We start from the raw sequence: 57,671 nt of genomic DNA on the forward strand, positions 1-57,671 counted from the left end.
CCGGGCGCTTCCCTTCGGTGTTTCTTTTGTTCTTGCGTTTCCGACTCTATCAGACTCTTTCGTGTCCGACTTCCTCGGTGCCTTTCCGGTTCCCGCTCCAGCCTTTCGGCTTTCGCGTTTCCCTTTCCGGCGACTCCGACTTTATCAGAGATTCTGAGTCGGAATTCCCGCCCCGCTCGGGTCGGTCCCTGGCACGTGAGTGCTCGGGGCTTCCCTCGCTGGCGGAGCCGTAAACCTAACGGAGCGGGGCGCCCCGATGCAAATCGAGGCGCCCCGCTCCGGAGCTCACGCAGTCGTGAGGGTCAGACCTCGACGACGACGGGCAGGATCATCGGGCGTCGGCGGTAGTTGTCCGAGACCCATTTGCCCAGCGTGCGGCGGATGAGCTGCTGCAGCTGGTGGGGTTCGACGACGCCGTCCTGGGCCGACTTCTCCAGGACTTCCTGGACCTTCGGGATGACCGCGTTGAAGGCCGAGTCCTCGATGCCGGAACCGCGGGCCTGGACGTGCGGGCCGCCGGTGATCTTGCCGGTGGACGAGTCGACCACCACGAAGACCGAGATGATGCCCTCGTCCCCGAGGATCTTGCGGTCCTTCAGCGCGGGCTCGCCCACGTCGCCGACCGAGAGGCCGTCGACGTACACGTATCCCGCCTGGACCTTGCCGACGATCTTGGCCTTGCCCTCGACGAGGTCGACGACGACGCCGTCCTCGGCGATGACGATGCGGTCGTGCGGGACGCCGGTGAGGGCGCCCAGCTCGGCGTTGGCGCGCAGGTGGCGCCATTCGCCGTGGACCGGCATCAGGTTCTTCGGCTTGCAGATGTTGTAGAAGTACAGCAGCTCACCGGCCGAGGCGTGGCCCGAGACGTGCACCTTGGCGTTGCCCTTGTGGACGACGTTGGCGCCCCAGCGGGTCAGGCCGTTGATGACGCGGTAGACCGCGTTCTCGTTGCCCGGGATGAGCGACGACGCCAGGATCACCGTGTCGCCCGAGACGATGCGGATCTGGTGGTCCCGGTTGGCCATGCGGGAGAGCGCGGCCATCGGCTCGCCCTGGGAACCCGTGCAGACCAGGACGACCTCGTGGTCCGGCAGGTCGTCGAGGGTCTTGACGTCGACGACCAGGCCCGGCGGGACCTTCAGATAGCCGAGGTCACGGGCGATGCCCATGTTGCGGACCATCGAACGGCCCACGAAGGCGACCCGGCGGCCGTACTCGTGTGCCGCGTCGAGGATCTGCTGGATGCGGTGCACATGGCTGGCGAAGCTGGCCACGATGATCCGCTTGCGGGCGCCCGCGAAGACCGTGCGGAGCACGTTCGAGATGTCGCGCTCCGGCGGGACGAAGCCCGGGACCTCGGCGTTCGTCGAGTCGGAGAGAAGGAGGTCGATGCCCTCCTCGCTCAGACGCGCGAACGCGTGCAGGTCGGTCAGGCGCCGGTCCAGCGGGAGCTGGTCCATCTTGAAGTCGCCGGTGTGCACCACCATGCCAGCGGGCGTGCGGATGGCGACCGCGAGCGCGTCCGGGATGGAGTGGTTGACGGCGACGAACTCGCAGTCGAAGGGGCCGACGCGCTCGCGGTGCCCCTCGGCGACCTCGAGCGTGTAGGGCCGGATGCGGTGCTCCTGGAGCTTGGCCTCGATCAGGGCGAGGGTCAGCTTGGAGCCGATCAGCGGGATGTCCGGCTTCTCGCGCAGGAGGTAGGGGACGCCGCCGATGTGGTCCTCGTGGCCGTGCGTGAGGACGATGCCCTCGATGTCGTCGAGGCGGTCCCTGATGGACGTGAAGTCCGGCAGGATCAGGTCGATTCCGGGCTGCTCCTCCTCGGGGAAGAGCACTCCGCAGTCGACGATCAGAAGACGCCCGTCGTACTCGAAGACGGTCATGTTGCGGCCGATCTCGCCGAGGCCGCCGAGCGGGGTGACCCGCAGGCCGCCCTTCGGAAGCTTCGGCGGAGCGCCGAGTTCAGGATGCGGATGACTCAAAAGACTCTCCTCACCACACGCGCCACGTACCTCCGGGGCACGTGGCGCGCGTGACGTTCGTGCAGTAGCAGTTGTGTGAGTGCAGGCATGTGGCCTGCGGTGTTGGCTATTCAGTTGTGAAGTCTGTGTTTAGAGCTGTACCCCGCCGGCGGCAAGATCGATCTTGAGCTGGGCCGTCTCCTCGGGTGAGAGTTCGACCAGCGGCAGACGCAGGGGTCCGCCGGGGCGGCCCTGCAGGGCGAGCGCCGCCTTGGTGGTGATCACACCCTGCGTACGGAACATGCCCGTGAAGACCGGGAGCAGCTTCTGGTGGATCTCGGTCGCCTTCTGTACGTCGCCGTTGGTGTACGCGTCGATCATCGCGCGCAGCTCGGGGGTGACGACATGGCTGACGACCGAGACGAAGCCGCACGCGCCGACCGAGAGCAGCGGCAGGTTGAGCATGTCGTCGCCGGAGTACCAGGCGAGGCCGGAGCGGGCGATGGCCCAGCTCGCGCGGCCCAGGTCACCCTTGGCGTCCTTGTTGGCGACGATACGCGGGTGCTCGGCGAGGCGCACGATCGTTTCGGTGTTGATCGGTACGCCGCTGCGGCCGGGGATGTCGTACAGCATCACCGGCAGCTCGGTGGCGTCGGCGATCGCGCTGAAGTGCCGGAAGAGGCCCTCTTGCGGGGGCTTGTTGTAGTACGGCGTGACGGTGAGCAGGCCGTGTGCGCCGGCTTGCTCGGCTGCGCGGGCGAGCTCGATGCTGTGGCGGGTGTCGTTCGTGCCGACTCCGGCCACCACGTGGGCGCGGTCTCCGACGGCGTCCACTACGGCTCGAACGAGCTCTGCTTTCTCCGCGTCGCTGGTGGTCGGGGACTCGCCGGTGGTGCCGTTGACGATCAGGCCGTCGTTGCCTGCGTCCACCAGGTGGGCGGCGAGCCGCTGCGCGCCGTCGAGGTCGAGTACGCCGTCCGCCGTGAAGGGCGTGACCATGGCGGTGAGGACCCGCCCGAAGGGGGTCTGCGGAGTGGAGGTCGGAGCCATGGGTAACACGCTACTCGCTGCTCAGCGCGGGGTCGCCCCTCGGGTGACGCACAGGGCCTGACGAGGAAGGAGCCCGGCACTGCCTGCTCGGGGGTTCAAGCAGTGCCGGGTCCGTTTGATCAGGCTAGATGAACTTCTAGAAATGCCGCAATACGGACACTTCGCTCGGCTCATCCGCACATCAGTGCCTCAAGGAGCCGCGCGTCCGCGCCTCATGGGGACCGACGGGCGGGGGCGTGCGCGGTCGCACGCCCCCTGGGGTCACGGCGCGACGCGGCCGTTGGTGTTGAACGCCGCGTGCGTGAGCGGCATGAGCCTGGCCCACTCCTGCTCCATCTTCTCGCCGACCATCTCGATCTCCCGCTGCGGGAAGGACGGGACCTTGGCGAGCTCGTGCTGCGTGCGCAGGCCGAGGAAGTGCATCAGGGAACGGGCGTTGCACGTCGCGTACATCGACGAGAAGAGGCCCACCGGCAGGACCGCGCGGGCGACTTCGCGGGCCACGCCCGCGGCCAGCATCTCCTGATACGCCTCGTACGCCTGGCGGTAGGAGTCCTCCATGACGCGGCCCGTCAGCTCCTGCTGGGCCTGGGTGCCCTCGACGAAGACGTACTTCCCCGGGCGGCCTTCCTGGACGAGCTTGCGGGACTCGTCGGGGACGTAGAAGACGGGCTGGAGCTCCCTGTACCTGCCCGATTCCTCGTTGTACGACCAGCCGACGCGGTGGCGCATGAACTCGCGGAAGACGAAGATCGGGGCGGTGATGAAGAACGTCATCGAGTTGTGCTCGAAGGGGCTGCCGTGGCGGTCCCGCATCAAGTAGTTGATCAGGCCCTTGGAGCGCTCCGGGTCCTTCTTCAGCTCGTCCAGGGACTGCTCGCCCGCGGTCGAGACCCGCGCCGCCCACAGGACGTCCTGGTCGGTCGCGGCATGCTTGACCAGCTCGACCGTCACATCGCTGCGGAAGCTGGGCTTGAGGTCTTCGGCTGGGGTCTCGCTCACTGGCGGGGTCCTTCCATGTGCATCTTCGGGCGGCGCCCACTCTATGGCCCGGCACTGACAATCGGCCGTCCGGTGACCCGTCCTGACAATCTTCGACGAATTTGCCGAAACAGGGCACCTTTTGGGCGATTCGAGCGTCTGTCTAGTCAACAGAGTTCCGTTCGAGACTCGTGAGGAGAAGCGCGCCCCATGTTCCGCCGGCGAGAGCCCGTACCCTTCGCCTTCATCGCCGAAGCCGACAAGTTCCGCAGCAATGTCACTCCCCCACCCCGTGAGCGCGCCACGGCCGGTCAGATAGCAGGCCGCACGCTCATGGGCCTCACCGTGGTGGCCGGCCTGGTGGGCTCCCTGCTCTTCGGGATGCCCGCGATGTCAGCAGACCAGTCGCCCGCCAAGACCCAGCAGTCCGAGGCGTCCGAGGGGCGCTGACGGCCGCTGATGGCCGCCGACAGTCACCGATGGCCCCTGGCGGCGGCGATAGCCCCCTTGGCCCCCCAAGGGTGGTAGCAGGGAGCACGGCTCGATAACCTCACCGGGCACAGCCCATGGATTGAGTGAGGATCAGCCGTGCCCCTGCCTTTCCTGACCGCGGACCGCGCTTTCGACGACGTGGTGGACGACGCCGCGCTGCCCTTCGAGGACCGCGACCGCTGGCGCCGGCCCTACCGCCCCGGCCCCTGGCGCGTCGCCGCCGCGGCCGTGCTGCTGCTCCTCGCCTCGTACGTCCTCGTGGCCGCCGTGATCATCGCCGCCGCCGACGCCCTGCCGGGTGCCGCGGCCTGCGCGGGCCTGGCCGTCCTCATCATCGCCGCCGCCCTGCGGCTGCTGCGCATGGGCACCTGGGTGAGCGCGCAGGGGCTGCGCCGGGTTGCCTTCCTGACCACGCACACGGTGCCGTGGGCGCAGGTCGCGTCCGTGCGTACGGCCCAGCAGCCGGTGCGGTGGCTCGGGCTGCCCCGCACCGTGCAGGGGCAGGCCCTGATCCTCGTACGCAAGGACCGTGCCACGGGCGAGCAGCGGCTGCTCCTCACCGACCGGAACGCGGACTTCCTGGCGCGGCGCACCGCCTTCGACCGGGCGGCCGACACCATCGAGGTGTGGGCCGAGGAGTACCGGCGTACGGCATAGCCCCAAAGGGCCTGGCGGCGACGCCGGCCGGGCTCGCTGCCGGCGCGCTACGCGCTCAGCGCCCTGCCCTCGTGCAGCGCGATCGCCCTCTGCATGGCCTTGCGTGCCCGGGGCGTGTCCCGGGCGTCGTGGTAGGCCACGGCGAGGCGGAACCAGCAGCGCCAGTCGTCGGGGGTGTCCTCCGTCTCGGCCTTGCGCCGGGAGAAGACCTCGTCGGCCGAGTCGCGGTCGATGCGGCCGCTCGGCGTGCGCTTCAACTCGTCCACGGGCAGGCCGCCTTCGGCCTCCAGCTCGGCGGCCAGGCGGTTCGCGCGCCGCACGAACCGCGTGTTCTGCCACAGGAACCAGACGCCGATGACCGGCAGGATGAGCACCGCGACGCCGAAGGTGACGGTCAGCAGGGTGCCGTGCTGTATCAGGAGCACGCCGCGGCTGCCGACCAGGACGAAGTAGACGACCAGGACGGCAGCCGTGACGGCGTAGGTGATCTTCGCTCGCATGGAGTTCTTCTAGTTCTTTTCCCGGGTCACTGGGTTCTCTGCCGGGTCAGCCGAGGTCCAGGAAGTGTTCCAGGCCGAAGGTCAGGCCCGGCGTGGACACCACCCGGCGGGCGCCGAGCAGGATGCCCGGCATGAAGCTGCTGTGGTGCAGCGAGTCGTGCCGGACGGTGAGGGTCTCGCCCTCGCCGCCGAGCAGCACCTCCTGGTGGGCCAGGAGGCCGCGCAGGCGCACGGCGTGCACGGGGACGCCGTCGACATTGGCGCCGCGAGCCCCGTCGAGCGCCGTCTCCGTGGCGTCCGGCTGCGGGGCGCTGCCCGCCTGCGCGCGGGCGGCGGCGATGAGCTGGGCGGTGCGCGTCGCGGTGCCGCTGGGGGCGTCGGCCTTGTTCGGGTGGTGCAGCTCGACGACCTCGACCGACTCGAAGTACGGCGCCGCGATCTGCGCGAACTTCATCGTCAGGACCGCGCCGATGGAGAAGTTCGGCGCGATGAGCACGCCGGTCTCCGGCGACGCGGCCAGCCAGGTACGCAGCCGCGCGAGGCGCTCGTCGGTCCAACCCGTCGTACCGACGACGGCGTGGATGCCGTGACGTACGCAGAAGTCGAGGTTGTCCATCACCGACGACGGGGTGGTCAGCTCGACCACGACCTGGGCGCCGGACTCGACCAGCGTCTCCAGGCCGTCGCCCCGCCCGAGAGCGGCGACCAGCTCCATGTCGGCGGCGGCCTCGACGGCCCGCACCGCCTCGGAGCCGATCCGGCCCTTGGCACCGATGACCGCCACGCGCAGCTTGCTCATGTCCTTCATTCCTTACGGGAGTTGGGCCCTCGTCCCTTACGGGAGCCGGGCCCTCGGTCGGTCGGCGCTGCTAGGCGACCGCGTCGTGCAGACGCGCCGCCTGCTTGTCCTGGATCGGGCCGATCGCGGAGAGCGAGGGGCGCCGGCCCAGGACGTCCCTGGCCACTTCGCGGACCTCGTCGGGCGTGACCGCCGAGATCTTGGCGAGCATGTCGTCGACCGACATCTGCCCGCCCCAGCACAGCTCGCTCTTGCCGATACGGTTCATCAGCGCGCCGGTGTCCTCGAGGCCGAGGACGGTGGAGCCCGCGAGCTGGCCGATGGCGCGGGCGATCTCGTCGTCCGTCAGGCCGTGCTGCGCGACGTGGTCCAGCTCGTCGCGGCAGATCTTCAGGACGTCGTGCACCTGGCTCGGGCGGCAGCCCGCGTACACGCCGAAGAGGCCGGTGTCGGCGAATCCGGAGGTGTACGAGTACACGCTGTACGCCAGGCCGCGCTTCTCGCGGACCTCCTGGAACAGGCGCGACGACATGCCGCCGCCCAGCGCGGTGTTCAGGACGCCGAGGGCCCAGCGGCGCTCGTCGGTGCGGGCGAGGCCGGGCATACCGAGGATGACGTGGGCCTGCTCGGTCTTGCGGTCGATCAGCTCGACGCGGCCGGACGTGGTCAGGCGGCGGGAGCCGTCGCGCGGCGCGAGGGGGGTCGCGTCCGTGCGGTCCAGTGCGCCGGCCTTCTCGAAGGCGGCGCGGACCTGGCGGACGACCTTCTGGTGGTCGACGTTGCCGGCGGCCGCGACGACCAGATGGGTGGGGTCGTAGTGCTTCTTGTAGAAGCGGCGTATGCGCTCGGCGGTCAGGTCGTTGATCGTGTCGACGGTGCCGAGGACCGGGCGGCCCAGCGGGGTGTCGCCGAGCATCGTGTGCGCGAACAGGTCGTGCACGCAGTCGCCCGGGTCGTCCTCCGTCATCGCGATCTCTTCGAGGATGACGCCGCGCTCGGCGTCCACGTCCTCCTGGAGGATCAGCGAGCCGGTCAGCATGTCGCAGACGACGTCGATGGCCAGCGGCAGGTCGGTGTCGAGCACGCGCGCGTAGTAGCACGTGTACTCCTTGGCCGTGAACGCGTTCATCTCGCCGCCGACCGCGTCGATCGCGGAGGAGATGTCCAGGGCGCTGCGCTTCTTGGTGCCCTTGAAGAGCAGGTGCTCCAGGTAGTGCGTGGCGCCGTTCAGGGACGGGGTCTCGTCCCGTGAGCCCACGTGGGCCCAGATGCCGAAGGTCGCCGAGCGGACGGACGGGAGCGTCTCGGTGACGATGCGCAGGCCCCCGGGGAGGGTGGTCTTGCGGACCGTGCCGATGCCGTTCTGGCCCTTGATGAGGGTTTGGGTACGGGCGACGGCCCGCGCCTCCGAGGAGGTGCGGGCCGTCGTCGTGGTGCTACGCGACGTCACTTGTGGGTGTCGTCCTTACTTGTCGGAATCCGCGGCGGAGCCGCTGTCGGACTCGGCCTCGTCGCCCTCTTCGCCCTCGACCACGGGGATGAGGGAGAGCTTGCCGCGGGAGTCGATCTCGGCGATCTCGACCTGGACCTTCTGGCCCACACCGAGGACGTCCTCGACGTTCTCCACGCGCTTGCCGCCGGCGAGCTTGCGGATCTGCGAGATGTGCAGCAGGCCGTCCTTGCCCGGGAGCAGGGACACGAACGCGCCGAAGGTGGTCGTCTTCACGACCGTGCCCAGGTAGCGCTCGCCGACCTCCGGCATGGTCGGGTTGGCGATGCCGTTGATCGTGGCGCGGGCGGCCTCGGCGGCCGGGCCGTCGGCGGCACCGATGTAGATGGTGCCGTCGTCCTCGATCGTGATGTCGGCGCCGGTGTCCTCCTGGATCTGGTTGATCATCTTGCCCTTCGGGCCGATGACCTCACCGATCTTGTCCACCGGGATCTTGACGGTGATGATGCGCGGCGCGTTCGGGGACATCTCGTCCGGAACGTCGATCGCCTCGTTCATCACGTCGAGGATGTGCAGACGCGCGTCACGGGCCTGCTTCAGCGCGGCGGCCAGGACCGAGGCGGGGATGCCGTCGAGCTTGGTGTCGAGCTGCAGGGCGGTCACGAACTGCTTCGTACCGGCGACCTTGAAGTCCATGTCACCGAACGCGTCCTCCGCACCGAGGATGTCGGTGAGGGCGACGTAGTGCGTGTCACCGTCGATCTCCTGGGAGATCAGACCCATGGCGATACCGGCGACGGCGGCCTTCAGCGGCACACCGGCGTTCAGCAGCGACATGGTGGAGGCGCAGACCGAGCCCATGGACGTCGAGCCGTTGGAGCCGAGGGCCTCGGACACCTGACGGATCGCGTAGGGGAACTCCTCGCGCGTCGGCAGGACCGGCACGATGGCGCGCTCGGCGAGCGCGCCGTGGCCGATCTCGCGGCGCTTCGGGGAGCCGACGCGGCCGGTCTCACCGACCGAGTAGGGCGGGAAGTTGTAGTTGTGCATGTAGCGCTTGCGGGTCACCGGGGAGAGGGTGTCCAGCTGCTGCTCCATGCGGAGCATGTTGAGGGTGGTGACGCCCAGGATCTGGGTCTCGCCACGCTCGAACAGCGCCGAGCCGTGCACGCGCGGGATGGCCTCGACCTCGGCGGCGAGCGTACGGATGTCCGTGACGCCGCGGCCGTCGATGCGGACCTTGTCCTTGATGATGCGCTCGCGGACCAGCTTCTTGGTCAGCGCGCGGTAGGCACCGGAGATCTCCTTCTCGCGGCCCTCGAACTGCGGGAGCAGCTTCTCGCCGGCGATCTCCTTGACGCGGTCCAGCTCGGCCTCGCGCTCCTGCTTGCCGGCGATGGTGAGCGCCTGGGCGAGCTCGGTCTTGACCGCGGCGGTCAGGGCCTCGAGCACGTCGTCCTGGTAGTCCAGGAAGACCGGGAAGTCGCCGGTGGGCTTGGCGGCCTTGGCGGCGAGGTCCGACTGGGCCTTGCAGAGGGCCTTGATGAAGGGCTTCGCGGCTTCCAGACCGGCGGCGACGACCTCTTCGGTCGGGGCCTCGGCGCCGTCCTTCACCAGCTGGATGGTCTTCTCGGTGGCCTCGGCCTCGACCATCATGATCGCGACGTCGCCGTCCTCGAGGACGCGACCGGCGACGACCATGTCGAAGACGGCGTCCTCGAGCTCGGTGTGCGTCGGGAAGGCGACCCACTGGCCCTTGATGAGGGCCACGCGGGTGCCGCCGATCGGGCCCGAGAAGGGCAGGCCGGCCAGCTGCGTGGAGCAGGAGGCGGCGTTGATCGCGACCACGTCGTACAGGTGGTCGGGGTTGAGCGCCATGATCGTCTCGACGATCTGGATCTCGTTGCGCAGGCCCTTCTTGAAGGAAGGACGCAGCGGGCGGTCGATCAGGCGGCAGGTCAGGACCGCGTCCTCGGAGGGGCGGCCCTCACGACGGAAGAAGGAGCCGGGGATCTTGCCTGCGGCGTACTGCCGCTCCTCGACGTCCACCGTGAGGGGGAAGAAGTCGAGCTGGTCCTTGGGCTTCTTGGAAGCGGTGGTGGCCGACAGCACCATGGTGTCGTCGTCCAGGTAGGCCACGGCGGAGCCGGCGGCCTGACGGGCCAGGCGGCCCGTCTCGAAGCGGATGGTGCGGGTGCCGAAGGTGCCGTTGTCAATGACGGCCTCGGCGTAGTGGGTCTCGTTCTCCACTAGCGGTTCTCCTACGTATCGTCTTCGCTCCCGGGCCCGTGTGGCCGGGGAGTTTCCCCGGGCCCGTGTGGCCTGGGGTTTTCCACCGTGAGCCCGTGCGGCTGTGCGGTGGTGGGAGAAGCGCGCCGTGGGTGCGGGCCGGTCTTCGATCGAAGCACCCGGGGTTCGTCTTTTTCGTATCCCGGGGGCCACTACCGAGGACCGGCGGCGGCTGGGTGCGCTTCTCCTATGGATTTGTCCTGCTGGACGCTCCTGGCGGATGCGTCCCGTCCGGGCTCGCGCCCGGCGTCCGTACTGTGCCGGACGTCACCAGACTACAAACGGGCGGTGACATCGCGCACGTACAGCAAAGGGAGCGGCCCCCTTCGAGTGCTTCGAGTGGGAACCGCTCCCTTCACGGCGTCTTACTTGGCGCCCGCCGCGCCGCGGCGGATGCCGAGCCGGTCAACCAGGGCACGGAAGCGCTGGATGTCCTTCTTGGCCAGGTACTGCAGCAGACGGCGACGCTGGCCGACGAGGATCAGCAGACCACGACGGGAGTGGTGGTCGTGCTTGTGCGTCTTCAGGTGCTCGGTCAGGTCCGAGATGCGGCGGGAAAGCAGCGCCACCTGGACCTCGGGGGAGCCGGTGTCGCCCTCCTTCTGGCCGAACTCGGTCATGATCTGCTTCTTCGTAGCGGCGTCGAGCGACACGCGTACTCCTTGTGATGTCTTTGGTGCCTTCGAGTGCCCCTGGTCTGCTTCTCAGGGGGGCTTCGGTGACTCGGGAGGCGTCGGTCCACCTTGGACAGGTGGGGTCCACCCTGGACAGGCCGGATCCACCTTTGGGAGGTGGGGTCCACCTGGTCGGGTGGGTCCGCCTTGGGAGGCGGGGTGCCGCGGGGCGCGAGCCTTGGCCGGGGGCCTTGGGGTGCGCAGACAGGCGGGCGTTACACAGAGTACCAGGCTGGGCGGACCGCCTCGGCGGGAGGTGAGGAGGCCTCGGTGCCATGATCGTGGCGGCGAGGCCTCCGAGGTCACGAGGGCTCGACGCCGAGGGCGCCGTAGGCGATGCCCTTCCACTCTCCGCTCAGCTTGGGGCTGAGCTCTCGAGGAGCAAGGTAGACGCGGCCGCTCTCGACGATGATGTCGGTTCGCTCCGGGTCTCTCAGCCTAGTGATGTCGGGCACGCTGAAAATGAGGAGAGGGGTTTCCTTGCCCGTACGGGGATCCAGGCTGACGACAGCGGCCGAGTCAGCCCAGAGGCGTCCGGGCCGGAAGGCCAGTAGCTTGTCGCCACTCATGCGCACCGGGTAGATCTCGCCGGTGTCCCGTGGGTCGAACTTCCGGACGGTCCGACCTGTAGCAAGGTCGAACGACACGATCCAGTTGCCGTCCATGGTGTCCTTCGAAGCCAGGAACAACTGATCCCGGCCGACCACGATGGAGTCGCACGTCTCCACCTTGGCCACACTGTCGTAGGGGTTGAAGCAGCGGTCGAAGTAGCGCTTCTCCGGCAGATCGATCGTGCTCCGGTACTCACCCTTGTCGTCGAGAGTGATCAGATTGGTCGGAACGGTGTCACCGGCGGACACGGCGAGCACCGCCGGCTGGGACGACACGAGGTACACACCCTTGACGCCGCGTGCGACCTTGTACGTCCAGTTCGGCTCGCCCGACCGCGGGTCCACGGACTGAACGCGGTAGGTGGGATCGCTGGGATCTCCGCACGTCACCAGGGCGAGCAGGGCTCGTCCGCCCGCGAAGCCGGTGTCCTGGCAGGTCTTGGCCCCCGTGTTCCTCCAGAGCCGCTCTCCTCGGTCCATGTCGTACGCGACGGAACCTCGCCCCCATGCCACAGTCACGGTTCCTCGGGTCATGGTCACGTTTGTGTTCGGTGCGAAAGCGTCCTTGGCGGCGGGCAGCTTCACCTGCCACAGCTTCTTTCCTGTGTTCAGGTCGACGAAGGCCAGTTGACCGCACACATTCGGGTCGTTCTTCGTGCTGGAGCCCTCCCGCTTCGACTTGCCCTTTCCCTTGGCCCCTCGCTCTCGCCCCTGGAAGAGCACGGCGGTACGGCCGTCGGCGGTGACGTGGCGCGTGGTATCGCAGATGGGTCCGCCCAGGTCGGTCGACCACTCCTTGGTGGAGTTGCCGAGCTTGAATCCCTTCAGGGTGGACCCCACGGCCTTCACGAACACCTCGTCCGTGGCCCAGGCGCCGGGCGCGCGCACCGATGTCCGCCCGTAGTCCTTCTTCAGGTCCTCTTCCACGTACTCGACATCCCGGCGGCCTTGCACAGACCGAGGGGTTCCTTCGACGGTTTCCCGTATGTCGTCCGGTGCCTGAGGAGCGGCTGTCGGGCGCTTCGGCTGTTCCTTCTCGTCGTCGGCTCCGGCCCACAGCATCCAGCCGCCCGCACACAGGACGAAGGCCAGCAGGGACGAGAGGCCGGCCAGCACATTCGTACGACGCTGCTTGCGGGCGCTGTCCGCGACCCGCGCGGACTCGGTGAACTCTGAAGGAGGCGGGCCGAAACTCACGCTGTCGGTGCCTTTCCGGGAAGGAGTGGTGGAGGGGTGCCTCGAAGGGAGCCGGGGAAGAGGCGCGGGCGGACTGGTCGGTCGGCGCCCGCGTCAGCTCGTCAACGCGCGCGCCGAGGCGTACACGTCGAACACCGCCAGGGTCAGCGGCAGCAGCGTGAGGAGGATGAAGACCTCGGCGATCTCCAGGAAGCGGCCCCAGAAGGGGGTCACATCGCTGCGGGACATGATCAGGCCGATGGCCGTGGCGAGGGTGGCGGCGGCCGCGATCGCGGCGACGAGCCAGATGGTGCGCAGGTCGAGCGCCGCGGTGTCGCCGCTCAGGGCGTCACGCATCAGGTTGTGCGGGGGGTTGAGGCACAGGCCGACGCCGAGCAGGACCAGGCAGGCCAGGCCGGCGGCCAGGGTGGCGGCGACCTGGGCCGTGTAGCGGAAGAGCTGGGCGCGCGTCAGCATCGCGACGCCGGTGGCCAGGGCGAGGAGCTGTCCCCATCCGTCGTCGGAGAAGCCGAGGACGGCCGCCGCGCCGACGGAGACCAGGGCGCAGCCGCCGACGAGGCCGATGAGCAGTTCGTGGCCGCGGCGGGCCTGGGCGGCGATGCGGTCGGCGTCGACCGGGTCCTGGGGGGCGCGGTCCGGGTCGGGGTCGAGGTCGGCGCCGTACGTGGGCCGGGCGGCGTGCGGCGAGTCGAAGCCGATGGGCAGGCGGGCGAACCGCATGGCGAGCCCCGGCAGGAAGGCGAGGGCGCCCACGGCCAGCGGGGAGCACAGCGCGGCGGTCTCGACCGCCTCCATGCGCCAGACGGTCGCCGCGAACACCGTGAACAGGCCGATGGCGGACGCGCAGACGAAGGCGACGAACGGGCCGTCCCCCCGTGGCGACACCAGGGTCAGGATCACCGAGGCGACCAGCACCGCCGCGCACGCGAGCAGGAACTGGAGCCTGCCGATGCCCTCGCCCTCCGTCAGCGGCAGCAGCCCGGAGCCCGCCACCGCCACGTTCGGCAGCGCACCGAGGCCGAGCGCGACGGCCGCGGCCCGGTCGTCGTAGATCCGCGCCCGTACGCACGCGAAGGTGAGCAGCAGCAGGCCCACCACGGCGGCGAGGACGCCCGGGAAGCTGTGCATGTCGTGGCGGGGCTCGGCGGTCCAGGTCACGAAGGCCAGCAGGACCGGCAGGACGGCGCCACCGATCAGGCCCGCGGCACGGGTCAGGTCGCCGTTCCACAGCGTGCGGTCGCTCGTCACCGCCGAGGCGACGGCGTCGGACACGTCGTCGTAGACGGCGGGCGGCAGCGATGCCGAGAAGGGGCGCAGGGTGAGGAGTTCGCCGTCGAGGATGCGCTGGGCCGCGAAGGAGCGGGCGCTGTCGAGGACGGCGCCGTCCCTGCGTACGAGGTGATAGCCCACGGGAGCGCCTTCGGCCGGGCTCTGCCGGGACAGCCGCAGGATCTCCGGGTAGATGTCGGCGACCGGGATGTCGTCGGGCAGCGCCACGTCGATCCGGCTGTCGGGCGCGACGATGGTGACGCGGCAGAAGCCGAGTCCGCCGCCGGTCCCGGTGGTGGCCACGTGGCCGGGCCGACCGGTGGTGGCCGTCGCGGAGGCCGTGGTGCTCACCTGCTGATCCCCCTCAGTACTGGTACATGATCACGCCCCCGGTACTGGCGCGTGGTCACGCTGCGTCAATTCAGTGCTGGTACCGCGCCGATGCCGGTGTCACCCCCGACGACTGTGCCGCATCACGCGAGGCATCACGGCGCAAATCGGTTCACCTGGCTGGTTCTTGAGCCTGGGCCCCTTCTCCGTGGCTCCTTGTAGCACGAAATGCCCTGATTCTTCGGCCTGTTGCCCGGACCGCGCCTCGGCTTGATTCGCGTGTGCTCACGCGCACGACGAGCACCCTATCGCCCCCTCGCGGTGACTGATGTCAGTAGGATCAGCCGCTGGTCCTCGTCCGGCAAAATCGGCGACAGCGGGCGGAACATCCGGGCCTGGCAAGGGGGTTGATGCGCAGTGAGCCACATCATCGTGAGGCGCCCGCCTCGGGTTCTTCCGTCCGAGGTGCCCAGCGCCGAGATCGTGCTTCAGCCTCCGCCCGAGCTGCCGCGCGGGCAGCAGGAGGGCACGATGATGCAGCTCCTGCCCATGCTGGGCATGGGTGGCTCCGTGGTGTTCTTCTTCATGCCGAATTCGCATCCGTTTATGAAGATCATGGGCATGGTGATGGTCACCGCCACACTGGCGATGACCATCGCGATGGTGATCCGTCACCGCCGCGGCACCCAGGGGCAGTTGGCGGACATGCGGCGCGACTACCTCCGGTATCTGAAGCAGACCCGCCGCGCCGCCCTGCGTACGGCGAAGGCGCAGCGCGACGCCCAGTACTACCTCCATCCCTCCCCCGAACAGCTGTGGGCCCTGGTGGCCGAGGGCAGCCGGGTCTGGGAGCGCCGCACGGGGGACGCGGACTTCGGGCAGGTGCGCCTCGGGCTCGGCTCGCAGGCCCTGGCCGCCCCGCTCGTGCCCCCGGAGACCGCGCCGGTGGACGAGCTCGAGCCGCTGACCGCGGGCGCGATGCAGCGCTTCCTCGCCACCCACGGCACCGTCGAGTCCCTGCCGATGGCGGTGTCCCTGCGCGCCTTCTACCACGTGACGGTCAGCGGTGAGCCGGACGCGGTGCGGGGCACCGCCCGCGCGCTGACCGCCTCGCTCGCCTCCCTGCACTCCCCCGACGATGTGCTGGTCGCGGTCGCGGCGGGCCACGAGTCCGCCCCGCACTGGGAGTGGACCAAGTGGCTCCCGCACTGCCAGGCGCAGGGCGCCGCGGACGGGGCGGGCAGCCGCCGCCTGATCACCGGCGACCCGGTGGAGCTGGAGGCGATGCTGTCCGACCGGCTCCAGGGCCGCCCCCGGTTCCACCCGAACGGGACACCGCTGTCGGAGGAGCCGCACGTCGTCGTCGTGCTCGACGGCCTCTCCCTGCCCCCGACGTCCGTCCTGGCGTCCCCCGAAGGGTTGCAGGGCGTCACGATCGTGGAGGTCGTGCCGGGCGAGCTGGGCAGCGGCCGCGGCGGTCTCTCCGTCGTCGTACAGCCGAAGTCGCTGCGCCTCGAGTCGGGCCACGGTCTGGTGTACGACGGCACGCCCGACCTGCTCTCGCGCGAGGCCGCCGAGGCTCTCGCCCGGCAGTTGGCTCCGCTGCGGATGGCGTCGGGCGGCGACGACGGCCAGCCGCTGCTCGCCAACCTGGACTTCACGGAGCTGCTCGGGCTCGGCGACGCCGACTCGGTGGACACGAACCGGACCTGGCGCCCGCGCGCCCAGGCGGAGCGACTGCGTGTCCCGATCGGCGTCGGCGAGGACGGCAGGCCCGTGATGCTGGACCTCAAGGAGGCGGCGCAGGAAGGCATGGGGCCGCACGGCCTGTGCGTGGGAGCCACCGGCTCCGGCAAGTCGGAGCTGCTGCGCACCCTGGTCCTCGGCCTGGCTGTCACGCACTCCTCCGAGAGCCTGAACTTCGTGCTCGCCGACTTCAAGGGCGGCGCGACCTTCGCGGGCATGGCGCAGATGCCGCACGTCGCCGCCGTGATCACCAACCTCGCGGACGATCTGACGCTGGTCGACCGCATGGGCGACTCCATCCGCGGCGAGCTCAACCGCCGCCAGGAGCTCCTGCGCGACGCGGGCAACTACGCGAACATCCACGACTACGAGAAGGCACGCGCCGCCGGGGCCGCGCTCCAGCCCATCCCGTCCCTGGTCCTCGTCATCGACGAGTTCAGCGAACTGCTCACCGCGAAGCCCGATTTCATCGACATGTTCGTGCAGATCGGCCGCATCGGCCGGTCGCTCGGCGTGCATCTGCTGCTGGCCTCGCAGCGCCTGGAGGAGGGCCGGCTCCGCGGTCTGGAGACGTACCTCTCGTACCGCGTGGGCCTGCGCACGTTCTCCGCCGCCGAGTCCCGCGCGGCCCTCGGGGTGCCGGACGCCTACCAGCTGCCGAACGTGCCCGGTTCCGGCTATCTGAAGTTCGGTACGGACGAAATGGTGCGCTTCAAGGCGGCGTACGTCTCCGGGGTGCACCGATCGGGGTCGGCGCAAGCCGCGGCCCTGGGCGGACCACGGCCCGTGGATCGGCGACCGGTGCTGTTCACGGCCGCCGAGGTGCCCGTGCGGTATGCGACGACGACACCGCCGCGCCCGCGGCCCGGCCCGGAGGCGGACGACGCGCTCGCCGACACCGTCCTCGACGTCATCGTGCGCCGCCTGGAGGCGCAGGGCCCGGCCGCCCATCAGGTGTGGCTGCCGCCCCTGGACAGCCCGCCGTCGCTGGACTCGCTGCTTCCGGGGCTCACCGCCGTGCCCGGTCGCGGTCTCACGCAGCCCGGGTACGAGGGGGCGGGCCGCCTCGTCGTACCGCTCGGCCTGGTCGACAAGCCGTACGAGCAGCGCCGTGACCCGCTGTGGTGCGACTTCTCGGGCGCGGCCGGCCATATGCAGATCCTGGGCGGGCCGCAGTCGGGCAAGTCGACGCTGCTGCGCTCGCTGATCGCGTCGTTCGCGCTCACCCACACTCCGCAGGAAGTGCAGTTCTACGGTCTGGACTTCGGCGGTGGCGGGATGGCGGCCGTCGCCGGGCTGCCGCACGTGGGCGGGGTCGCGTCGCGCCTGGACCCGGAGCGGGTGCGGCGCACGCTCGCCGAGGTCTACTCGGTCCTGACGCGCCGCGAGGAGTACTTCAGGTCGTCCGGCATCGCCTCGATCGCCGACTTCCGGGCGCGCCGGGCCCGCGGCGGCATCTCCGTCGCCGACCAGCCGTGGGGTGACGTCTTCCTGGTCATCGACGGGTGGGGCAACTTCCGCGCGGACTACGAGGGCCTGGAGCCCGCCGTCCTGGACATCGCGGCCCGCGGCCTCGGCTACGGCATCCATCTGATCCTCACCGGGTCCAGGTCGATGGAGGTCCGGGCGAACCTCAAGGACCACCTGATGAACCGCCTCGAACTGCGCCTCGGCGACACGATGGACTCCGAGTTCGACCGCAAGGTCGCCGCCAATGTCCCGGCCGGCGTGCCCGGCCGGGGCCAGAACCCGCAGAAGCAGCACTTCATGGCGGCCGTCCCGCGCGTCGACGGCCTCTCCTCCGACACCGACCTCGCCGAGGCCACGGCCGCGCTCGCCACCGAGGTCGCCCGGCACTGGACCGAACCGGCCGCGCCCGCCGTACGGCTGCTGCCGCGCGAGCTGCCCGCCGCGCAACTCCCGCCCGGGAACCTCTTCCCTGACCGGGGAGTCTCCTTCGCCCTCGACGAGGACAACCTCGAACCGGTCTTCGTGGACTTCGAGCAGGACCCGTTCTTCCTCGTCCTCGGCGAGAGCGAGTCGGGCAAGTCCAACCTGCTGCGCCTGCTCGTCCGGCGGCTCTCGGAGCGCTACAGCGGCGACGTCTGCAAGCTCTTCGTCGTCGACAACCGCCGCTCCCTCCTGGATGTCACCCCGGCCTCCCACCTGGCCGAGTACATCCCCATGTCCAACGCCATGGACCACCACGTCAACGCCCTGGCCGACCTCATGAAGCGCCGCACGCCCGCCGCCGACGTCACCGCCCAGCAGCTCCGCGAGCGCAGTTGGTGGCAGGGCCCGACGGTGTACGTGATCGTCGACGACTACGACCTGGTGTCCACGTCCAGCGGCAACCCGCTCGCCCCTCTCACCGAACTCCTCCCCTTCGCCCGGGATGTGGGCGTGCGCTTCGTCATCGCCCGCTCGACGGCGGGCGCGGGGCGGGCCGCGTACGAGCCGTTCATGCAGCGGATGCAGGAACTGGGCGCACAGGGGGTGCTGCTCGCCGGGGACCCGTCCGAGGGCGACATCCTGGGCGGGGTGCGGCCGCGGCCGATGCCCGCGGGGCGGGGGATCTTCGTGTCGCGGAAGCGGGGGAAGCCGTTGGTGCAGACGGGGTTGGTGGAGGGGACGTACTGAGCGGATCGGGGATCGGGCCGTTCGGGCCGAACGACCCGGGCCGGGTGAGCCGTTGCTTCCTGTACGCCCCCGGCCCACACGCAGTGACAAGTAGTCTGAGCCCACAGTTCGTCCGTACGTCGGGAAGGAACCGCCTCACCATGGCCGATGCACAGAACCAGACGCAGGAGCAGGGCCAGGAACAGGGCCGGGAGTCGGAGCAGGAGATCAAGGCACGCAAGGAGCGCGAGAAGAACGAGCTCTACGCCCTCGACATCTCCGGCGTCGAATGGCACAGCGCGCCGGGCACCGAGACGCACGAGGAGCGCGTCGAGATCGCCTACCTGCCCGAGGGCGCCGTGGCCATGCGGTCGTCCCTCGAACCGGAGACCGTGCTGCGCTACACGGAGGCGGAGTGGACGGCGTTCGTCCTCGGGGCGCGGGACGGGGAGTTCGACTTGGAGCCTTCGCCGCGGAACGGTGGGGTCGAGGCGGAGTAGTCGGTGTACGCGGAGTAGGCGGCGTGGCGCGCCGGAGCAGCACGCGTGGGCGGTGAAGGGCAGGTGAGGTGCCGCTCATGAACGCGGACGAAGGCGGGGGCGAGGGCGGTGCAGCGGACGGCATATCCGGCCCTCCGCGGGAGCCCGCACGGCGGTCGCGGATCGCGGAGCTGGCGGACACGACCATTCCGGCGGCCGAGCCCGTGTCGCAGGGCCGACCACCGGACCCCGAAGCAAACAACGCCGAACACGCCGCGCGAAGGCGCCGCGAGTTCGCCGCCCTCCTCGGCGAATTCCGGCGCGCCCCCGTCCTGTTACCCCTCGACGAGCACGACGCGTCTCCGCTGACCGCGGAATTCAACGGCGTCCGATGGATCTACGCCTTCTCCGACGAGGCGGCCCTTGCCCGGTTCGCGGTACTGCGCGACGAGGCGGCACGCCCTTGGGACTACCAGCGCCTGCTCGGCGCCCGCCTCCTCGACGGGGTCATTCCGGCGCTCGGAGTGCCGTGCGGAGTGGCACTCGACGTAGGCAGCGAAGGACACGAGGCACTGTTCCCGCCCGTCACGGGGATCGTCCCCGACGCGGTGGCCGTGGACATCGACACGAACGGGGAGACACGGGGATGAGCGGCGAGGCGAAGGACCTCCAGGCAGGCGGCCTGGACCTGATCGCTCAAGGGATCACCCTGACGCTGGACGAGCTCAAAGAACTCGGCATGATCGGAACGGCCGGTGCCGGTCGTGGCTTCGAGGAGCTGGCCCTGGGAGACCTGGAGCTGGGGCACGGCGAGCTGGTGGCCGGCCTCAAGTCCTTCTGCGAGCGCTGGGAATGGGGCGTGCGGTCCCTGGTCAACGAGGGGAACAACTTCGCCCAGGGCGTGGGGCTCTCAGCGGGGACGTTCTACGAGACCGACCAGTACGTGGGCAACTCGCTCAAGATCGCCGTGAACTCGGTCAACGGCAATCCCTACGCCACCGAGGAAGAGGTCACGCAGAAGAGCTGGGGCGAGCTGATCAAACAGCATCCCCTCGACGACCCGGACTACAGCGCCGACTCGTTCGACAAGGCCACGGACAACATCGGCCAGGGCTACAAGGACGCCGCCCGTGACGCCATGACCTCGCCGCTGGCCGGGCCCCTGAGCCCCCAGAACCTCACCGGTCAGAGCGACGAGGAGTACGAAGGGATGCTCGACGACACCTTCGGCCCCTCCGCCGAGGAGCGGGCAGAAACGTCCCGGCAGTTCACACCCCATCAGCCCGAGCAGGGCGGGAACACCGGCTGATGGGCATCCTCGACGACATCGGAGACGGCTGGAACGCGACGAAGGACGCCGCGAAGGACGGCCTCAACTCCGGCCTGGAGAAGGCGGAGGACGGCTGGGACACGACGAAGAAGTACGCCGGTGAAGGCATCGAGTGGGGCACCGGCAAGGCCGCCGAAGGACTCGACCGCATCGGCGCGGACGGCACCGCCGACAGGGTCGAGGACTTGGGCAGGTCCGCGGCCTCCAAGCTGGGCGCGGACGTCGACGAGGCGCAGCTCGACAAGACCGACCAGGCGAACGAGCTGATCCACGGCAACCCGGGGAAGATCCGCGCGAGCGCCCGGCACCTCGCGGACTTCCACAAGGCCTTCGACAAGGTCGGCACGGGGATGCGCAGCCTCGACTCCGCCCACTGGAAGGGCGAGGCCGCGAGCACCTTCCGCGAGAAATTCGCCGTGCACCCCGGCAAGTGGCTGCACGCCGCGGACGCCTGCGAACAAGCCGCCCGCGCCCTCGACGCCTACGCGGACACGGTCAAGTGGGCGCAGGGCCAGGCCCAGGACGCCATCGACCTGTACAAGAAGGGCAAGAGCGCCTCCGACACGGCGGTCGAGGCGTACAACAAGCGCGTCATGACCTACAACGCGGCCGTCGCGTCGGACAAGGATCCGGGCCCCAGACCAGAACCCTTCAAGGATCCCGGCAAGGCCGACATGGAGCGCGCCCACGAGGTGCTCGCCGAGGCGCGTCGGCAGCGCGACGAGGCGGGCCGCGCGGCCGCCGTCGTACTCAAGGCCGCCGTGCGGCACGCCCCGGCCGAGCCGCCGGCCCTTGACCGGTTGAAGTCGAACGCGACCGACACCTTCAAGGCGACGAACACGGAGCTCGCCCACGTCGGGGGTGGGGTGATCAAGGGCGGCGCCGGCCTGGTCAATTTCGTACGCGGCATCAACCCAACCGATCCGTACAACATCACGCATCCCGCCGAGCACATACAGAACGTCCATACGACGCTGGCCGGTCTGGCCTCCACGGTCACGCACCCGGACCGCGCGATCAAGGACGCGTACGAGAGCTTCAAGAAGGACCCGTCCGAGTTCGGGGGGAGGCTGCTGCCGGAGGCCATCGGGGCCAAGGGTGCCGGGTTCGCCCGGGGCGGGGTCAGGGCCGGTGCCGGGCGGGCGATGCGGGACGCCACCGAGCGGGGCGGGGCGCGCGACCGCGTGAGCGACGGCCCCAACAAGCAGACCCACCCCGACGCCTCCAGGACGACCAGAGGCACGGACCCCGTCGACCTCGCGACCGGCAAGATGTTCCTGCCGCAGACCGATGTCACGCTGCCGGGCGCGCTGCCGCTCGCCTTCACGCGCCGGGTGGAGTCCGGCTACACGCTGGGGCGCTGGTTCGGTCCCTCCTGGTCGTCCACGGTCGACCAACGGCTCGAGATCGACTCCGAGGGCGTCGTCTTCGTGACGGAGGACGGCCTGCTGCTCGCCTACCCGCATCCGGCGCCGGGTCTGCCGACCCTGCCGACCCACGGCCCGCCCCGGCCACTCGACCGCGTGGACGGCGGCTACACGATCACGGACCCGGACACGTCCCGGGTCCGGCACTTCGCGGACCGCGGCGAGGACCTCGCGGTCCTGGAGCAGATCGACGACCGCAACGGCAACTGGATCACCTTCGAGTACGACGCCGAGGGCGCGCCCCTGTCCCTGGTCCACAGCGGCGGCTACCGCCTGGGGCTCACCACGGACGGCGGTCGCGTCACCGCCCTGCGCCTGGCTGGCGCGGCTCCCGTCGGCGCGGTCGTCGCGGACCAGGAGCTGATGCGCTACGGCTACACCGACGGCCACCTGACGGAGGTCGTCAACTCCTCGGGGCTGCCGCTGCGTTTCACGTACGACGAGGCGGGCCGGGTGACGTCGTGGACGGACACCAACGACCGCGGCTACACCTACACGTACGACGACCAGGACCGCTGTGTGGCCGAGGGCGGCACCGAGGGCCACATGAGCCTGCGTCTCGCGTACGACTCCGTCGACCCCGCGACCGGACTGCGGCAGACGACGACCACCACCGGCGAGGGCCACACCCGCCGCTTCCTCGTCAACGACGCCTGGCAGGTCGTCGCCGACATCGACCCGCTCGGCGCGGTCACCCGCTACGAGCACGACCACCGCAACCGGCTCCTCGCCCGCACCGATCCGCTCGGCCACACCACGTCGTTCCGCTACGACACGGACGGCAACCTGCTCTCCTTGGCCCGCCCCGACGGGCGCGAGGCACGGGCCGAGTACAACGAGCTGGGACTGCCGACGAGGGTGACGGCCCCGGACGGCACGGTCCGACGCCAGTCGTACGACGAGCGCGGCAACCGCACGGCCGTCACGGATCCGGCCGGGCAGACGACCCGCTTCACGTACGACGAGGCGGGCCGCCTCACCTCGGTCACGGACCCGCTCGGCAACACGACTGTCGTGCGGTGCGACGCGGTCGGCCTCCCTGTCGAGACCGTCGACCCGCTCGGTGCCACAACCCGCATCGACCGGGACGCGTTCGGCCGCCCGGTGGCGATCACGGACCCGATGGGCGCGACGACCCACCTGGACTGGTCCGTCGAGGGACTCCTCACCCGGCGCACGGCACCGGACGGCAGCGCGGAGTCATGGACGTACGACGGCGAGGGCAACTGCACCACCCACACGGACGCGATGGGTGCCGTCTCGCGCTTCGAGTACACCCACTTCGACCTGCTGTCCGCCCGCGCGGGACCGGACGGGGTGCGGTACGAGTTCACCCACGACACCGAGCTGCGCCTCACCGAGGTCGCGGGCCCGGGGGGCCTGCGGTGGAACTACGCCTACGACGCGGCCGGACACCTGATATCGGAGTCCGACTTCGACGACCGTACGCTCACCTACAGGCACGACCCGGCGGGCCGCCTGCTTTCCCGTACGAACGCCCTCGGCCAGACCGTCGCGTACGACCGCAATGCCTTGGGACAGGTCACCCGCAAGGACGCGGACGGCCGCGTCACGACGTTCGCGTACGACCTGACGGACCAGCTCGGACAGGCGGTGGGGCCGGACGGCACGGCCCTGGTGCTGCTGCGGGACCGCTTCGGCCGACTGCGGTCGGAGACGGTGGACGGCCGTGAGCTGACGTACGCGTACGACTCACTGGGCCGCCGCACCGGCCGCACGACGCCGGCCGGGGCGACGAGCACCTGGACGTACGACGCGGCGGGCCGCCGCACCCGGTTGCTGGCGTCGGGCCGCACCATCGACTTCGCGTACGACGCGGCGGGGCACGAACTCACCCGCCAGGTGGGCGACTCCGTCACCTTCACGAACGCGTTCGACGACCTGGGCCGCCTCACCACACAGCACGTCACCGCCGCCGGCCGCACGGCCCAGCACCGCGCCTACTCCTACCGCGTGGACGGCAACCTCATCGGCGTCGACGACCACCTCAACGGCACCCGCCGATTCGACCTCGACGCGGCGGGCCGGGTCACCGCGGTGCACGCGGCCAACTGGACGGAGACGTACGCCTACGACGAGGCGGGCAACCAGACGACGGCGTCCTGGCCGTCGACGCACCCCGGCCACGAGGCGACCGGCCCCCGCGCCTACTCCGGCACGACCATCACCCGCGCGGGCTCCGTCCGCTACGAACACGACGCCCTCGGCCGCATCACCCTCCGCCAGAAGCTCCGCCTGTCCCGCAAGCCGGACACGTGGCGCTACACGTGGGACGCGGAGGACCGCCTGACGTCGACGGTCACCCCCGACGGCGTGACCTGGTGCTACACCTACGACCCCCTCGGCCGCCGCACGGCCAAGCTCCGCCTGGCGGAGGACGGGTCGACGGTCGTGGAGCGGGTGGACTTCACGTGGGACGGGACGACGCTGTGCGAACAGACGACGGCGGGGGGCGGGTTACCGGATCCGGTCACGGTGACCTGGGACCACCAGGGGTTACGTCCCCTTGCGCAGACAGAGCGGATCTCGGCGGGCGACCCGGCCACCGCCCCCCAGTCCGAGATCGACTCCCGCTTCTTCGCCATCGTCACGGACCTGGTGGGCACGCCGAGCGAACTCGTCGACGAGGAGGGGGAGGTCGCTTGGCGGACGCGGAGCACGTTGTGGGGGACTACGGCTTGGTCGGCGGGGAGTTCGGCGTATACGCCGCTGCGGTTTCCGGGGCAGTATTTCGACCCGGAGACGGGGCTGCATTACAACTACTTTCGGCACTATGATCCCGAAACTGCTCGATACACGTCCCCGGACCCACTCGGTCTCGCACCGACACCCAATCCCGCCACCTACGTCAACAACCCTCACCTCTGGTCCGACAACCTCGGTCTCGCCCCAGGCAGTTGCCCTCCCGAAGGATTCGAATCTGGTGCGCAACTCGGCGAAACAAGCAAGCTGGGCGGCTGGATACCTGACACGGTTCCGCGCGAAACGCTGGATGCTATTGATGATGTAAAGAATTATGGAGGCGATGCGACCGGATGGGGAAGCCAGTGGAATGGCCCCCACTTGACGCTGGAGCCCTTCAACAACAGCGGCAAGAATGGCGCCCATACGCTCCCGACCCACGATCCCGCAGGAAATCCCATTACCTATTTGGAGTATGGAACTCCGGCCTCGAGGGACAATCCTAAGCCTGGTGGTGAGAGGACAGTGTGGGGCAGCGACGGCTCCATCTACTACACTCCGACGCACTATCAAACGTACATCGTCGTGGAGAGTCCGAAGTGGTGACGGAGCCCATGCCCTGGATCTCAATCAAGCCGTGGCTGCACGCTACGGGACCCGACGCCATCGTAAGCATGCGATCTCTACTCCCTGCACCTGGACTGACATACGGAGCATGGCTAAGCGGAAGCCAGATGACAGACACGGACGGAGTGCTCCAGCAGTTCTGGGACGGCTTTAGGCTGCCGGATTACTTCGGATGGAACTTTCCTGCCCTGAGCGATTGTCTTCGCGATCTAACATGGCTCTCAGCAGATCAATATTCGCTCGTCATCGAAGAGGCGCATGAAATCCTTCCTGACGACCCGGATGGCTTCCGTCAGCTACTCGACATCCTCTCGACAGCGGGAGCCAAGTGGTCCTATGTAAAGGGTTCGGGCACAGACGAGCGCGCCAGGTTCCAAGTGGTTCTCGCGTGCAGCCAAGAGGGGCTTCAGCGAGTCAAGACGGCAGCGGCCACCCTCTAAAGAACCGAATGCAGCTCTTTTAGCGTCTCTCAACAAACAACCCGAGGACGCGCTCGTTGATCGTAGGCTGCCCAGGACCGGCACAATCATGGCATGACCAAGACTGTCGCGGCGGCCTGGCTCAAGATCCTGAACACTGCCGGCGAGCCTTCCCGACCGAAGGGATCGCCGCTACTCGAACCGTTTGCCAAGCTGGTACGGGTGGCGAATGCCGAGCCGCTGCTTCGCCAGCTCCACCCGTGGACGGGTATGTGGGAGCTGCACTTCAGCAGGTGCACGGAGCCCCGCTACACATGGGACATCCCCTACATCGGCACTTTGAGAAACGGCTGGTACTACGTTGAAGGGCCGAGGCGGAGCAGCCCACGGATCGCTGAGACAAACAGCGCACAGGCCGCAGTAGCAATCGTCATCGAACGCCTGCCGCCACACTGTGGCCCGGCCTTCATCGGCAGCCCAGAGGCACTGGCCGCTTACGAGGCAGCACGAAACGACAGATAGCTCCGATCTCATCGACTTGACCGGGAGGGAAGTTGGGACCGTCAGCTGCTGTGAAGGCGGGACCTGCAACATCACCCCGGACGACGTCACCCGCACCGACCCCCGCCCGGCCGGCGAAACCGACGCGCTCCTGCAAGCAGGCCAGAACGCGGCCCGCTCGCACGGCTACATCCTCGGCCGCTGCCTGCACTTCGACGGCGAGGAGTTCGGTGACTGGTACGAGGACATGGCTCACCGCCCACCGGATATTGATTTCGGAGCCGGGCAGTCCCTGGCTCAACATCCCCTTCCGGCAAGGCGGTCAGCCAGACGTCGCCCGGGGCGCGACGGCGAAGCTGCACCAGACCTGCTTCTCCTCAAAACCCGTACGGTGCCATCCCCAGCGGCGCGAGAGCGTGGCGACCAGGCGGCGGAGCCCGCGCCCGTGCTCACTCAGCGGATCGGCATCCCCGCCAACTCCGGTTCCCGCTGCGGGCAGTGGTCGACGACCAGCACCGCAGCATCGGCGGCACGAACTGCTGGGACGTCCCCAAGATCAGCTCAAGCCCCGCCAGCCCACCCTCATGCCGTACCGCGTTCGCACACAGCTCCCCCCACCAACCAGCCAGACGGGATCCGCCAACTCCGCGAGTTTCCAGTGCTGTTCCACCCAGACACGGGTGCGGTGCCGAGATTCGGCTACAGGGCGGTAGAGGTCGAGTATGGAGACGTCCCGCCGACGCGGGTGGGGGTCGCGTCGAAGGGAGTGGGAGCGGTGGCGAGTGCGACCGGTACGTCCATCGTTCGCCTCGTTGAACTGGCCGTTTTCCGCCGACGGCTGGACTTGGTCGAACAGGTCGCGTTGAATCCGAGTCAGTCGAGGGATCTCATCCTCGATGTCGAGGTCGCCACGACCGACCATCTCATCGCCGTATGCGACTCCAAGCACCCCGAGCTGCCGTCGGCGGCGGTGGGTCGCGAGGCGTGGGCGTGCTTCACCGACGCCCTGGGCAAGGAGATGCTGCCGTAGCCCAGCAGAACGGGGTGGGCATCTCCCGCGCATGCCCACCCCGCGTTCCACACCGTTCAACGACGGCGGCTCACTGGAAGTAGCTGGCACCCTTCAGGTCGCCACCCCGGTAGTCACCGCCCGCCTGGCTGACCTTCAAGCCGATCTGCATGAGGGCCGTGTGGATGGCCGAGGCGTGCTCGTCCCACTCCTTCTGCTTCAGGGTGTAGGCGGTGTGAGCCTCGCCCTCCCACCCTTCGGCAACGCTGGCCACGGCCCGCTTGATGTCAGCGAGGTCCGCCTCCAACTGCTTGGCCTGAATGCCCAGTTCGGTGGTGATGGCATCAAGGCCACCGTACTTGACCGCGAGTTCTTCAAGGTGAACCTGTACCACGACTTCCTCATTTCCTGGTGGTTTCGAGCGGGCCACGACGACCCGAGGAACAGCTCAACTCAGTAGCTGCTGATAGCCGAGTGCTTTCCGCCGTACTCCACGTCGATGCTGTTGATCTTCGCTCGGACCTCGTCTTCCAGCCCGTCCTTCTCCTTGCGGTTGGCAGCCATGGCGTCCAGGAAGTCCACCAGGATGCGGCCGATCGCCTGCATGTGTTGGTTGATTTCCCTCTGCTTGCCGTCGAAGGCGTGCGCACCGATTCCTCGCCAGTTGCCCTCCATGGTGTCAAGAGTGCCCTGCAGGCGCCTGAGCTGTTTCTGAACGGAGTCGTACTTGAGGGCGATCTCCTTCTCAAGCTTCTTGACCAGGTCGTCGTTTAGCTTGCGGCCGTCGGCCATGAGCGGCTCTCCTTAGGTGAGCTGTCGGTTGATCATTGAGAAGCGCTACTTCCCCTGAACCAATGCTCAGGCGTTTCGCCGCTTTCGGGCTGCGGCGACGGCTCCACCGCCGATGACCACGGCGACGGCAACCGCACCGGCGACGATCCACAACTGGCCGTTGTCGTCATCCGATTTCGAGCTGGACACTGATGCTGTCGGCTGACTGGCCGCAGCGTCATTCGGCGGTTTCGGCGAGGGTGCCGAGGACTCCGCCGAAGAGTCCTTCGATGGAGCGGACGGCGAAGCTCCCACCCCAGGGGTCTTCTCGTTCGTGAGCGGGTCGATGTCCGGCGGGCCCGGGTTTCCCCTGTTCTTCAGCAGGTTCGGGGCGGGGCGGACCAGGCCGTAGCCGAGGTAGTCGCTGGGCTTGTCCTTCGGCCAGCTGCGGCCTGCGGTGTCGATCAGGACGCGGAGGACCTGGTTCGCGGTCCAGTTGGGGTGCTTGGACCAGATGAGGGCGGCTGAGGCGGAGGCGATGGCGGTGGATGCACTGGTGCCACCCTCACCATCACAGTACGAACGGAACGTCGCATCACACCAATGGGGAAGGTTCCGGCCGGGCGCCGCCAGATCCACGTACTCGCCAAATTCCGAGTACTTGGCGACCTTGCCGGATTTGTCTGCGGAGGAGACACCTGTGACATTGGGGTAGGCCGCCGGGTAGCCGATGAAGTTCTTCTTCTGCGCCTCGTTTCCGACGCTGGCGAACATCAGCTTTCCCCTTGATGCGGCGTACTTCACCGCCTCTTCCTGGGCTGGGTACATGACGTCAGAACCGAAGGACATACTGATGATCTGCGCATCGCTGTCTGCGGCAGCCCGAATGGCTTCGGCACTGTCACTCTCGTCCTTGCTCCTGCCATTGGCGCCTTGCAGACTGAGGCGAACGGAGATGACCTTGGCACCGGGCGCCAAACCCTTGAGGCCCCCTCCCCGACCGGAACCCGCGATCAGCTCTGCCATCGTGGTTCCATGGCCTTGATAGTCGTCCAGAGCTCCCCCGCTCCGGTCTGTCACGTCCTTGCCGGCTTGCACACGGCCTTTGAGGGAAGGCGTTTCTGAAACGCCGGTGTCGACAACGGCGACCTTGATGCCCTCACCAGTGCTGACATCCCACAGCTCCTCGGCACCCATCGCGTCCAAGTACCACTGCTTCGACTGCACGTCATCGGCGGCCGCACTCGGTGCCAGCCCCAGGGACGCCAGAACTAGAACGCTGACCGCCGAGCTCGTGGAGACCATCCATCTCCTCGCGCACCCCGCGAACAGAACAGTTCCTCTGTCATGTCGGCCAAATTCTGACTTCACGCCCTGCACAACCTCACTCACCACTAACCGATTACCGGCGGCACGTGCCGCCGTTCGCCAGGCAGATGTGTCTCCTCGTCCTCGACCAAGTAGTCGGGCCGCTGAGTGGCCTCGTCCTCATCACGTTCAGAGCGTCGGCCATCGCCTGCAGGGCCGCGTACCAGGCCAGTGCCACCGGCGGTGAACCCGTTCCTCCGGCTCCCGCCCGTAGACCCACGTTCCTTTGGTGTGCCGACGACTCCGTCAGGGTTGCCGATGGGACGGCGCGGCATCTGGCCCCTGCCACCTGTGACTTGAGGTGCGGCTCCCATGACTCCACGCTGTCCGTTGCCGACCGGACCGCCCACAGACCCAGGAGCAGGTCGACCACCTACGACACCGTCGGCGCGCGGTGTACCAGTGATGCCTGGGACTGCGGGACGTGGGCCCGGCAGGCCGCGAGGCTGTGGCGTGCCCCCTGTGATGCCTCGCCCCACGGGAGGCTGCACGGGCGACACCGGCGCACTGATCCCCTTGCCCTGAGCCACCGGCCCGGTGCGTCCTACCGGGCCAGGCCCCGAGGGACTACGCCCAGGGCGTCCAACCGACTCCTTAGGACCTCCAGTGCCTGCTCGCCCCTGATCAGCAGGCAATGGCAGCTTGCCGCCTCCTCCTCGATGGGGCGCTCGTGTGTCCGGGCCGCCGGACGGCAGCCTCAAAGGGCCACGGCCAGGTAGCGGAGGAGGCCCTCCGTCAATGCCTGTTGGGCCGGGCACGGAGGGCGGCGACGCGGGCCCGGGTCCGACGGTCTGCGGCGGAGGCGGGGCAACACTGTCGATCTCCGTGCCGACAGGCTCCGGGCCGGCAGGTCGGTCTGGAAGGGCGTTCGGACCGCGTACGTCGCTGCCGGGCGGTACGGGGCCGTCCGCTCCCGAAGGAACCGGCGTCACGGGCTCGGCTGCACGCTGGGGCGTCGACGGGCCATCACCAGTAACCGTGCCAGGAGGCACCACCTGCCTCGAATCGTCGCCCGGGTCCTTCCAATTTTCCGGCCGCGGCAAGGGCACCCCCACATCCGGCATAGCCGAAAACGTAGGCGGCTCCTGCCCCGCCATCTCGTGCTGTGACACCTTGTAGAACGACGCCAACCGGTTCATCTGGTTGATCGCCTCTTGGCGGTGCTTCTCCGACTTGAGAGCCGCCTCGAAATCCGCGTTGCCGTCCACCCTCTTAGGAGAGGGGATGTCCTCGACGGCCTTCGGATCGGTGCGTGTGTCCCGTGGCGGCATGGCACTGCGTACGGAAGCCAGCCCCGCCCCCGCCGACGTGATCTGAACGCTCGCGGTGTCGGCGAAGTCGGAGAGCTGGTGCGTTTCCTTGACTAGCTTCTTGCCCCACTTGCGGAAGGCCTGGCCCGCCTCGCCCTCCCAGTCGACCCGGTCGATGTGGTCGCCGAGTTCGCGGGCCGCCACGGCGATCGCGTCGCGTGCCTTCCGGATGGCTTCACCCGCGCTCTCCAGGTCGGCCGGATTCGCGTGCTCGACGAGGTCGATCATGTCGTTGAGTTTGTGTCCTTCGAAGCTCACAGCTTCCACCCCGAGTCGGACTTGTCGCTGCCGTGGCCGCCTTGCACGTCGGGCTTGCCGTCGCGCTCGCGCCCGGCCGGCGGCTGGTCGCGCTGGACCGACGTCTGGATCGACCAGAAGCGCTGCCGCAGGTCGTCCTCGAGGTTGTCGAAGCCGACGTCCGCGCCGTGCACGGCGATCCCCATGGCCTCGATCTGCTGGCCGAGCATCTTCGACAGCGAGGTGAGCCGCTCGTGCACCCGGTCGTACTGCGCGTAGAGGCCGTCCGCCTCGGGGAAGGGGGCCGCCTGGCCGCTGAAGGAGGTGCGGGCGACCTTCTGGTGGCCGACCTTGGACGAGCCACCGGCCGATCCCTCGAACTCCGTGAGCAGTGTGTCGATGCGCCGCCGGAACTTCTTCAACGCCTCCAGGCCACGCTTGATGTCCGCGCCCGGCGGCGGTGTCCCCCTGTACCCGTCCTCAAGCACGATGCCCCCATCCCCGGTCCCCGTTGCCCTCAACGTGCGGCTGCAGCAGGCTGTGAAAGCCGCGTGATTGCACGCCCCACCATCGTCACTCTAGCCACACAGTGAGTGACATCCAACTGACCTTTGCGTCAAAGCAGTTGCAAACTAGCCATCGACTGATCCGAGCTGACGATCCCCGTTCGCGCGAAGGTTGCGTCCACTGCTCGAACGCCTGGAACTCACCCGACCCAGGTAGCGAGAATCGGCCAACTCCCGCTCTCTCCGGGTGAATCTCGCGGTCACCCACCCTGGCTCCCGGGTGACCGCATCGACGCAACCTGAGTCACTCGTTGGCGCGTCACACTCTGCCGTGCCAGGCGGGGGCGGGACCACACGTCTGCTACCCAACCATCTGAGTACGCATACTCGGTCACGCACATGCCAACTGCCGCTATCCGCGCCCCGACTAGGTGCTGATCCTGACGTGCTGGAGCTCATGGTTGGACGTGAACTTGGGCATCCGGCGATCGTTCTGGCTCCGGAACGCGCCTGGCGCCCTCCTCCCTCCACAACGGCCAAGTTCACCCTTGCGGGGATCGCAATCGGGACAACTCGCCCCCTACGCTGGCGAGTCACTGCGTTGTGGACAGCAGGCTGCCGACCTCCCTGAGCCACCATCCGCACAGTCCGTACCGGGGGAAGGAACACGTCCATGGCGTGGGAAGAGTGGGAGCGCCTCAAGGCGCAGGCAGCCGAGCGCCATGCGACGCAGATGCAACTCAATCAGGTCGAGCCCGGCATGGGTGGCGCCCCCGGGGCAGCCCCGGGCTCGTATGGAGATCTGAGGGTCCGCCAGGCCGATCTGGCGAGGATCGGCGAGCATGCCTTCGAGCTCTTCGACCGGCTGAGCAACAAGGGGCGCGTGGCGGTGCCCAGCAGCCGGCAGGCCGCGGGAGACCTGACACGGCAGGGCTTCGCACTCGGAGGCGGGCTCCAACACGTCGCCGGGCGCTGGGAGGAGCAGCTCGACTCGCTCCGTGACGCCTGCGCCCACATCTCGAACCACATGCGGGTCACAACGAAGTTGCACCAGGGCGACGAGCACTACATCAGCCGGCAGTTGAGCAGCATCGACGTTCTCGACGCGGGCTTCGACGAGCGGGTCGTCAAGCCCGGCGACAAGAACCCGGTGTACATGCCGCACAAGGAGCAGAAGGACGACTGATGGACCTCGAAGCGCTCCGATTCGCCAACTTCACCCTGCTGGATGACGCCGTCGACGACTGGTCCACCTTGACGGACACCCTGGAGAAGTTGGAGAGGGACGCGAGCAAGGGGCTCCAGGGAACGGCGAACAGGGCGAATTGGGCCGGTGTCAACGCCACCGTCTCGAAGGAGTTCATCGGCAAGACCGCTGGAGAGTTCCATGACGCTCACGTCCAGGCCAAGTCCATCCACCGGATTCTGCTGGACACCCGGGACGAGCTGAAGCGCCATCACGGGCGGCTCAATGACGCCATCGAACGCGGCATGAAGAAGAATCTGACGGTCACCCACACCGGTGGCGGTGGCTTCACCGTACAGATGAACATCCACCCCGATCGGGCAGGGAAGGATACCGACCTCCCTGAACACGGCGAGGGTGATGTGACCGCGCTGCGCGACGAGATCCAGCGGATCCTTGATGACGCCACCGAGAGCGACACCTCCGCCGGCAAGGTCCTCAAGGCGATCGCCGACCAGAGCACGTACGGCTTCTCCGAGGTGAAGTACAAGGACCGGGACAGCGCGGTCGCCGCCGTGGAGTCCGCGGACGAGTTGTCGAAGCTGGCCAGGAAGGGCCCGCAGGACCTCACGGTCAGGGAGTTCGACAAGCTCCGCTCAGGGCTGAAGGCGTACGCGCACGATCCGCTCTTCTCGGAGCGCTTCGCCACAAGTCTCGGCGCAAAGGGGACGTTGGAGTTCTGGGCAGGCATCAATGAGCCTGGCGTCAACCCGGATTTGAACGACCTTCGTCAGGGCAAGTTCGATGACCTGCAAAAGTACTTGGGTCTCACTCTCGCGACAGCCACGCAGAGTGATTCGGCGGGGATGGTCGACTGGACGCGCCAGATGGTGGACCAGGGCGGCCAGCCTGTCCGCACCAACAGTGGAGCTCTCGGTTTCCAGGTCATGAGCAACCTCATGCGCTGGGGCGATTACGACGACAGTTTCCTGCACAGCTACGGCACCGCACTCATGGAAACCGAGAAGCAGCTGACCGACAACGGGGAGCGTGGGGCGTGGCAGCGCACTCCCAACTCGCCGTATCTCAACCGCACCGGCAGCGACACGGGCTGGGACCCTGTGACGGGGTTCCTGAAGGGGCTTTCGAACAGCCCCGGGGCGGCTACGCCTTTCCTCAACGACACTTTCACGCCGAAGAGAGATGGTCACGACGCCGATGTCTCGAACTTCCAGTACCTCTTCGAGAAGCGGGACTGGCCTGTGGAGGTAGATGGTGATGGCGAGTCCAGCGACACCGGACGGAACTACCTGGCACTGGCACTTGAGGCGGGCACGACCGGTCACCCCGCGGGCGAAATTCCCACGGCCGACGCCCCGCCACATACTGCGGAACAGGCCAGACTGATGGAGAGCGTGGTCCACTCGATCTCCCATGACAACACTCGCCTGACCGAGCATCCGTACATGTCTGACAGCTTCGGGCAGATGGCCTCCGAGTACCTGCACGACATGAATCGGGCGATGACTAACGATTCGGATAGGGACACGGACCGTCTTTTCCCGATCGTCGGCGAGCCGGCGGACTTCGAGTGTCGCGACGTGACTCGCTTCCTCTTCACTGTGGGTCAGCACCCCGAAGGCTACGCGGCCGTGGAAGTCGGGCAGAAGTCATACATGGCGCAACTGATGTCCTACCACCTCGATCCAGACCTTCCGGAGGCTCAGCGCTACGCCCAGGATCCACACTTCGTTGTCGAATCCGTGGCCCACGGCTCGGGCGAAGTGGCAGGAACCCTCGCCCAGGGGCGCGCGGAGGCTGTCGCCGGGGAAGCCGCAGAGAAGGACAGGGCGTACGAGGAATCCGTGGCGCGCTGGAAGGACGGAATTTTGGGCGGCATCGGCGTTGGCATTGGCGTAGGCACGTCCTACATCGCCAGCCCGGTGGGCGGGGCGGTCGTTGGCGGAGTGGCCGAGACGGTGACCGGCGCGGTTCTTGAGGATCTTTTCAAGAACGCAGAAGGGAAAGCCAAGGGGGATGCCGGGCTCATCATGGGCGAGAGCTGGGATGCAGGTATGAACGAGAACAACCAGTACATCGAGACAGCTGCAGAACGAGCAGCCAAGGAGCACCGCAGGACCGATCTCCCTGACGTCGGGGAATGGTCACGCGAGGCTGGGAGACGCGGATTCATGCTGTCGGAGTCGAGCGTGAACGCCATGGCTCCGGACCTCAAGACGGATATCTAGACCTGCCCCTACAGAGAGAGGAATCACTCTTGAGCCCGCATCCTGGCCGGGATGGATTTTCACACCGTCTCCAACGAGTCCTTATTTGGGGGACCGTGATAGCCCTGGGAGGCACACTGGCAGGATGCGCGAAAGACGGGAGTAAGGAGAGAAACTACGCAACCCCAGACTCGTTGTGCGGCGTAGACGTGAACTCCAATCTACTGTCACAGATCTTGCCTCCGGGAGACCGCGTATCCACGCATCGATCGTTCCCCGACGGAGGGACCGAGCGATGCACCGTAATCGTGGACAAGAACAAGGTGGCGATCTTCGCTGACCAGGAGTGGCTGTCAGGAAGGGACGGGCTCCTGTTCGCGGCACCATCTTCTGTCCGGAGTAATCCCAACCACGTGACAGAAAATGAGAAGTATCTATACGCAGACGCAGGGGCAGCCGGTAGGACCGATAACTGTACTGACCCCGCTCATCCCGACCAGCACTTGTTCGCCATCATTCAGTCGTTCACCAACGACCGTGAAGACCCCCGCACCATGGGAAAACTCATCAAGGCGTATACCAAACAAGTCGAGCAGTCGAAGGCCTGTCACCCCAAGCCATAAAGGTGCGCACTCCCGTCGTCAACCCGCGCTGCCCCGCCGCCTCCGCGCATCCCGAACAGCCACCCCCGCCCCTCCCAACCCCACCACCACAACCACGGCCCCCACAGCCACATACGTGGCGATGCGGGCCGTGCGTTGCTCTGCGGTCTCGCCGAGGTGGAGGTCGGCGGGGAGTGGGGCCTTCGCTCGGGTGATGCCCTCGTGGGGGCGGGGGGTCTCGATCGGGTGGTCGTCCTCCGTGAGTGCGCGCAGGGGGTCGACCACGCCCCAGCCGACCAGGCGGTCGTGGCCTGCGATGGAGCGTTCCGCTGTTTGTTGGATCTGGGCGGTGATCTGGCGGGCCGTCCAGTTGGGGTGCTTGGACTTGATGAGGGCTGCCACGCCGGCGACGTAGGGGGCTGCGAAACTCGTGCCGTTGTCGGGGCAGTGGCCGCGGCCGGGGATCGTGGAGATCATGTCGACGCCGGGCGCCGCCACGTCCACCCATGTGCCGGACTGCGAGAACGGGGCACGCTCGTTGTTGCGGTCCGCCGCCGCCACCGCCAGCACCCCTTCGTAGGAGGCCGGGTAGGTGGGTTTGGTGTTGCCGCCGATGCCGTCGTTGCCCGCGGACGCGACGACGACCCGCTGCTTCGCGAGTGCCTTTTCCACCGCCTGCTTGAGCAGCGGCGTCGGCTCCGCCGCGTTGGCCGTGTCCTGGGAGATGTTGATGACGTCCGCTCCCTCGGCCACCGCGTAGTCGATGGCCGCGGCCAGGCCGGTCGTGTTGCCGTGGCCCTCGGCGTCGTTCTGCTGGATCGGGATGATCGTCGCCCCGGGGGCCAGGCCCACGAAGCCGGTGCCCTTCGCGGGGCGCGCGGCAATGATGCCCGCGACCCGCGTGCCATGGCCGACTGTGTCCGACGTGCCGTTCTTGTTGCCGCGGGGGATCTTCCGGCCGTCCTTGTCCTTGAGGTTCCTGGGGAGGAAGATGCGACCCTTTGACGTGTCGACCGCCTGCTTGAGCTGGGGATGCTTGACGTCCACACCGGTGTCGATCACCGCCACCTGTACGTTCTTTCCGGTGGACTGGCGCCACAGCTCGTCCAGGAGGACGCGCTGCAGGGCCCACGGGCGGCCCGCGTACGTCTTGCACTCGTCGGTGGCCGCGGCCGCCTGCGGCGCGGCCACCAGCGGCGTCGTCGCCATCAAAGCCACCACCGCGGCCACGGCCGCCACCCCACGTGCGTACGGCATCTCCGGCCCCTCGCCTACGAGCCCTGCGGCTGACGTGCCGCCGCCGTCGAAAGCCGCGGGCCCGTCGGCAGGAAGGTCGACCAGGCCAGGGGGATCAGGCCCTCGTCCACGTCCGCGTACCCGAGGCGGGTCTGGGCCTGCCGTGCCTCCTGTTGCTGCTGCTTGCGCTGCTTCGGGGACATGCCGATGCCCGCGTCGTCCGTCGCGCTGTCGCTGTTGGACTGCATCGCGTACCGCAGGCCCGTGTCGGTGACCAGGAAGACACTGCCCACCTTGGTGTCCGAGCCGGTGAACTGGCGGTAGAACTGCCCCGATCCGGGGGTGACGTACGCGCTGGACGAGCCGGTGGGCAGGGTCGCGGGGAAGTCCTCGCCTGCCCAAGTACTGAGCTGTGTACGGCTGTTGTCGTCGACATCTCGTAGAACGCTGCAGACGGTGTTGCGACCGGAGGCGGCGCCAGAAGCCACAGAAGTCCCGGAGGCCGAGGCCGTGCCGGCCGAAGACTCCGTGGACGCCTTCGCTGTCTCGTTGACGACCTTCGGGAACTCGGTCGGCCACGTCCGCTTCCCGGCGAACCACGTGGAGCCGGGAGAGAACGCCCCCGTGCTCAGATCGCGGGCCTGACCGCGCTGCCCCGTGCCGACCAGCTCAGGACTGCCGAGCAGCAGCTTCGCCGTGAAGTCGGAGACCGGCGCGATACGTCCCCGCAGCACTACGTAGTGCTGCATGCCGGCGCCGTCCGGCGCCCTCAGGACCATGCCGATCCTGTTCGCCGCCTCGTCCCGGAGGCCCGCCACGTGCGCGTCGGCGCCGGGCTTGCCGTCGATCTCCGGGAAGGTGATCCGGTCCCCTCGGTGCAGCGTGTCGAGCCACTGCCTGGACACCCGCTGCGGTTCGCGGTCGGAGCCCACGACGGCACTCAACAGGTGCTCGTCCCTGCTGGTGATGCGGTACGACCTGCCCTGGGCGTCGACCACGTAGCGGGTCCCGTCGGGACTGACGACGTACAACAACTCACCGCCGCGCAGCCGTTCGCGGCCGTCCGTCTTGTCCCGCTCGCGCTCGGCGAGCACGAACACGGCCTTCTGGATGACTCTGCCGCCCTTGCCGGGGCGCTCGCACACGGCCCAGCGCTTGGTGGCGCCCGCTTCGGACGGGGAGGGGAGGCGATCGGGCGCGTACGGGATTCCGATGGTGGCTCCGTGCGGGATGTCGCCCTTGTCGAGGATGGACTCGTCCACGTTGACGACGCCGCCCTTGTCCGCGTCGAGGAGCAGCTTGGCCGACGCCATGTTGAGGACGGGGTGCAACTGCCGCTTGCCGTCCGTCTTCAGGACGACGTACCGGGTCGTGGAGTCGCTCGCGATGATCACGTGCTCCTTCGGCGTGTCCCAGCCGGGCTTGGCCGCCGGTTTGAGCATCCCCCACGCGCCGAAGACGGCCAGAACGATCACGCCGACGATCAGGCCTGGGAGCACGCCTCGCAGGGGGCGCGGGGCGGTCTCCTCCGAGCCCGAGGGTGTGGGCTGGATGAAGGCCGCGAGTGTACGGCGCTTCGCGAAGGTGTAGGCGTTGAGTTCGTCGCGCCGTGAAGCCATGACTGTCTGCTTCTCCCCGTGTTCTCCCCGTGTGGGATCAGGGTTCCCGTGCCCCTTCGGCCCACCGTTGCTCCGTTGTCAGACCCGGGTCCTACTATGCCTGTTGGGTAGTGGTGCGCGTGCGGCGGGTAAGGTTTTGTGGTTTCAAGGGCCTTTCCCTGTACGGCATTTCGGGACAGTTCGGGGAGATTGACATGATGGCTTCCACCATGCGGGCCGGGGGGCAGGTGGCGCCCGGCGGGGCGCCGCGCCAGGGTGTGGTCGCGCCGCGCCTCCCTTCCCGCTCCGGACGCTCCGGTTCGTTGCGGCTGCGACGCCTTGCGTTGCTGGAGGTGGCGGCGGCGCTGCTGCTCGTCGGCTGGGTCGTCGGCCCGGTGGCGCTCGTTTCGGCGGCGGTGGTCGCCTCGGTGCTCGTGCTGCTCGCGGTGGTACGTCACCGGGGGCGCTCCCTGCCCGAATCGCTCGGCGCGGCACTGGCGTTGCGCACTCGCAGACGCCGTGCCGCGGGCACCCCGGTCCCGCCGGGCACGGAGCCGGGGCTCGCGCCCGTCGTGGAATGCGACCCGTCCTTGCGGACGTACGCCTACAGCCGGGGCAAGGACCAGGACCGGCGCCCCATAGGGATGATCGGCGACGGCAGCTTCCTGACCGTCGTCCTCCAGGTGGAGTCGGACGCCACGGCCCTGCGCGCCGACCGGAACCGGCAGCCCCTGCCGGTGGGGCTCGTGCGGGACACGCTCGAAGTCGACGGAATCCGCCTGGAGTCGGCCCAGATCGTGCTGCACACACAGCCCGCGCCCGCGCTGCACCTGCCCCAGCAGTCCGTCGCCGTCAGCAACTACGCACCGCTCCAGGCACAGACCGGCTCCCCCGCCGTGCGGATCACCTGGGTCGCCCTGAAGCTGAATCCCGAGCAGTGCGCGGAGGCGGTCGCCGCCCGGGGCGGAGGGCTCGCCGGGGCGCAGAAGTGTGTGGTGCGGACGGCGGATCACCTGGCAAGTCGCCTGGCGGGGGCCGGATTTCGGGCGACGCTGCTGACCGAGGAGGAGCTGACGGCCGCCATCGCCACCTCCGCGTGCGCCAACCCCCTGGTGACGGCGCAGGCGGGCGGGGCCGATGACGTGCCGGCGCGCAGGACCGAGGAGTCCCCTCTGGCGTGGCGCTGCGACAACCGGCGGCACACGACGTACTGGGTGCGGCGCTGGCCCCAGTTGGGCAGGGCGGACGGGCCGTCGCTGCCGCAGCTCGTCTCCCGGCTCACCGCGGTTCCCACGCTGGCCACCACGTTCAGTCTCACGCTGGCGCGCGACGAGCGGCAGGGCGTCTCGCTCTGCGGTCATGTACGGGTGACGGGGCGCGGCGACGCCGAACTGGTCGCGGCCCGGCGGGCCGTGGAGCACGCGGGCCGGTCCGCCGGCATCGGCCTGCTGCGGCTCGACCGCGAACAACTGCCCGCCACACTCGCGACGTTGCCGCTCGGAGGTACGCGCTGATGTCCTTGCCGACTTCTCCCCCGACGCCGTCCGCTCCGCCCGCACCCGCACCGGGATTTCGTACGGCCTTGCGTACGGGATTCGGGCTGCTGGGTCCCCGGCATCAGCGGCACGCGCTCACCGTCGAGCAGATCGACTCGCTCGCCCTGCCCATCGGCGACGACGGCGTGATCATAGGGGCCGACTCCGCAGGACAGCCCGCCGTGCTCGGCGTCAACAGACCCACTCCGTACGACGTCCTGCTCATCGGCGGACTGTGGACGGCCCAGGTCATCGCGCTGCGCGCCGCCGCCACCGGGGCCCGGGTCGCCGTCGAGACCGGGCGGGCCCAGTCCTGGGCGCAGCTCGTGCAGGCGCTGGGGGTCGGGCAGGCCGGGATGTCCGTGCACGACGTGGGGCGGGTGCCGCCGCAGGGGGCTTCGGCCGGGAGTCCGGTGCTCGTGGTGCGGGACTGCGGGATGCGGCCGCCTCGGGGGCGGGTGGTGTCCGGGCCCTGGCAGTCCGTGCTGACGCTGTTGCCGTATCTGAGTCCCGTGGCGCCCCGGCTCGTCCGGCAGGCGCGGCTCGTGGGAGTGCAGCGGGTCTCGCCCGACGAGGCCGCGCAGATCGGGCGGCTCCTCGGGCTGCCCCGCGGGGACGTCGAGTCGTTGCCGACGCTCGCCGACGGCGTGACGCTGTGGTGCGCCGAGCGCGACCGGCAGTACGTGATGACCCGGGCCACCGACGCGGAGAACGGGTTGTTGGGGACGGCTCGGCGGATGGATTGAGTTGATGGTGTGGGGGGGGTGGCCCGTGGAGGGGGCCGTGGAGGAAATACTTCGGGGGTTTTGGTGTGAATGGCGCTTTTGATCCAGGGGGATTGGGGTGGGTTGGCCGGGGTTGAGTGGGGGGTTGCGTACGGGACGGCGAACGGGGGGTGGACTGGCCTGCCGTGCAGGTGCTTTTGGTGATTAGGCTGGGACAGGGCGCCACGTCAGAACCCGCGAGGGGGGTGTGCGCGTCCCGCACACGGGGAGAGCCAGGCGGATCGGACGACAGGAACGGTCGCCCCCCACCACGGCACGAGCGTGCTCGACCACACCAGGAGGCATTGTGAACAGCGATCGGGACAAGATCCGCGGGGGCTGGGACACACCCGTCGACGATCAGTCCGACGCGGAGTCCGCTGCCGAGACGACGGGCGAGTTCACCATCGATTACGCGCCGCCCGCCTGGTACACGCAGAACGCTTCCGGCAGCGCGGGGGAGGCGCCCTCCGTGGCGCCCGCTTCCTCCTCTGTTTCCGGTGGCTCTGATGTCCCTGGTGGGTCTGGTGGGCCTGGTGGGTCTGGCAGCTCTGATGGCTCTGGTGTTTCCGGGGCCTCGGGTGTCTCCGATGTTTCCGGTGTGGCTGCTGATTCCGGCTCCGGCTCGGATGGGGCTTCCGGTGATTCCGATGCCTCTTCCGGGGCTTCGGCCATCGCCGTGCCCAAGCTTCCCGTCGGCAGCGGGTTTCAGCCCGCGGCGCCCGCACCGCCCCTGGCTCCGCCCGCCTTTCCGGCTCCCTCCGCCCCTCCGGTGACGCCCCCCGCGTCCGGTGGTGCCGCTGACTGGAGCGGTGCCGTCGCGGGGGTTGCTTCCTCTGTTCCGGTACGGGATGTGGGGGCCGGGAGCGAGGAAGAGAGCGAAAAGGCGCCCGTCGCCGAGAGCCTGGGGGGTGGTGACCTTGAGAGTGGTGCCACCATGCGGTTCTCCCCCGCTGCCTTGCGGCGTGAGATGGCCGAGCGTGAGGCCGACGGCGGCAAGGGTGATGGGGTCGGCGAGGAGAACTCGGGCACGGGCGACGTCGAGGAGGCCGAGGAAGCCGAGGAGTCGTCCGGCGAGGGTTCGGGGGTCGCGGAGGCGGCTTCTGAGGGTGCTGCTGGTGCTGCTGGTGCTGCTGGTGCTGCTGGTGCCAGTGACTCGGACGACGACTTCATTGTCGAGGCGCCTTCGGGTGGCGTGGTCGACGGTCAGGACGGTCAGGACGACGGTGTCGGTGAATCCGACGGAGCCGATGCCGGCTCGCTCGTCGCGGCTTCCTTTGGTGCTGATCCTCGCTCTCCCGTCAGCTCTGACGCCGAGCCCGAGGTGGAGGGTTCGACCGACGTCGGCGGTGACAGTGAGGGTGTGACTTCGGCTCACGAGGCTTCTGCCTCCGAGGACGAGGTCGAGGTCGAGGTCGAGCCCGTCGGTGCCGATGACGTGCAGGATTCCGTTCCGCCCTCGTGGACCCCGCCGCCCGCTCCGGAGAGTGGGCTGCCGCCGTTGCCGCCCGCCTTCCAGCCCGCCGCGCCGACCTCCGCCCCGCAGTGGCCCGTGCCGACCGCGCCGGCGCCGGTTCAGCAAGCCCCCGCAGCGCCGGAGGCGCCCGTACCGGAGCCGGCTCCGCAGCCGCAGGCCCCGCAGGCCTGGGCCGCGCCCACCGGTCCCGTCGCGCCCACCGCGCAGCCGCCCGCGCCCGCCCCGGCCGCCGAGACGCCCGCTCCCCCGCAGAGCGGGTACGGGTTCCCCGCTCCCGGCCAAGCCGCCGCTCCGGGTGTGCCCAACTCCCCTGCCCCGCAGGGCAGTTACGGGTTCCCCCAGACGACGCAGCAGCAGCCGCAGGCCACGCCTTCGGCTCCCGCCCCCGTGCCGCCGCAGCCGCAGGCCGCACAGCCACAGCCGCAGGCCCAGCCTCAGTTCCCGCAGCAGGGCCAGCAGGGCCCGTACAGCCACGGGCAGCAGCCGCAGGTGCCGGGGCAGATGCCGGGGCAGGTCCCGGCGCCGTACCAGCCGCAGGCCGCGCAGCCCCAGGCTCAGCCGCAAGGTCAGCCTCACGGCCAGCCCCAACAGCCCTTCCAACAGGGGCCGTTCCCCCAGCAAGGGCAGTTCCCGCAGCAGCAGCCGCAGCAGCAGGCCCAGCAGCCGATGCCCCCCGCACAGGCGGCGCAGCCGCAGGACCAGCAGCAGCCGGTACAGCACTCACAGCCCGCGCAGTCGGCACAGCCCGCACAGCCCGCGCAGTCGGCACAGCCGCAAGGCCAACCGCTGCCGCCCGCCCAGCACGCCAGCCCCCAGCCCCCAGACGCTCACCAGTACCCGCAGGCCCAGCAGCCCTACCCCCAGGCACAGGCACAAGCCCAGGCCCCCGCCCCCGTCGACCCCCGCACCGGCGCCGCCTGGCCGCAGCCCCTGCAGCACGATCAGCGGGAGCGGACCAACCCGGGGGCGCCGCTGGGGTACACGGCCGCCGTCGAGCTGTCCTCCGACCGGCTGCTCAACAACAAGAAGCAGAAGACCAAGAGCAACCGGCCGGTCGGCGGGTCCCGGTTCAAGATCGGGGGCAAGAAGGAGGAGGCCGAGCGGCAGCGGAAGCTGGAGCTGATCCGTACGCCCGTCCTGTCCTGCTACCGGATCGCCGTCATCTCGCTCAAGGGCGGCGTCGGCAAGACGACCACGACCACCGCGCTCGGCTCGACACTCGCCAGTGAGCGGCAGGACAAGATCCTCGCCATCGACGCCAACCCGGACGCGGGTACGCTCGGGCGGCGCGTGCGGCGCGAGACCGGGGCGACCATCCGCGACCTGGTGCAGGCGATCCCGCACCTCAACTCGTACATGGACATCCGGCGCTTCACCTCGCAGGCGCCGTCCGGGCTCGAGATCATCGCCAACGACGTCGACCCGGCCGTGTCCACGACGTTCAACGACGAGGACTACCGGCGCGCGATCGACGTACTCGGCAAGCAGTACCCGATCATCCTGACCGACTCGGGGACCGGGCTGCTCTACAGCGCGATGCGCGGGGTGCTCGACCTCGCCGACCAGCTCATCATCATCTCCACGCCGTCCGTGGACGGGGCGAGCAGCGCGTCCACGACGCTCGACTGGCTGTCCGCGCACGGGTACGCGGACCTCGTGTCGCGGTCCATCACCGTCATCTCCGGAGTGCGCGAGACCGGGAAGATGATCAAGGTGGAGGACATCGTGTCGCACTTCGAGACGCGGTGCCGGGGGGTGGTGGTCGTGCCCTTCGACGAGCATCTCTCCGCCGGGGCCGAGGTCAATCTGGACATGATGCGGCCGAAGGTGCGGGAGGCGTACTTCAATCTCTCGGCGATGGTGGCCGAGGATTTCGTGCGGGCGCAGCAGGCTCAGGGGCTGTGGACGTCGGACGGGAATCCGCCGCCTCGGGTGGCTCCGCCGCTGCCTGGGCAGGGGTACGCCGCTGACGGGGGGCAGGGGTACGGAGCCGTCGCGCCGGGGGCCGTGGGGCCGGGTGGGGCCGCTGTGCCGCCGCAGCAACCTGCCGGTGGGGGGCAGTGGCAGCCGTCCGGGCCCGGGCAGGCGCAGTCGCCCGCCGGGGGCGGGTTCGCGGGTGGCTATGGCTACCCGGTCCCCGGGCAGGTGCCGCCCGCCGGGGGCGGGGTGCCGGAGGCTCCGGCTCAGCCGCCTCAGGCTCCCCCGCAGCCGCCGCAGCAGTAGGCGGTAGCACCGCCGCCAGCCGTTCCGAGGGCCCGCACCGTAGTCGGTGCGGGCCCTCGGCGTTGCCCGCCCCCACACCCGCGTCCCCCAACTGCCACCCCCCGACCAGCGCAGCGTCAATGGTCTTCACCAATGCGCGTGAAATCCCGGTCAACTCGTTATTTCCGCAGGCCACATGGGGTTCACCGGGCGTTGACGTGCGATGACCGGCGCTGATACACACACAACAACCAACCGGACGTTCCTTGATCACGTAGCCGTAACCAGCCATCTCTGCGCAAGCGATGACGCGAGGTCACCGATCCATGGACACAAAAGATCAGCACGGCAGAACACGGTCATCATCAGCGGGCCAAGTGACCCAAGTGGCCCCATCGGCCCGAGCGGCCCGTTCACGGAAGCGCCGCCCCCACCTCCTCCTCGCCGCCGCCGCGGCCGCCGCCTTCACGCTCACCGCGGGACTGGCGACCCCCCTCAACCCGGCGCCCCAGCAGGCGCAGGCCAAGGACGACGGCAAGAAGACCCTCACCGTCGCGGTGGCGCAGAGCGTCGACTCGCTCAGCCCGTTCCTCGCGCAGCGCCTGCTCAGCACCAGCATCCACCGGCTGACGTACGAGTACCTCACGAACTACGACGCCAAGGACAACCACGCGATCCCGGCCTTCGCCGAGAAGTGGGAGCCGTCGGCGGACAAGCTCACCTGGACGTACACCATCCGGTCGAATTCCAAGTGGTCGGACGGGAAGAAGGCGACGGCGGAGGACGCCGCCTGGACGTTCAACAAAATCATGTCCAAGGAAGGCACCGCCACCGCGAACTCCAACTTCGTCACCAATTTCAAGAAGGTGACGGCCCCCTCCCCCACCAAGCTCGTCATCGAGCTGAAGAAGCCGCAGTCGACCATGGCGGCCCTTGACGTCCCGATCGTTCCCAAGCATGTCTGGGAGAAGGTCGACGACATCTCCAAGTTCAACAACGACAAGGACTTCCCGGTCGTCGGGAACGGTCCTTTCGTCCTCGACGACTTCAAGGTCGACCAGTACGTGAAGCTGAAGGCCAACAAGAATTTCTGGCGCGGCGCGCCGAAGTTCGACGAGGTGGTCTTCAAGACGTACAAGGACCAGGACGCCGCGGTGGCGGCGCTGAAGAAGGGCGAGGTGTCCTTCGTCGCGGGCCAGCCCGCGCTGACGCCCGCTCAGGCGAACGGCCTCAAGGGCGAGTCGGACATCAAGGTGAACAACGGTCCCGGCCGCCGGTTCTTCGCCATCGCCACCAACCCGGGGGCCCGCACCCAGGACGGCAAGAAGTTCGGCGACGGCCACCCCGCGCTGCTCGACAAGCGGGTCCGCCAGGCGCTCTTCCTCTCCGTGGACCGGAAGACAATCGTCGACAAGGTGTTCCAGGGAAATGCGGTGGAGGGCGCCGGGTACATTCCGCCGCGCTTCTCCGAATACTCCTGGAAGCCCTCCGCCGAACAGGAACTGAAGTACGACCCGAAGCGGGCCGCGCAGCTCCTCGACGAGGCGGGGTACAAGAAGAAGGGCGGCAAGCGGGTAGGGAAGGACGGCAAGGCGCTCGACTTCCGGATTCTCTGCCACGCCACGGATCCGAATGACAAAGCGGTCGGGAAGTACCTGAAGGAGTGGTGGGGCGACCTCGGCATCGGGCTCAAGGTGAACTGCCTCGACGACGTGTCCGTGCCCTGGTACGCGGGTGAGTACGACCTCGCGTTCGACGGCTGGTCCGTCAACCCCGACCCCGACTTCGTCCTCGGCATCCACACCTGCGCCGCGCTGCCCGAGAAGGCCAAGGAGAGCGCCGCGACGGACAACTTCATCTGCGACAAGAAGTTCGACGAGCTGTACGAGAAGCAGCTCGCCGAGTACGACCCGGCCAAGCGCGCCGGCATCGTCAAGCAGATGGAGTCGTGGCTGTACGACTCGGGCTACATGAATGTCATCGCGTACCCGAACGCCGTCGAGGCCTACCGCACGGACCAGATCAAGTCCCTCACCACCATGCCTTCGGCCGCGGGCAACATCTACGGTCAGGACGGCTATTGGAGTTGGTGGTCGGCGGTCCCGGCGAGTGGGAAGAGTTCCTCCGATGGTGGCAGCTCGACCGGTGTCATCATCGGTATCGCCGTCGCCGCGGTGGTGCTCGCCGGCGGCGGAGCCCTGATCGCCCTGCGCCGCCGCTCGACCGCAGAGGACCGCGAGTAACGCATGGAACACCAGCGGATGACCCACAAGACCGCGAGTCACGTATGACCGCGGCGGACAGCAATCCGGCGGCCATCCTCGCCGCCGAGGCCGAAGCCGCGGCCAAGGGCGCGGCTCCCGGCGGACCGGCCGAGCAGGCCGGTCCGCGGGGCCGCGGCCCCCGGGCCCGCAACACGAGGGCCTATCTCCAGTACGTCGCGGGGAAGCTCGGCGGCGCGCTCGTCTCGATGTTCGCCGTGCTCGTCACGAGCTTCTTCCTGTTCCGGCTGATCCCGGGCGACCCGGTGAAGCAGATGACGGGCGGGCGCCGCGTGTCGAGCGAGCAACTGGCCGCCATGCGCGCCGAGTTCGGCCTGGACGACCCGGTGTGGCAGCAGTTCACGGACTACTGCGGCAATGTCCTCACCGGAGACTTCGGCACTTCGTACCAGTTCCACACACCCGTGATGGACAAGATCACTGAGGCGATCGGTCCGACGCTGTGGCTCACCGGAACGGCGTACGTCCTCTACACCGTCATCGGGATCTGGCTGGGCACGCGCTCGGCGTGGCGCAACGGCCGCATCGGCGACCGCTTCCACACCGGGCTCGCCCTGACGCTGTACTCGGTGCCGTCGTTCTGGCTCGGGCTGCTGCTCATCATCACCTTCTCGGTGGGGGCGGGGCCGCTGCCCGGCCTCTTCCCGACGGGCGGCATGGAGAGCGGTGACGAGAGCGGGTTCGCGTACGTCATGGACGTCGCCCACCACATGATCCTGCCGGTGATCACGCTCGTGGCCGTCGGCTACGCGCAGACGCTGCTCGTCATGCGGTCGTCCCTGCTCGACGAGATGGGCAGCGACTACCTGACGACCGCGCGCGCCAAGGGCCTGCGGGACGACCTGGTGCGCCGCCGCCACGCCGTGCCGAACGCGCTCCTGCCGACGGTGACGCTGATGTTCGTGAACCTGGGCACGGTGGTCGCGGGCGCGATCCTGGTGGAGACGGTGTTCTCCTGGCCGGGGCTCGGCGGCCTCTTCTACCAGGCGCTGAGCGTGCCGGACCTGCCGCTGGTGCAGGGGCTGTTCTTCGTCTTCGCGACGGCGGTGATCCTGATGAACACGGTGGCCGACGTGATCTATCCGCTGCTCGATCCCAGGGTGGGCCGATGACTGCCGAGACAGCCGACGTTCCCGCACCGCAGGAACCCGAGAACACGCGAGAACCACAGCTCCCGAAGGAGGCCAGGAGCCCGCGCGCCCTCGCCTGGACGCGCAGGCGGCACTCCGCGGCCCGCTTCTGGCGGGAGTACCGCACGCACCGCGCGGGGGTCTTCGGGCTCGCCGCGCTGGTCCTCATCACCCTGGCCGCGGTGTTCGCGCCGCTGCTCGTCGGCGCCGACGCGCAGAGCGTGACGGAGGCGCCGGGCGAGGCCATGCAGTCGCCGAGCGGCGAATTCCCCCTGGGCACCGACCAGTTCGGGCGCGACCTCCTTGCGCTGCTCGTGTGGGGCGCGCGGATCTCGCTGACGGTCGGGCTGCTCGCGGCCTTCCTGTCGGTGGCCATCGGTACGGTCGTGGGGATCACGGCGGGCCACTTCAGGGGCTGGTACGCGACCGTCATCATGCGCGTGACGGACTGGTTCCTGGTGATGCCGACCCTGGTCCTCGCGATCGCCCTCGCCTCCGTGATGGACCGTTCCATCTGGACGATCGTCCTGGCGATCGGCGTGACGACGTGGCCGACGACGGCCCGCCTGGTGCGCGCGCAGACCCTCGCCGTGGAGTCCCGCCCCTACATCGAGCGGGCGCAGGCCCTCGGCGGCGGCCACGGCCACATCATGGCCCGGCACGTCCTTCCGAACGTCATGCCGCTGGTCCTCGCGCAGACCACGCTCGTCATCTCCAGCGCGATCCTCACCGAGGCGACGCTGGCCTTCCTCGGGCTCGGCGACCCGACGGTCGTGTCGTGGGGCGGCCTGCTCCAGGACGCGCGCGAGGCGGGCGCGGTCAGCGCGGGCGACTGGTGGTACCTGGCGCCGCCCGGCATCGCGATCGCCGTGGTCGCGCTCGCGTTCACGCTGTGCGGGCGGGCCGTGGAGTCCGTGCTCAACCCCAGGCTGGGAGTGTCCCGTTGACCACCGAGACGACCGTGACCACCGACACCGCACCCCGGGCCGCGGGGCGCCTGCTCGACGTACGCAATCTCCATGTGACGTACGCGTCCGGGGCCGCCGCCGTCCGCGGTGTCGACCTCGCCGTGGACGCCGGGCAGAAGCTCGGCGTGGCCGGCGAGTCGGGCTGCGGCAAGTCCACGCTGGCCCTGGCGCTGCTGCGGCTGCTGCCCGCGGGGACGAAGGTGACCGGCGAGATCCTGCTCGACGGCGAGGACGTGCTCGCCATGAAGTGGGGGCGGGTGCGCGCGGTGCGCTGGGCGGGCGCGTCCATCGTGTTCCAGGGCGCGATGCACTCCCTGAACGCGGTGCACCGCATCGGCGACCAGATCGCCGAGCCCATCCTGCTGCACAAGAAGGCGACCCCCGCGGGCGCCAAGAAGAAGGCGCGCGAGCTGCTCGAACACGTGGGGCTTCCGGGCGCACGCGCGGACGCCTACCCGCACGAGCTGTCCGGCGGGCAGCGCCAGCGCGTGATGATCGCGATGGCGCTGGCCTGCGATCCGCGCCTGATCATCGCCGACGAGCCGACGACCGCACTCGACGTCATGATCCAGGCGCAGATCCTGCGCCTCATCGAACAGCTCGTGGCCGAGCAGGACCTGGGCCTCATCATGATCAGCCACGACCTCGCGGTCCTGTCCGACACCTGCGACCGGCTCGCGGTGATGTACGCGGGCCGGGTCGTCGAGGAGGGGCCTGCCGAGGACGTGTACGAGCGGGCGCGGCACCCGTACGGCAAGGCGCTGTCGGCCGCGTTCCCGCGCATCGGGGACCCGTCGTCGCGGTTCGCGCCGCGCGGGCTTCCCGGGGATCCGCCGGACCCCTCGGCGCTGCCGTCCGGCTGTACGTTCCACCCCCGCTGTCCGGTGGTCCTCGACGTCTGCGCGACGGAGGACCAGGCGCTGCGCGCGGCGGGGGCGGGGCACAGTGCGGCGTGCGTGCATGTGGGGGCGCCGGTGGCCCCCGCGGTGGAGGGCGCGTCGTGACGGGCACCCGGCCGCGTACGGCCGCCCTCTGTACGGCCGCGCGCGCCGCCTCGGCGTGCCCCGCGTACGCCCTCCGGCGCCCGTCCCGCGCCGCGCACCACCCGGCGTACACCGTGATCCGCCGACCCGCTCCCCCGGCCCCGAGGAGAAGCGCATGACCACCGAGACGACCCTCGAACCGGCCTCGCCGCCGGAGCGGTCCGCGCCGCTGCTCACGGCCTCCGACCTGCACATCGCCTTTCCCGGGCGCCGGGGCGCCGACCCGGCGCGCGCGGTGGACGGCGTGGACCTCGACATCCGGCGCGGCGAGATCGTCGCGCTCGTCGGCGAGTCCGGCTGCGGCAAGACGACGCTCGCGCGCTCCCTGCTCGGCCTCGTCCCTCCCACCTCCGGCCGGGTCACCTTCGACGGCAAGCCGCTGGACTACCGCAGCCGCGCCCTGAAGGCCTACCGCAAGCGCGTCCAGCTCGTCCTCCAGGACCCGAGCGGCTCGCTCAACCCGCGGCACACGGTGTACGAGGCCGTGGCCGAGGGGCTGCGCATCCATGGGTACGGGGGTGACGAGCGGGCGGCCGTCGGCGACGCGCTGTCCCGGGCCGGGCTGCGGCCGCCGGAGCGGTTCTTCCTGCGCTACCCGCACGAGTTGTCCGGCGGACAGCGCCAACGGGTCGTCATCGCGGGCGCGTTGGTCCTGGAGCCGGAGCTGATCGTCGCCGACGAGCCGGTGGCCTCCCTGGACGCGTCCGTGCGCGGCGAGATCCTCGCGCTGCTGCTGCGACTGCGGGAGGAACTCGGCCTGTCCGCGCTCGTGGTGACCCATGACCTGGGGCTCGCCTGGAACATCGCGGACCGCGTCGCGGTGATGTACCTGGGCCGCATCGTGGAGACCGGGGCGGTCGAGGACGTTCTGACGGCGCCTCAGCATCCGTACACCCAGGCGCTGTTGTCCGTGCTGCCGGAGGCGGAGGGGGAGCCCGTGGTGCTCACGGGCGAGCCGCCGGACCCGTCACGGGTGCCGGGCGGGTGCCGGTTCCACGCGCGGTGTCAGATCCTCGCCGGGGGTGAGGCGGAGCGGGCCGGGGTGGCGAGCGACTGCCGTACGAAGGACTTGCCTGTGCTTTCCGGTGCAGGAGGAACACAGGTCGCGTGCCACTGGGCGGCCGTTCGGGGTTGACCTTGCAGTCGGCGCGCCGCAGATCGCCCTTCGGGCTCGTCCTCAAACTCCCCCAAGCTCTTAAAGAGCAGGGAGGGGCCCCCTCGACGGGCTCGAAATCACCGGCTGTCGGCCGCCTCGACCAAGTCCCGTGACTTCTTCACATCGTCCGCCATCGCGACAAGCAGCTCGTCGATCGAGTCGAACTTCGCCATGCCGCGCACGTAGGCGAGGAAGTCCACGGCGACGTGCAGGCCGTACAGGTCGAGGCCGACGCGGTCGATCGCGTACGCCTCGACGGTGCGCTCGGTGCCGTCGAACGTGGGGTTGGTGCCCACCGAGATGGCCGCGGGCATCGCCTCGCCGTCGGCGTGCAGCCAGCCCGCGTAGACGCCGTCGGCGGGGATCGCGGTGTGCGGCAGGGTCTCCACGTTGGCCGTGGGGAAGCCCAGCTCGCGGCCGCGCTGGGCGCCGCGGACGACGACGCCCTCCACGCGGTGCGGGCGGCCCAGGATCTCGTTGGCGCCCGCGACGTCGCCCTCGGCGACGAGGCGGCGGGTGAGCGTGGACGAGAAGGGCTGACCGCCGCCCGCCGTGCCGCTCACGTACAGGTCGATGACCTCGACCTCGTAGTCGTAGGTCCGGCCGAGGTCGGCGAGGACCTCGACGTTGCCCGCGGCGCGGTGCCCGAAGCGGAAGTTGGGGCCCTCGACGACGGCCTTGGCGTGCAGCTTGTCGACGAGGACCTTGACCACGAAGTCGGCGGGGGACAGCTTCGAGAACTCGGTGGTGAAGGGCAGGATGAGGACGGCGTCCACGCCGAGGTCCGCCATCAGCTCGGCGCGCCGGTGGTGCGGGGCGAGCAGCGGCGGGTGGCTGCCGGGCCGCACGACCTCGCTCGGGTGCGGGTCGAAGGTGACGACCACGGCGGGCACGCCCAGCTCACGGGCGCGAGCCACCGCGCGGCCGATGATGAGCTGGTGACCGCGGTGCACGCCGTCGTAGGAACCAATGGTGACGACGCTGCGCCCCCAGTCCTGGGGGATGTCCTCCAAGCCACGCCAGCGCTGCACTGTCTTCGCTCCTCGCCGAACCCGTGTATGTATCCGTACGCCCGTACGTCTGTACGTTCCGTTGCCGATTGCGCAGGTCTAAGACTGCCATGCCGACAGTTTGTCGCCCGCATCGGCCGGGGTGGCGGAGCTCACGCCGACACGGGCACCGCCCCCGTGAGCTGCTCGATGGTGCGGCGGGCGCTCGGCCCGACGAGCGCGGCCCAGTCCTGCGGGACGTCGGTGAGCCAGCCCGTGAGACGCGCGGCGAAGCCGGGCACGCGCCGCGCCAGGTCGACCAGGGTGCGGTCGAAGCACGCCGCGCCCTCCGGGGTGCGGCCGAGCAGCAGCGCGGTGCGGCGCACAAGGTCGCGGTCGCGCTCGGCGCCGCCGCCCCGGCCACCGACGGCGCGCAGCACGGCCTCGAAGACGGCGGGCTCCCGCTCGGCCGCGAGCATCAGGTCGAGCAGCTCGGTCCGCAGCGGCCGCGACACGGGCGTGCCGGGCGCGGCGAGCACGGGCGCGAGCGCGGCCCGCACGTCCACGCTGCGGCTCCGCAGCAGCCCCGCGACCAGCGGGAACAGCTCGGCGCGCACGGCAGGACCCTGTTCGAGGCGCAGATCCGTGTACGCCGCCGCGTCGGCCGCGGCGCGCGGGCACTGCTCTACCCGCTCCTGTACGAGCTCCGCGACGCGCCGCGCGAGGTCGGGCGAGGGCACCTCGGCGAGGCCGCGCAGGACCTCGGCGGTGCCGGTGCTGCGCGTGCGCACACGGGAGCGGAAGGCGGCGAGCACCGTCTCGGGGTGGGTGGTCAGGGCGGCGGCGAGGGCGCTGGCCGGGAGGCCGGGGTCTCCTGCGGCGAAGTGTTCGAGGGCGCGGGTCAGGTGGCGGGCTCGGGTGCGGGGGTCGCGTACGAGGAGGGCGAGGGCGTTGCCGTGCAGGGCGTCGTCGGCGGGGCGGGCGAGGAGGGTCTCGGCGGCGTACCGCAGGAGTTCGCGGTCGGCGTCGCCGGTGGCGTGCCGGGCGGCGCGCGGGGCGTGTGCGGCGGCGGCGACGCGGCGGGCGGGGCGGGCGTCGTGGGCCCAGCGGTCGACGGCGCGGCAGAGCGCGGACGGCTCGTCCTCGGCGAGCGCGCCGAGCAGTTCGTCGGCGCGCGGGTGCGCGCAGTCGACGAGGGCTTCGGTGAGGTCGTCGACGGCGCGGTGCCTGTGGGTGTGCAGGAGCGCCTGGGCGGCGGAGGCGACGGTCGCCTCGGGGGCGGCGCGCAGCGGCCTCTCGTCGGCGAACCAGCGGGTGAGGTGGTGCTGTACGGCGGCGGGGTCGGCGGCGAGGCGCTCCGCCACGGCGTCCAGGCAGCGGCGCCCGGTGCCGGGCGGGCCGTCGTGCACCACGACGGCCCGCAGCAGCTCGAACCGCGCGGCTTCCGGCAGCCGCAGCGCCAGCCAGAACTCGGGCCCGAACTGCCGCTGCGCGGCGACCTGTTGCAGCACGTTGACGTACGGAGTGGCATCCCGCACCCGAAGCAGCACCTCCCGCAACAGATGCCGCGCCCACCACCACGCGTCCCCGAACTCCCCGGCCCGGCCCCCGCCCCCCTCACCCCGACCACCGGCCTCGCCCGCCCGCGCCCTGTCACCGTCCGACCGACCACCCGCCTCACCGGACCGCACGTCGGCACCCTCAGCCCAACCGCCCACGTCCCCCGACCAAGCCCTGCCCCCCTCCGACCGACCACCCGCCTCGCCCGACTGCACCCTGGGCCCCTCGGAACGACCGCTTGCCTCCCCCGACCACACCTCGGCACCCCCGGCCCGACCGCGCACCTCACCCGGCCGCACCCTGTCCCCCTCCGACCGACCGCCTCCCTCACCCGACCGCACCCTGGCCCCCTCCAACTGACCACCCACCCCATCCGACCTCACCCCAACACCCTCCGACCGGCCAGCCACCTCCTCCCCGTCCAGCCCCGCCCCGGCACCCCCGGAAACACCACCAGCACCGTCCAGCCCCACCCCGGCACCCCCGGCGATGCCACCCGCCCCACCCAGCACCTCCAACGCCCCCACCAACTCCCCCAACCTCCCCGCCAGTTCACCGGCCCCCCGCTGCCGCTCCAGCTGCAACAGCGCCTGCAGCACCGGCCCGACCCGGTGGCGTGGCACCGGCAAGGACCGCACCGCGGGCGACGCCGCGCCCGGCTCCGCGTACCGCAGGACCAGCGACGTCAGCGCGCCGTCCACGTCCAGGTGGAGGCCCTGGATCCAGTCGGCCAGTTCCTCGTGGGCGAAGCGGTAGCCGGTGCCTGCGGGGACGAGGAGGCCTTCGGTGAGGACGGCGGAGGCCCAGCCCGTGCAGGTGTCGAAGCCCTTGCCCGGCAGGGCGCCCCACGGGAACACCGCCTCGAAGGAGGCCCGGTCGAGCTGTCCCTGGCCGGGGCCCAGACAGCGCCGGGCCGCCTCGTGCACCTGCCCGGACACCTTCGCCGCGAGTCGCCGCACCGCGGCTCCCCGCAGCCCGCTGTCGGCGGCGAGGCGGACGGCGACGCGCAGGGCGAGCAGGTCGAGGTAGGCCGCGAAGACGTCCTCGCGGGTGGGCTGCCCGGCGGGCTCGTCCGGCAGGGCGGCGGCCACCTCCGAGAGCAGCCGCAGCGTCAGCGGATGGCGGGCGTCGGTGACGGAAAGGGCGTCGTCCGCGATGCCGAACCGCTCCCGCGCCCGGCGGGCCTGCGCCTCGGGCAGTTCGTCGAGGCGGAGGCAGCCGGGCAGCCGCGCGCGTACGCAGTCGTCGGGGCGCTCGCCGAGCCCGGGGGTGTGCAGCAGGTCCCCGGGGAAGTGGGCCCCGGCCTGCTCCCAGTACTCCGCGCGGCAGGCCACGACCAGCCGCGTCCCGGTGTCCCGCAGCCAGCCGGACGTACCGGCGCTCCACTCCGCGAGGCGGTGCGCGAGCACGGGCGGCATCTCCTCGGGGCCGTCGAGCAGGAGCAGCAGCGGCCGCCCCGCGTCCCGTACGAGTCGGGCGACGCGGCCCGCCGAGATGTCCCCGAGCCCGTCGTCGCCGCCGGCCACCGCGTCCGACGCGGCGAGGATGCGTCCGGCCCGCTCCAGGGCGCGGCCCACCGCGTCGGCCACGGAGGTGTCCTCGTCCCGCAGGTCTGCGCCGCGCAGCCACAGGGTGGGTGCGGGTTCGGCGCCCCGGGCGCGGCGTCCGGCGAGCGCGGCGAGTTCCGTGGTGCGGCCGGTGCCGGGGTCGCCGACGAGGCCGAGCACACGGGCGGGTCCGGCGGCGGTGAAGTGCGCGAACTCCCGTTCCGTGTCGGGCCGTTCGACGGGTTCGGGCCGGGTCGGGCGTGGCCCGTCGGAGCCGACGGAGGTGGCCGTGAGGTGCAGCGCGCCCGCCAGGTTCAGATCGCGGCCGTAGCCGGGCACGGTGGCCGCGTTGCGGGCGAGGAGGACGGCGAGCGGCCCGCCGGGGTCGGCGGCGGCCGCGGCCCGCAGTGGCACGGCGAACCCGGCGGCGCGGTGCGAGGCCTCCAGGGCGGTGGCCAGGACGGCGAGGACGGCGCCGGACGCGGCGTCGACGACGGGCCCGCCCGCCGCGCCACCGCCGAGCCGCAGCGCGTCCGCGCCGTCGGTGCCGATGGCCAGCTCCATGGCGGCGTCGAGGAGGTGGAAGCGGTCCGTCGCGGTGTACGTCACGGCGGCCGAGTCGAGCACCCGGGCCTGCCGCCAGCCGCCCGCTGCGATACGTACGTACGAACCCACGGCAACCGTGTCGCGCCCGGCCACGGGCAGCGGGCGCAGGCCGAGGCCTTCGGTGCGGACGAGGGCGAGGTCGTGCTCCGGCAGCGCGGTGACGGCCTCGTCGGTGACGACGCAGGTGCGCTCGCCCGGCGCGTGCAGCACTATGCGGGCGAGGCCGTCGACCGCCTCGTGGCTGGTGATCACGGTGCCGTGGTCGTCGGCGGCGAAGCCGTGGCCGCGCGGGCGGCCCGCCAGATCGCAGATCCGCACCAGGGACCGCTCGGGCTCCCGCCACGCGTCCCGGCCCACCGTCCACTCGCTCCGGGAAGCACCCAGGTCGCTCCGGGAAGCACCCGGGCGGACACTCCGGTCGTCACCTCGGTCGCTCCGGTCACTCCTGCCCCGGGCCCGTTCCCCGCCGCCCCGTGCCCGCGGGCCCCGTCCCGCCATGCTCGAACCTCCCAGCCGCACCCCGTAGTTCGACCGTAGGCCGGAGATGATCAGCAGGACAGAACGCGAGCCGAACGCGCCCCCTTCCGCTCCCTCGGTTCACTCCGAGCGCCTGCCCGTAGGGGTGAAACGGCGGGTGGCGGTGGATACACCTTCATGTGGGGGCACCGCAGGGGGGACTGTGGAGCGGCGGACATCGTGCGCCGCTCCACAACAATGAGGCCGCCGGACGAAGAGGCCGTCGAACGAGCCCCGTCGGGCGAAGAGCCCTCAGAAGCCGGACGAAGAACCCTCAGGAGAACACGGCGAGGCTCTTGGCCTTGCCCTTCAACTCCTCGGCCAGGACCAGGAATTCGCCCCCGGGCCCGAAGACGGCGACGGGCCCGGCGCCCGTGTACTCGTCCGGCATCTCGATCCGCACGCCATTGGCGAGCAGCCGCGCCCGCCGCTCGTCGACGTCCCAGCGCGGGAACGCCGCGGTGGCCGCGTCGGCGACCGGCATCACCGTCAGCTCCTCCTGGAGCTGGTCGAGGGTCTTCGCGGCGTCCAGCTTGTAGGGCCCGACGCGGGTGCGGCGCAGCGCCGTGAGGTGGCCGCCGACGCCGAGTCCGGCGCCGAGGTCACGGGCAAGGGCGCGGATGTACGTGCCCGAGGAGCAGACGACGGACACGACCAGGTCGAGGACGGGGGTGCCGTCCTCGGCGACCGCGTCCCGGATGTCGTACACCTGGAAGGACGAGACCGTCACCGGGCGGGCGGGGATCTCGAAGTCCTCGCCCTTGCGCGCCCGCGCGTACGACCGCTTGCCGTCGATCTTGATGGCGCTGACCTTCGACGGGACCTGCATGATCGCGCCGGACAGCTCGGCGATGCCCGCGTCGATGGCGTCGCGCTTGACGCCGGAGGCGTCCGCGGACGCCGTGATCTCGCCCTCGGCGTCGTCCGTGAGGGTGGACTGGCCGAGGCGGATCGTGCCGAGATACTCCTTCTCGGTGAGTGCCAGGTGGCCGAGCAGCTTCGTGGCGCGCTCGACGCCGAGGACGAGGACGCCCGTCGCCATCGGGTCGAGGGTGCCCGCGTGGCCGACGCGGCGGGTCCTGGCGATGCCCCGCATCTTGGCGACCACGTCGTGCGAAGTGAAGCCGGACGGCTTGTCGACGATGACAAGTCCGTCCGGCGTCGTTCCAGTACTGCGCTTGGTCATTACGAGGCGTCGCCGTCCTTGTCGGCCGCGGCACCGGTGGCGCCGTCGCCCGTCTCGGTGTCGTCGTCCTCGTCCGGCTTGCGGTACGGGTCCGCGCCGCCCGCGAACTCGGCGCCCGCGGAGACCTCCCGCACCTTGGCGTCGGAGGCCCTGGCCCGGTCGAGGAGGTCCTCGATGGCCTTGGCGTTGTCCGGGAGGGCGTCCGCCACGAAGGTCAGGGTCGGCGTGAACTTCACGCCCGCGGCCTGGCCGACCGCCGACCGGAGGACGCCCTTGGCGCTCTCCAGGCCCGCGGCCGCGGCCGCGCGGTCCTCGTCGTCCCCGTAGACCGTGTAGAAGACGGTCGCCTCCCGCAGGTCACCCGTGACCCGGGTGTCCGTGATGGTGACATGTGTGCCGAGCCGCGGGTCCTTGATCCCGCGCTGCAGCTTCTGGGCCACCACCTCTCGGATGAGGTCCGCCAGCCTCTTCGCCCGCGCGTTGTCGGCCACTGCTCCGTCTCCTTCTGTGCTGTGCTCGTCGCTGGTCGTTCAGGTCGTTCA

42 protein-coding genes and 2 pseudogenes (1 of these 44 running past the window's edge) are annotated in these 57,671 nt (G+C 69.8%); 23 read left to right on the forward strand and 21 right to left on the reverse strand.

Features of this window, described 5'->3' with window-relative positions; genetic code table 11:
• Window positions 1-302: 302 nt before the first annotated feature.
• The 3 genes from IEY91_RS34705 to thyX form a co-directional block, all read right to left on the reverse strand.
• Window positions 303-1,988, reverse strand: a complete 1,686-nt coding sequence (locus IEY91_RS34705; protein WP_164319833.1) for a ribonuclease J — start codon at window positions 1,986-1,988, stop codon at window positions 303-305.
• Window positions 1,989-2,117: 129 nt separating this feature from the next.
• Window positions 2,118-3,017 (reverse strand): 4-hydroxy-tetrahydrodipicolinate synthase, encoded by a 900-nt coding sequence (dapA, locus tag IEY91_RS34710; protein ID WP_189177026.1) that lies wholly within the window; start codon window positions 3,015-3,017, stop codon window positions 2,118-2,120.
• A gap of 261 nt (window positions 3,018-3,278) precedes the next feature.
• Window positions 3,279-4,019: an FAD-dependent thymidylate synthase gene (gene thyX, locus IEY91_RS34715; RefSeq protein WP_164319838.1), complete on the reverse strand. Its 741-nt coding sequence runs from the start codon at window positions 4,017-4,019 to the stop codon at window positions 3,279-3,281.
• Window positions 4,020-4,208: 189 nt separating this feature from the next.
• On the opposite strand from thyX, the gene IEY91_RS34720 reads away from it, so the two are divergent.
• Window positions 4,209-4,448 (forward strand): hypothetical protein, encoded by a 240-nt coding sequence (locus IEY91_RS34720; protein WP_164319840.1) that lies wholly within the window; start codon window positions 4,209-4,211, stop codon window positions 4,446-4,448.
• Between the two features lie 138 nt (window positions 4,449-4,586).
• Window positions 4,587-5,147 (forward strand): SCO5741 family PH domain-containing membrane protein, encoded by a 561-nt coding sequence (locus IEY91_RS34725; RefSeq protein WP_189177027.1) that lies wholly within the window; start codon window positions 4,587-4,589, stop codon window positions 5,145-5,147.
• Window positions 5,148-5,194: 47 nt separating this feature from the next.
• On the opposite strand, the gene IEY91_RS34730 is transcribed toward IEY91_RS34725, so the two are convergent.
• From IEY91_RS34730 to eccD, 7 genes are all read right to left on the reverse strand, one after another.
• Window positions 5,195-5,647: a tetratricopeptide repeat protein gene (locus IEY91_RS34730; protein WP_164319844.1), complete on the reverse strand. Its 453-nt coding sequence runs from the start codon at window positions 5,645-5,647 to the stop codon at window positions 5,195-5,197.
• Between the two features lie 46 nt (window positions 5,648-5,693).
• Window positions 5,694-6,446, reverse strand: coding sequence for a 4-hydroxy-tetrahydrodipicolinate reductase (gene dapB, locus IEY91_RS34735; protein WP_189177028.1), 753 nt, complete (start codon window positions 6,444-6,446; stop codon window positions 5,694-5,696).
• A gap of 70 nt (window positions 6,447-6,516) precedes the next feature.
• Window positions 6,517-7,896: a M16 family metallopeptidase gene (locus tag IEY91_RS34740; protein WP_189177029.1), complete on the reverse strand. Its 1,380-nt coding sequence runs from the start codon at window positions 7,894-7,896 to the stop codon at window positions 6,517-6,519.
• A gap of 15 nt (window positions 7,897-7,911) precedes the next feature.
• Window positions 7,912-10,146 carry a polyribonucleotide nucleotidyltransferase gene (locus IEY91_RS34745; RefSeq protein ID WP_164319850.1) on the reverse strand — a complete coding sequence of 745 codons (2,235 nt, stop codon included), beginning with the start codon at window positions 10,144-10,146 and terminating at the stop codon, window positions 7,912-7,914.
• A 404-nt stretch (window positions 10,147-10,550) separates the two neighbouring features.
• Window positions 10,551-10,838, reverse strand: coding sequence for a 30S ribosomal protein S15 (gene rpsO, locus IEY91_RS34750; RefSeq protein WP_030363216.1), 288 nt, complete (start codon window positions 10,836-10,838; stop codon window positions 10,551-10,553).
• Window positions 10,839-11,161: 323 nt separating this feature from the next.
• Entirely contained in the window at window positions 11,162-12,667 is a 1,506-nt protein-coding gene (locus IEY91_RS34755; RefSeq protein WP_189177030.1) for an outer membrane protein assembly factor BamB family protein, read from the reverse strand.
• 93 nt (window positions 12,668-12,760) lie between these two features.
• A complete protein-coding gene (gene eccD, locus IEY91_RS34760) occupies window positions 12,761-14,287 on the reverse strand; it encodes a type VII secretion integral membrane protein EccD (protein ID WP_164319854.1) in 1,527 nt (508 codons plus the stop codon).
• A 396-nt stretch (window positions 14,288-14,683) separates the two neighbouring features.
• On the opposite strand from eccD, the gene eccCa reads away from it, so the two are divergent.
• The 9 genes and pseudogenes from eccCa (at window position 14,684) to IEY91_RS34800 (ending at window position 27,147) form a co-directional block, all read left to right on the forward strand.
• Window positions 14,684-18,652 (forward strand): type VII secretion protein EccCa, encoded by a 3,969-nt coding sequence (gene eccCa, locus IEY91_RS34765; protein WP_189177031.1) that lies wholly within the window; start codon window positions 14,684-14,686, stop codon window positions 18,650-18,652.
• A 140-nt stretch (window positions 18,653-18,792) separates the two neighbouring features.
• Window positions 18,793-19,131, forward strand: coding sequence for a DUF397 domain-containing protein (locus IEY91_RS34770; protein ID WP_164319858.1), 339 nt, complete (start codon window positions 18,793-18,795; stop codon window positions 19,129-19,131).
• Window positions 19,132-19,208: 77 nt separating this feature from the next.
• The gene (locus tag IEY91_RS34775; RefSeq protein WP_229697431.1) at window positions 19,209-19,760 is read left to right on the forward strand and encodes a hypothetical protein; all 552 of its coding nucleotides are present in this window, start codon (window positions 19,209-19,211) and stop codon (window positions 19,758-19,760) included.
• Window positions 19,757-20,419: a hypothetical protein gene (locus IEY91_RS34780; protein ID WP_189177032.1), complete on the forward strand. Its 663-nt coding sequence runs from the start codon at window positions 19,757-19,759 to the stop codon at window positions 20,417-20,419. The genes IEY91_RS34775 and IEY91_RS34780 overlap by 4 nt, the downstream gene beginning before the upstream one ends.
• Window positions 20,419-25,176 (forward strand): putative T7SS-secreted protein, encoded by a 4,758-nt coding sequence (locus IEY91_RS34785; RefSeq protein WP_189177033.1) that lies wholly within the window; start codon window positions 20,419-20,421, stop codon window positions 25,174-25,176. Before IEY91_RS34780 ends, IEY91_RS34785 begins: the two co-directional genes overlap by 1 nt.
• A gap of 68 nt (window positions 25,177-25,244) precedes the next feature.
• Entirely contained in the window at window positions 25,245-25,637 is a 393-nt protein-coding gene (locus tag IEY91_RS34790) for a barstar family protein (RefSeq protein ID WP_268240944.1), read from the forward strand.
• 93 nt (window positions 25,638-25,730) lie between these two features.
• On the forward strand, window positions 25,731-26,138 hold the full coding sequence (locus IEY91_RS34795; RefSeq protein ID WP_229697432.1) for a DUF6193 family natural product biosynthesis protein: 408 nt from the start codon (window positions 25,731-25,733) through the stop codon (window positions 26,136-26,138).
• A gap of 124 nt (window positions 26,139-26,262) precedes the next feature.
• Window positions 26,263-26,431, forward strand: a pseudogene (locus IEY91_RS42130) (DUF1266 domain-containing protein); the annotation flags it as partial.
• A 461-nt stretch (window positions 26,432-26,892) separates the two neighbouring features.
• On the forward strand, window positions 26,893-27,147 hold the full coding sequence (locus IEY91_RS34800; RefSeq protein WP_189177035.1) for a DUF397 domain-containing protein: 255 nt from the start codon (window positions 26,893-26,895) through the stop codon (window positions 27,145-27,147).
• 70 nt (window positions 27,148-27,217) lie between these two features.
• Here IEY91_RS34800 and IEY91_RS34805 read toward each other — a convergent pair whose 3' ends face one another.
• The 4 genes from IEY91_RS34805 to IEY91_RS34820 all read right to left on the reverse strand — a co-directional run bounded on the left by IEY91_RS34805 (window position 27,218) and on the right by IEY91_RS34820 (window position 31,300).
• On the reverse strand, window positions 27,218-27,520 hold the full coding sequence (locus tag IEY91_RS34805; protein ID WP_164319867.1) for a WXG100 family type VII secretion target: 303 nt from the start codon (window positions 27,518-27,520) through the stop codon (window positions 27,218-27,220).
• A 59-nt stretch (window positions 27,521-27,579) separates the two neighbouring features.
• Complete coding sequence (locus tag IEY91_RS34810) at window positions 27,580-27,918, reverse strand: WXG100 family type VII secretion target (RefSeq protein ID WP_164319869.1); 339 nt, start codon at window positions 27,916-27,918, stop codon at window positions 27,580-27,582.
• Window positions 27,919-27,984: 66 nt separating this feature from the next.
• Window positions 27,985-29,202 carry a S8 family serine peptidase gene (locus IEY91_RS34815; RefSeq protein WP_189177036.1) on the reverse strand — a complete coding sequence of 406 codons (1,218 nt, stop codon included), beginning with the start codon at window positions 29,200-29,202 and terminating at the stop codon, window positions 27,985-27,987.
• Window positions 29,203-30,829: 1,627 nt separating this feature from the next.
• Window positions 30,830-31,300 (reverse strand): DUF2563 family protein, encoded by a 471-nt coding sequence (locus IEY91_RS34820; protein ID WP_189177037.1) that lies wholly within the window; start codon window positions 31,298-31,300, stop codon window positions 30,830-30,832.
• A gap of 691 nt (window positions 31,301-31,991) precedes the next feature.
• Between IEY91_RS34820 and IEY91_RS34825 the strand changes: the two genes are divergently transcribed.
• The 3 genes from IEY91_RS34825 (at window position 31,992) to IEY91_RS34835 (ending at window position 35,355) form a co-directional block, all read left to right on the forward strand.
• Window positions 31,992-32,504 carry a hypothetical protein gene (locus IEY91_RS34825; RefSeq protein ID WP_189177038.1) on the forward strand — a complete coding sequence of 171 codons (513 nt, stop codon included), beginning with the start codon at window positions 31,992-31,994 and terminating at the stop codon, window positions 32,502-32,504.
• Window positions 32,504-34,753 carry a DUF6571 family protein gene (locus IEY91_RS34830; RefSeq protein WP_189177039.1) on the forward strand — a complete coding sequence of 750 codons (2,250 nt, stop codon included), beginning with the start codon at window positions 32,504-32,506 and terminating at the stop codon, window positions 34,751-34,753. Before IEY91_RS34825 ends, IEY91_RS34830 begins: the two co-directional genes overlap by 1 nt.
• A gap of 287 nt (window positions 34,754-35,040) precedes the next feature.
• A complete protein-coding gene (locus tag IEY91_RS34835) occupies window positions 35,041-35,355 on the forward strand; it encodes a hypothetical protein (RefSeq protein ID WP_189177040.1) in 315 nt (104 codons plus the stop codon).
• 18 nt (window positions 35,356-35,373) lie between these two features.
• On the opposite strand, the gene mycP is transcribed toward IEY91_RS34835, so the two are convergent.
• Together mycP and eccB are read right to left on the reverse strand one after the other, a co-directional pair.
• Window positions 35,374-36,591 carry a type VII secretion-associated serine protease mycosin gene (gene mycP, locus IEY91_RS34840; protein WP_189177041.1) on the reverse strand — a complete coding sequence of 406 codons (1,218 nt, stop codon included), beginning with the start codon at window positions 36,589-36,591 and terminating at the stop codon, window positions 35,374-35,376.
• A 14-nt stretch (window positions 36,592-36,605) separates the two neighbouring features.
• The gene (gene eccB, locus IEY91_RS34845) at window positions 36,606-38,189 is read right to left on the reverse strand and encodes a type VII secretion protein EccB (protein ID WP_189177042.1); all 1,584 of its coding nucleotides are present in this window, start codon (window positions 38,187-38,189) and stop codon (window positions 36,606-36,608) included.
• A 197-nt stretch (window positions 38,190-38,386) separates the two neighbouring features.
• Between eccB and eccE the strand changes: the two genes are divergently transcribed.
• The 9 genes and pseudogenes from eccE (at window position 38,387) to IEY91_RS34885 (ending at window position 50,704) form a co-directional block, all read left to right on the forward strand.
• The gene (gene eccE / locus IEY91_RS34850; RefSeq protein ID WP_373288092.1) at window positions 38,387-39,682 is read left to right on the forward strand and encodes a type VII secretion protein EccE; all 1,296 of its coding nucleotides are present in this window, start codon (window positions 38,387-38,389) and stop codon (window positions 39,680-39,682) included.
• Window positions 39,682-40,449, forward strand: a complete 768-nt coding sequence (locus IEY91_RS34855) for a hypothetical protein (protein ID WP_164319883.1) — start codon at window positions 39,682-39,684, stop codon at window positions 40,447-40,449. Before eccE ends, IEY91_RS34855 begins: the two co-directional genes overlap by 1 nt.
• Before the next feature lie 325 nt (window positions 40,450-40,774).
• A pseudogene (locus IEY91_RS42780) lies at window positions 40,775-40,855 on the forward strand (SCO5717 family growth-regulating ATPase); the annotation flags it as partial.
• A 549-nt stretch (window positions 40,856-41,404) separates the two neighbouring features.
• The gene (locus tag IEY91_RS34860) at window positions 41,405-44,167 is read left to right on the forward strand and encodes a MinD/ParA family ATP-binding protein (RefSeq protein WP_189177043.1); all 2,763 of its coding nucleotides are present in this window, start codon (window positions 41,405-41,407) and stop codon (window positions 44,165-44,167) included.
• A 305-nt stretch (window positions 44,168-44,472) separates the two neighbouring features.
• Window positions 44,473-46,389 (forward strand): ABC transporter substrate-binding protein, encoded by a 1,917-nt coding sequence (locus tag IEY91_RS34865; protein ID WP_229697434.1) that lies wholly within the window; start codon window positions 44,473-44,475, stop codon window positions 46,387-46,389.
• 44 nt (window positions 46,390-46,433) lie between these two features.
• The gene (locus tag IEY91_RS34870) at window positions 46,434-47,540 is read left to right on the forward strand and encodes an ABC transporter permease (RefSeq protein ID WP_164319889.1); all 1,107 of its coding nucleotides are present in this window, start codon (window positions 46,434-46,436) and stop codon (window positions 47,538-47,540) included.
• Window positions 47,537-48,505 carry an ABC transporter permease gene (locus IEY91_RS34875; protein ID WP_164319891.1) on the forward strand — a complete coding sequence of 323 codons (969 nt, stop codon included), beginning with the start codon at window positions 47,537-47,539 and terminating at the stop codon, window positions 48,503-48,505. The genes IEY91_RS34870 and IEY91_RS34875 overlap by 4 nt, the downstream gene beginning before the upstream one ends.
• Complete coding sequence (locus IEY91_RS34880; RefSeq protein WP_189177044.1) at window positions 48,502-49,530, forward strand: ABC transporter ATP-binding protein; 1,029 nt, start codon at window positions 48,502-48,504, stop codon at window positions 49,528-49,530. The genes IEY91_RS34875 and IEY91_RS34880 overlap by 4 nt, the downstream gene beginning before the upstream one ends.
• Window positions 49,531-49,684: 154 nt before the next feature.
• Complete coding sequence (locus tag IEY91_RS34885; protein WP_164319893.1) at window positions 49,685-50,704, forward strand: ABC transporter ATP-binding protein; 1,020 nt, start codon at window positions 49,685-49,687, stop codon at window positions 50,702-50,704.
• 98 nt (window positions 50,705-50,802) lie between these two features.
• Here IEY91_RS34885 and IEY91_RS34890 read toward each other — a convergent pair whose 3' ends face one another.
• The 5 genes from IEY91_RS34890 to IEY91_RS34910 all read right to left on the reverse strand — a co-directional run.
• A complete protein-coding gene (locus IEY91_RS34890) occupies window positions 50,803-51,756 on the reverse strand; it encodes a bifunctional riboflavin kinase/FAD synthetase (protein WP_164319895.1) in 954 nt (317 codons plus the stop codon).
• A gap of 131 nt (window positions 51,757-51,887) precedes the next feature.
• A complete protein-coding gene (locus IEY91_RS34895) occupies window positions 51,888-55,925 on the reverse strand; it encodes a serine protease (RefSeq protein ID WP_229697435.1) in 4,038 nt (1,345 codons plus the stop codon).
• A 292-nt stretch (window positions 55,926-56,217) separates the two neighbouring features.
• Window positions 56,218-57,129: a tRNA pseudouridine(55) synthase TruB gene (gene truB / locus IEY91_RS34900; protein ID WP_164319900.1), complete on the reverse strand. Its 912-nt coding sequence runs from the start codon at window positions 57,127-57,129 to the stop codon at window positions 56,218-56,220.
• Entirely contained in the window at window positions 57,129-57,620 is a 492-nt protein-coding gene (gene rbfA / locus IEY91_RS34905) for a 30S ribosome-binding factor RbfA (protein ID WP_189177046.1), read from the reverse strand. Before rbfA ends, truB begins: the two co-directional genes overlap by 1 nt.
• 48 nt (window positions 57,621-57,668) lie before the next feature.
• On the reverse strand, window positions 57,669-57,671 hold the end of the coding sequence (locus IEY91_RS34910) for a DUF503 domain-containing protein (protein WP_164319904.1). It continues 294 nt past the right edge of the window; 3 of the gene's 297 nt are visible here — the last part of the coding sequence; the start codon falls outside the window, past its right edge — the gene reads right to left on this strand; the stop codon is at window positions 57,669-57,671.

This window comes from Streptomyces lasiicapitis, from assembly GCF_014646335.1.
Taxonomy (GTDB): Bacteria; Actinomycetota; Actinomycetes; order Streptomycetales; family Streptomycetaceae; genus Streptomyces; species Streptomyces lasiicapitis.

Bases quoted from the DNA above. Each gene is read 5' to 3' on its own strand.
- truB (WP_164319900.1), bottom strand. From the start codon at position 57,129: ATGACCAAGCGCAGTACTGGAACGACGCCGGACGGACTTGTCATCGTC.
- IEY91_RS34785 (WP_189177033.1), top strand. From the start codon at position 20,419: ATGGGCATCCTCGACGACATCGGAGACGGCTGGAACGCGACGAAGGAC.
- IEY91_RS34780 (WP_189177032.1), top strand. From the start codon at position 19,757: ATGAGCGGCGAGGCGAAGGACCTCCAGGCAGGCGGCCTGGACCTGATC.
- IEY91_RS34730 (WP_164319844.1), bottom strand. From the start codon at position 5,647: ATGCGAGCGAAGATCACCTACGCCGTCACGGCTGCCGTCCTGGTCGTC.
- mycP (WP_189177041.1), bottom strand. From the start codon at position 36,591: ATGCCGTACGCACGTGGGGTGGCGGCCGTGGCCGCGGTGGTGGCTTTG.
- IEY91_RS34770 (WP_164319858.1), top strand. From the start codon at position 18,793: ATGGCCGATGCACAGAACCAGACGCAGGAGCAGGGCCAGGAACAGGGC.
- dapA (WP_189177026.1), bottom strand. From the start codon at position 3,017: ATGGCTCCGACCTCCACTCCGCAGACCCCCTTCGGGCGGGTCCTCACC.
- IEY91_RS34810 (WP_164319869.1), bottom strand. From the start codon at position 27,918: ATGGCCGACGGCCGCAAGCTAAACGACGACCTGGTCAAGAAGCTTGAG.
- IEY91_RS34815 (WP_189177036.1), bottom strand. From the start codon at position 29,202: ATGGTCTCCACGAGCTCGGCGGTCAGCGTTCTAGTTCTGGCGTCCCTG.
- IEY91_RS34885 (WP_164319893.1), top strand. From the start codon at position 49,685: ATGACCACCGAGACGACCCTCGAACCGGCCTCGCCGCCGGAGCGGTCC.
- IEY91_RS34875 (WP_164319891.1), top strand. From the start codon at position 47,537: ATGACTGCCGAGACAGCCGACGTTCCCGCACCGCAGGAACCCGAGAAC.
- IEY91_RS34825 (WP_189177038.1), top strand. From the start codon at position 31,992: ATGGCGTGGGAAGAGTGGGAGCGCCTCAAGGCGCAGGCAGCCGAGCGC.
- IEY91_RS34860 (WP_189177043.1), top strand. From the start codon at position 41,405: ATGCGGTTCTCCCCCGCTGCCTTGCGGCGTGAGATGGCCGAGCGTGAG.
- IEY91_RS34855 (WP_164319883.1), top strand. From the start codon at position 39,682: ATGTCCTTGCCGACTTCTCCCCCGACGCCGTCCGCTCCGCCCGCACCC.
- eccB (WP_189177042.1), bottom strand. From the start codon at position 38,189: ATGGCTTCACGGCGCGACGAACTCAACGCCTACACCTTCGCGAAGCGC.
- eccE (WP_373288092.1), top strand. From the start codon at position 38,387: ATGGCTTCCACCATGCGGGCCGGGGGGCAGGTGGCGCCCGGCGGGGCG.
- IEY91_RS34870 (WP_164319889.1), top strand. From the start codon at position 46,434: ATGACCGCGGCGGACAGCAATCCGGCGGCCATCCTCGCCGCCGAGGCC.
- IEY91_RS34830 (WP_189177039.1), top strand. From the start codon at position 32,504: ATGGACCTCGAAGCGCTCCGATTCGCCAACTTCACCCTGCTGGATGAC.
- IEY91_RS34795 (WP_229697432.1), top strand. From the start codon at position 25,731: ATGACCAAGACTGTCGCGGCGGCCTGGCTCAAGATCCTGAACACTGCC.
- dapB (WP_189177028.1), bottom strand. From the start codon at position 6,446: ATGAGCAAGCTGCGCGTGGCGGTCATCGGTGCCAAGGGCCGGATCGGC.
- IEY91_RS34895 (WP_229697435.1), bottom strand. From the start codon at position 55,925: ATGGCGGGACGGGGCCCGCGGGCACGGGGCGGCGGGGAACGGGCCCGG.
- IEY91_RS34775 (WP_229697431.1), top strand. From the start codon at position 19,209: ATGAACGCGGACGAAGGCGGGGGCGAGGGCGGTGCAGCGGACGGCATA.
- IEY91_RS34865 (WP_229697434.1), top strand. From the start codon at position 44,473: ATGGACACAAAAGATCAGCACGGCAGAACACGGTCATCATCAGCGGGC.
- IEY91_RS34790 (WP_268240944.1), top strand. From the start codon at position 25,245: ATGCGATCTCTACTCCCTGCACCTGGACTGACATACGGAGCATGGCTA.
- IEY91_RS34720 (WP_164319840.1), top strand. From the start codon at position 4,209: ATGTTCCGCCGGCGAGAGCCCGTACCCTTCGCCTTCATCGCCGAAGCC.